At 57.8% G+C, this 53,769-nt stretch carries 42 protein-coding genes and 5 pseudogenes; 31 read left to right on the top strand and 16 right to left on the bottom strand.

All coding sequences use genetic code 11. The features are described 5' to 3' along the window. Window positions 1-393 precede the first annotated feature (393 nt). Window positions 394-822, bottom strand: a complete 429-nt coding sequence (locus RFM52_RS29905) for a RecQ family zinc-binding domain-containing protein (RefSeq protein ID WP_320298801.1) — start codon at window positions 820-822, stop codon at window positions 394-396. 491 nt (window positions 823-1,313) lie between these two features. On the opposite strand from RFM52_RS29905, the gene RFM52_RS29900 reads away from it, so the two are divergent. Continuing rightward, the gene (locus RFM52_RS29900) at window positions 1,314-2,624 is read left to right on the top strand and encodes a Fic family protein (RefSeq protein WP_320229375.1); all 1,311 of its coding nucleotides are present in this window, start codon (window positions 1,314-1,316) and stop codon (window positions 2,622-2,624) included. Between the two features lie 369 nt (window positions 2,625-2,993). On the opposite strand, the pseudogene RFM52_RS32925 reads toward RFM52_RS29900, so the two are convergent. Then, a pseudogene (locus RFM52_RS32925) lies at window positions 2,994-3,245 on the bottom strand (transposase); the annotation flags it as partial. On the opposite strand from RFM52_RS32925, the gene RFM52_RS29890 reads away from it, so the two are divergent. From RFM52_RS29890 to RFM52_RS29855, 8 genes and pseudogenes are all read left to right on the top strand, one after another. Further along, on the top strand, window positions 3,245-3,688 hold the full coding sequence (locus tag RFM52_RS29890; RefSeq protein WP_320216492.1) for a homogentisate 1,2-dioxygenase: 444 nt from the start codon (window positions 3,245-3,247) through the stop codon (window positions 3,686-3,688). The pseudogene RFM52_RS32925 and the gene RFM52_RS29890 sit on opposite strands and share 1 nt — an antisense overlap. A gap of 82 nt (window positions 3,689-3,770) precedes the next feature. After that, window positions 3,771-5,252 carry a nitrogenase cofactor biosynthesis protein NifB gene (gene nifB, locus RFM52_RS29885; protein ID WP_320298802.1) on the top strand — a complete coding sequence of 494 codons (1,482 nt, stop codon included), beginning with the start codon at window positions 3,771-3,773 and terminating at the stop codon, window positions 5,250-5,252. Window positions 5,253-5,285: 33 nt separating this feature from the next. Then, window positions 5,286-5,480 carry a 4Fe-4S binding protein gene (locus RFM52_RS29880; RefSeq protein WP_320216494.1) on the top strand — a complete coding sequence of 65 codons (195 nt, stop codon included), beginning with the start codon at window positions 5,286-5,288 and terminating at the stop codon, window positions 5,478-5,480. Window positions 5,481-5,577: 97 nt separating this feature from the next. Next, window positions 5,578-5,902: pseudogene (locus tag RFM52_RS29875) on the top strand (nitrogen fixation protein NifZ). Then, on the top strand, window positions 5,899-6,111 hold the full coding sequence (gene nifT, locus RFM52_RS29870) for a putative nitrogen fixation protein NifT (protein ID WP_040971429.1): 213 nt from the start codon (window positions 5,899-5,901) through the stop codon (window positions 6,109-6,111). Before RFM52_RS29875 ends, nifT begins: the two are co-directional and overlap by 4 nt. Window positions 6,112-6,153: 42 nt before the next feature. Next, on the top strand, window positions 6,154-7,038 hold the full coding sequence (locus RFM52_RS29865) for an SIR2 family protein (protein WP_320229377.1): 885 nt from the start codon (window positions 6,154-6,156) through the stop codon (window positions 7,036-7,038). Window positions 7,039-7,206: 168 nt separating this feature from the next. Beyond that, window positions 7,207-8,994 carry an ABC transporter ATP-binding protein gene (locus RFM52_RS29860; protein WP_320298803.1) on the top strand — a complete coding sequence of 596 codons (1,788 nt, stop codon included), beginning with the start codon at window positions 7,207-7,209 and terminating at the stop codon, window positions 8,992-8,994. Continuing rightward, window positions 8,994-10,955: an ABC transporter ATP-binding protein gene (locus RFM52_RS29855; RefSeq protein WP_320298804.1), complete on the top strand. Its 1,962-nt coding sequence runs from the start codon at window positions 8,994-8,996 to the stop codon at window positions 10,953-10,955. Before RFM52_RS29860 ends, RFM52_RS29855 begins: the two co-directional genes overlap by 1 nt. A gap of 28 nt (window positions 10,956-10,983) precedes the next feature. On the opposite strand, the pseudogene RFM52_RS29850 reads toward RFM52_RS29855, so the two are convergent. Next, window positions 10,984-11,988 (bottom strand): annotated as a pseudogene (locus tag RFM52_RS29850) (MFS transporter); the annotation flags it as partial. 513 nt (window positions 11,989-12,501) lie between these two features. Between RFM52_RS29850 and RFM52_RS29845 the strand changes: the two are divergent. Both RFM52_RS29845 and RFM52_RS29840 read left to right on the top strand, forming a co-directional pair. Beyond that, window positions 12,502-13,188: a transposase gene (locus RFM52_RS29845; RefSeq protein ID WP_320298805.1), complete on the top strand. Its 687-nt coding sequence runs from the start codon at window positions 12,502-12,504 to the stop codon at window positions 13,186-13,188. A gap of 315 nt (window positions 13,189-13,503) precedes the next feature. Next, complete coding sequence (locus RFM52_RS29840; RefSeq protein ID WP_320216502.1) at window positions 13,504-13,806, top strand: DUF982 domain-containing protein; 303 nt, start codon at window positions 13,504-13,506, stop codon at window positions 13,804-13,806. Between the two features lie 232 nt (window positions 13,807-14,038). On the opposite strand, the gene RFM52_RS29835 is transcribed toward RFM52_RS29840, so the two are convergent. From RFM52_RS29835 to RFM52_RS29825, 3 genes are all read right to left on the bottom strand, one after another. Further along, window positions 14,039-15,067: an LLM class flavin-dependent oxidoreductase gene (locus RFM52_RS29835; protein ID WP_320298806.1), complete on the bottom strand. Its 1,029-nt coding sequence runs from the start codon at window positions 15,065-15,067 to the stop codon at window positions 14,039-14,041. Window positions 15,068-15,201: 134 nt separating this feature from the next. After that, a complete protein-coding gene (hisC, locus tag RFM52_RS29830) occupies window positions 15,202-16,302 on the bottom strand; it encodes a histidinol-phosphate transaminase (protein ID WP_320298807.1) in 1,101 nt (366 codons plus the stop codon). Between the two features lie 549 nt (window positions 16,303-16,851). Beyond that, window positions 16,852-18,282 carry a dicarboxylate/amino acid:cation symporter gene (locus RFM52_RS29825; protein ID WP_320298808.1) on the bottom strand — a complete coding sequence of 477 codons (1,431 nt, stop codon included), beginning with the start codon at window positions 18,280-18,282 and terminating at the stop codon, window positions 16,852-16,854. 224 nt (window positions 18,283-18,506) lie between these two features. Between RFM52_RS29825 and RFM52_RS29820 the strand changes: the two genes are divergently transcribed. From RFM52_RS29820 to RFM52_RS29780, 9 genes are all read left to right on the top strand, one after another. After that, the gene (locus RFM52_RS29820; protein ID WP_320298809.1) at window positions 18,507-20,393 is read left to right on the top strand and encodes a sensor histidine kinase; all 1,887 of its coding nucleotides are present in this window, start codon (window positions 18,507-18,509) and stop codon (window positions 20,391-20,393) included. Beyond that, on the top strand, window positions 20,390-21,763 hold the full coding sequence (locus RFM52_RS29815) for a sigma-54-dependent transcriptional regulator (RefSeq protein ID WP_320298810.1): 1,374 nt from the start codon (window positions 20,390-20,392) through the stop codon (window positions 21,761-21,763). Before RFM52_RS29820 ends, RFM52_RS29815 begins: the two co-directional genes overlap by 4 nt. Before the next feature lie 403 nt (window positions 21,764-22,166). Continuing rightward, on the top strand, window positions 22,167-23,198 hold the full coding sequence (locus RFM52_RS29810) for a LacI family DNA-binding transcriptional regulator (RefSeq protein ID WP_320216508.1): 1,032 nt from the start codon (window positions 22,167-22,169) through the stop codon (window positions 23,196-23,198). A gap of 651 nt (window positions 23,199-23,849) precedes the next feature. Further along, window positions 23,850-25,784: an acyltransferase family protein gene (locus RFM52_RS29805; protein WP_320298811.1), complete on the top strand. Its 1,935-nt coding sequence runs from the start codon at window positions 23,850-23,852 to the stop codon at window positions 25,782-25,784. 189 nt (window positions 25,785-25,973) lie between these two features. Then, on the top strand, window positions 25,974-26,723 hold the full coding sequence (locus tag RFM52_RS29800) for a carbonic anhydrase (RefSeq protein ID WP_320276594.1): 750 nt from the start codon (window positions 25,974-25,976) through the stop codon (window positions 26,721-26,723). A gap of 990 nt (window positions 26,724-27,713) precedes the next feature. Beyond that, on the top strand, window positions 27,714-28,952 hold the full coding sequence (locus RFM52_RS29790) for an MFS transporter (protein ID WP_320298812.1): 1,239 nt from the start codon (window positions 27,714-27,716) through the stop codon (window positions 28,950-28,952). Between the two features lie 6 nt (window positions 28,953-28,958). Then, window positions 28,959-30,236 carry a saccharopine dehydrogenase family protein gene (locus tag RFM52_RS32920; protein ID WP_430700527.1) on the top strand — a complete coding sequence of 426 codons (1,278 nt, stop codon included), beginning with the start codon at window positions 28,959-28,961 and terminating at the stop codon, window positions 30,234-30,236. Continuing rightward, a complete protein-coding gene (locus tag RFM52_RS29785) occupies window positions 30,127-31,482 on the top strand; it encodes a SidA/IucD/PvdA family monooxygenase (RefSeq protein WP_320298813.1) in 1,356 nt (451 codons plus the stop codon). The genes RFM52_RS32920 and RFM52_RS29785 overlap by 110 nt, the downstream gene beginning before the upstream one ends. Beyond that, a complete protein-coding gene (locus RFM52_RS29780; RefSeq protein ID WP_320298814.1) occupies window positions 31,479-33,458 on the top strand; it encodes a class I tRNA ligase family protein in 1,980 nt (659 codons plus the stop codon). The genes RFM52_RS29785 and RFM52_RS29780 overlap by 4 nt, the downstream gene beginning before the upstream one ends. Before the next feature lie 213 nt (window positions 33,459-33,671). On the opposite strand, the gene RFM52_RS29775 is transcribed toward RFM52_RS29780, so the two are convergent. The 8 genes from RFM52_RS29775 to RFM52_RS29740 all read right to left on the bottom strand — a co-directional run bounded on the left by RFM52_RS29775 (window position 33,672) and on the right by RFM52_RS29740 (window position 41,351). Then, window positions 33,672-34,439 carry a sulfotransferase gene (locus tag RFM52_RS29775; protein ID WP_320298815.1) on the bottom strand — a complete coding sequence of 256 codons (768 nt, stop codon included), beginning with the start codon at window positions 34,437-34,439 and terminating at the stop codon, window positions 33,672-33,674. Between the two features lie 211 nt (window positions 34,440-34,650). Next, a complete protein-coding gene (locus tag RFM52_RS29770; RefSeq protein ID WP_320223257.1) occupies window positions 34,651-35,439 on the bottom strand; it encodes an ABC transporter permease in 789 nt (262 codons plus the stop codon). 3 nt (window positions 35,440-35,442) lie between these two features. Continuing rightward, a complete protein-coding gene (gene nodI, locus RFM52_RS29765) occupies window positions 35,443-36,351 on the bottom strand; it encodes a nodulation factor ABC transporter ATP-binding protein NodI (RefSeq protein ID WP_320216516.1) in 909 nt (302 codons plus the stop codon). Between the two features lie 10 nt (window positions 36,352-36,361). Next, window positions 36,362-38,074, bottom strand: coding sequence for a nodulation protein NodU (gene nodU, locus RFM52_RS29760; RefSeq protein WP_320298816.1), 1,713 nt, complete (start codon window positions 38,072-38,074; stop codon window positions 36,362-36,364). Between the two features lie 13 nt (window positions 38,075-38,087). Further along, the gene (gene nodS / locus RFM52_RS29755; protein WP_320216518.1) at window positions 38,088-38,741 is read right to left on the bottom strand and encodes a nodulation methyltransferase NodS; all 654 of its coding nucleotides are present in this window, start codon (window positions 38,739-38,741) and stop codon (window positions 38,088-38,090) included. Between the two features lie 3 nt (window positions 38,742-38,744). Further along, a complete protein-coding gene (gene nodC / locus RFM52_RS29750; protein WP_320223259.1) occupies window positions 38,745-40,088 on the bottom strand; it encodes a chitooligosaccharide synthase NodC in 1,344 nt (447 codons plus the stop codon). Window positions 40,089-40,104: 16 nt separating this feature from the next. Next, entirely contained in the window at window positions 40,105-40,764 is a 660-nt protein-coding gene (nodB, locus tag RFM52_RS29745; protein ID WP_320216520.1) for a chitooligosaccharide deacetylase NodB, read from the bottom strand. Further along, window positions 40,761-41,351, bottom strand: coding sequence for a NodA family N-acyltransferase (locus RFM52_RS29740; protein WP_320216521.1), 591 nt, complete (start codon window positions 41,349-41,351; stop codon window positions 40,761-40,763). The genes nodB (RFM52_RS29745) and RFM52_RS29740 overlap by 4 nt, the downstream gene beginning before the upstream one ends. A 415-nt stretch (window positions 41,352-41,766) precedes the next feature. Between RFM52_RS29740 and RFM52_RS29735 the strand changes: the two genes are divergently transcribed. The 11 genes and pseudogenes from RFM52_RS29735 (at window position 41,767) to RFM52_RS29685 (ending at window position 52,045) form a co-directional block, all read left to right on the top strand. Beyond that, the gene (locus RFM52_RS29735; RefSeq protein ID WP_320253115.1) at window positions 41,767-41,994 is read left to right on the top strand and encodes a hypothetical protein; all 228 of its coding nucleotides are present in this window, start codon (window positions 41,767-41,769) and stop codon (window positions 41,992-41,994) included. A 438-nt stretch (window positions 41,995-42,432) separates the two neighbouring features. Then, window positions 42,433-42,597 (top strand): annotated as a pseudogene (locus RFM52_RS29730) (hypothetical protein); the annotation flags it as partial. Window positions 42,598-42,612: 15 nt separating this feature from the next. Beyond that, a pseudogene (gene nodB / locus RFM52_RS29725) lies at window positions 42,613-43,271 on the top strand (chitooligosaccharide deacetylase NodB). A 77-nt stretch (window positions 43,272-43,348) separates the two neighbouring features. Beyond that, window positions 43,349-44,221 carry an ISAs1 family transposase gene (locus RFM52_RS29720; RefSeq protein WP_320223260.1) on the top strand — a complete coding sequence of 291 codons (873 nt, stop codon included), beginning with the start codon at window positions 43,349-43,351 and terminating at the stop codon, window positions 44,219-44,221. Between the two features lie 236 nt (window positions 44,222-44,457). After that, a complete protein-coding gene (locus tag RFM52_RS29715; protein ID WP_320216524.1) occupies window positions 44,458-45,369 on the top strand; it encodes a LysR family transcriptional regulator in 912 nt (303 codons plus the stop codon). Window positions 45,370-46,088: 719 nt separating this feature from the next. Next, entirely contained in the window at window positions 46,089-46,337 is a 249-nt protein-coding gene (locus RFM52_RS29710) for an acyl carrier protein (protein WP_320216525.1), read from the top strand. 2 nt (window positions 46,338-46,339) lie between these two features. Continuing rightward, on the top strand, window positions 46,340-47,548 hold the full coding sequence (locus RFM52_RS29705; protein ID WP_320256188.1) for a beta-ketoacyl-[acyl-carrier-protein] synthase family protein: 1,209 nt from the start codon (window positions 46,340-46,342) through the stop codon (window positions 47,546-47,548). 620 nt (window positions 47,549-48,168) lie between these two features. After that, window positions 48,169-48,333, top strand: a complete 165-nt coding sequence (locus RFM52_RS29700; protein ID WP_320236793.1) for a hypothetical protein — start codon at window positions 48,169-48,171, stop codon at window positions 48,331-48,333. 276 nt (window positions 48,334-48,609) lie between these two features. Next, complete coding sequence (locus RFM52_RS29695; protein ID WP_320298817.1) at window positions 48,610-50,343, top strand: type I secretion system permease/ATPase; 1,734 nt, start codon at window positions 48,610-48,612, stop codon at window positions 50,341-50,343. A gap of 31 nt (window positions 50,344-50,374) precedes the next feature. After that, window positions 50,375-51,688, top strand: coding sequence for an HlyD family type I secretion periplasmic adaptor subunit (locus RFM52_RS29690; protein WP_320216527.1), 1,314 nt, complete (start codon window positions 50,375-50,377; stop codon window positions 51,686-51,688). A gap of 135 nt (window positions 51,689-51,823) precedes the next feature. Further along, window positions 51,824-52,045: a hypothetical protein gene (locus tag RFM52_RS29685; protein ID WP_320256189.1), complete on the top strand. Its 222-nt coding sequence runs from the start codon at window positions 51,824-51,826 to the stop codon at window positions 52,043-52,045. 178 nt (window positions 52,046-52,223) lie between these two features. On the opposite strand, the gene RFM52_RS29680 is transcribed toward RFM52_RS29685, so the two are convergent. After that, window positions 52,224-52,547, bottom strand: a complete 324-nt coding sequence (locus RFM52_RS29680) for a hypothetical protein (protein WP_320256190.1) — start codon at window positions 52,545-52,547, stop codon at window positions 52,224-52,226. A gap of 899 nt (window positions 52,548-53,446) precedes the next feature. Further along, the gene (locus RFM52_RS29675; RefSeq protein WP_320256191.1) at window positions 53,447-53,635 is read right to left on the bottom strand and encodes a hypothetical protein; all 189 of its coding nucleotides are present in this window, start codon (window positions 53,633-53,635) and stop codon (window positions 53,447-53,449) included. Between the last annotated feature and the right edge of the window lie 134 nt (window positions 53,636-53,769).

Here is a 53,769-nt window from a genome sequence, read left to right as displayed (position 1 = left end):
CACCTAACAACCATTGCTTCCTTGAGGCGGAACGTAGCTTGGCTGACCTGACAACAAACTGACGCGCTATGAGAGCTGAGCAGAATCTGAGAGCCGCCGGAGCAAACCGTTGCTTTTGGCCAAGGGACAATGGCCGGCTGAACTGACGTGCGAACGGTATGGCCGACGCGAGTACGTTAGACCGGCTGCGACCGTAAGGCACACGGAATCCAGCTGCTTGGAACGCCAGACTCCTATCCTCAGAGGGGACGTGACTTTCTCCGGAGTGAAGGGGCATCTATGACCAAGTGTGCGGCGAGCTCATCATGGCGAATCTCTTTTCCTTTCTGATTTGTTCGGCCGCAGAGCGCCTCACCCCACCAAAATTGCAGATCCCGCATCGGCTCCGTAAACCTAGCCAGCAATGACGCGGGCGACGTACCCCGACATTCCACGGCGTTTGATCTCTGCTTGGTTGCAATAGTCGCAGCAGGCCCGAAAGCGTCGAGCCTTACCCCGGCTGCTGAACGCCCAATCCAGAACCCTGACCGAAAGGCTTGGGCGCCGGGCGATCTTCGGCCCCTGAAAATATTCCGAGATCGCGGTGCGCATGCAGGACCGGGTCCTCATTAGCTCGCTGACCTGATCAATTTGATGATGGCGCTGCTCCAGCATCTGCTCCCGGTCGAGCGCGAATACCTGTGCTGTCTCCACCGTTTTCTCCGCCATGAAACGCAGCCTTGAGATATCGAGGCCCACGCTCGAACCGTTGTGGAACATGACCCGCCACGGGAGGCTTCCCATCCCGTCCGGGGCGGCCGAATTCACGTAGCTGGTGCTCAACCGACGCCGCCTGCTGCCAACGGATCACGAGGCGGACGTTCGGCTCGTCGAGCCCCATACCAAAGGCATTGGTGCAGATGATGGTCGACGGTCGATCTGCTTTGCCCAAGGAACCGCTTGACGAGCTCCTGCCGCTCCCATGCGTCCCCAAGTTTGGAATGATAGAGCGGCACTTCAAGCCCGAGACCGCGCAGGGCCGCTTGCAGCCTCGCCGACGTTCGTTGACGTACTAAGACCATCGCCTTCTGTCCCTGGAGCTGAGGTGTCCGCACGAGAGATGCGATTTCCCGTGCTCGCATGCAGCTTTTATGCTGGCAATCCAATACTCGAAAGTCTTTTATTATCAGTTGCTTGCGGTAACAATTTATGCATTCCGCGCCCTTTCTAGACACGGTTCTTGAAATTATGCAGCTTTTATGCATAAATTGGATGAAATGATGAGAGGCAGTGCTATTATGCATCCCGTACTTCGCGTCCCGGAACTCCAGGGCTTGGAAAAGAAAATCTATGAGACCCTCGTTCGGCGTGGCGGCAATGGGCTTTCGCAGGCGAAGATAATCCAGTTGTTAGAGCTTGCCCCGTCCAGTCAGTCTTCGGTTTCAAGAGCTCTTGCCAAACTCGGCGCAGCCGGGCTTGTCGAGAAGTCTGGAACCACGAGAGATGCGTCGTTCAGCCTAACGGCGGAAGCGAAGTGGTTTGCGATTCCAGGCCACCTTCGACCGCAGGTGAAATACGATCCAGACCGCTTTGGATCCTACGACCCTAACGTTGCACCCTGGCTTGATCCTGCTTCGCATGCGCTCATGTCCGAGTCCGTCGGAAAGGGTAGCCTAGAGCTCGACCCTTCCACCTACACGCGTGAAATTGCCGAAAGATTCTTGATCGAGATGTCCTGGGCTTCTTCGGCGCTTGAAGGAAATACTTATTCCCTGCCTGAGACTGAGGCGCTCATCAAATACGCGGAGGTCGCGGGCGGAAAGTCTGAAATCGAAGTCCAAATGATCTTGAACCACAAGCAGGCGATTGGCTGGGTTATCGACAACATTGCGACAGTGGAGATCGCTCCGGAGACGGTGATGAGACTGCACGCGATGCTCATGCGCACTCTGGTCAGGCAGAACAATCTCGGCGCGGTTCGACGCGACCCGGTTAGCATCACGACCAGTTCATATGTTCCGTCGTCCGACCACACCGAGTTATCAATGGGACTTTCGGAGCTCTGCTGGAAGGCGTCCACAGCGAAAGACCCGTTCGAGGCCTCCTTCGCTTTGCTTGCAGGCATCGCTTACCTGCAGCCCTTCATCGACGGCAACAAGAGGACCGGGCGACTGCTCAGCAACATCCCGCTCCTGAAAGCAGGACTGCCTCCCATCTCCTTCATCGGAGTGGGTAGAGCCGCTTACGGGATCGGCATGACGACATGGTACGAACTGGCTGATACAAGCCACCTCGGTAAAGCGATCGCCGAAGGCTATGCAATCACAGCGCCGTCCTATCTTGTGGCAACCACCACCAAGAGAGTGCCCCGCTCAGTGGAGATCAGAATGCGACGGCGCCTTGACGACGCCGTCGCGGAGTATCTCAGCCAGGCAGTCGCCAGTCCCGATTTGATGCCAAGCGATTTCGCGAGAGACGCATTCAGGGAGCTCGAGGGAGAAGACCTGGATGTCATAGTTCAGTCCTTCGCGGACATCATCGCGGCTATCAATGAGTTGAACTGCGTCGCATACGGTGTTGCGCCTGACCTTGTCGAAAAATATCACAGGGTGAAACCCGGCGGAGGCGCACACGTTGGACCGTAGGCCTCCTGCATAAATCGCAACGGCAAACACTTGATATAACGATATATTTTTCGGCCAAAGCAATTTTGCATGAAAGATGCATAAATTGACGCCTTCCAATGAGTCCGCCGTCTCCGTCATCAATCCGAATGAGCAGACCGCTTTCGAGTTAGTAAAGCGATATTGGAAGCTGTCCTCGGCGAGATCGGCAGGGCGTTCTACTACCACTCCGACGGAGAACTGGGCTTCAGATTGCCCTATCGGCGGGACACCATGCGCATCATCGTGGCACTGCCGGACGCTGACGAAATGCCTGGGACTGCGCCCTCCCTTTGTGGCATATTCGGGTGCGCCTTTCTCCATTTCGGCAGAAAGCGTGTGCTTGTATCACGACCATTTCGTTACGCGAGTCATCAGCGTTTGCAGGCTCATAGATGAAGGTCCGCATCATGCCTTTCCCGCACCGGACTCGTCGAGCTTCGGCGTCAGTCCCAGGATAGGCCCCACCGCCTTGGAGCTTCTGAATCGCTGCAGAATGTCGATGGTCGCGGCATAAGCGAGCGCCACCACGTCGCCAACACCGAGAACCGTCATCAAGCACCGGCAGGTCGCGTTATTCCTGGTTATCGTGAGCACTTTTTGTGCAGGCGAGCCAATTCGGCGCGCACTACCGCCGGGCGGCAAGCAGCCTCCATGATCTCTTCGAGATCGGGCATGCCTTCGACGAGCTCGCAAATCCGCTCCTGCGCAAGCCGAATACCCATCTGCCCGGCTCGCTGCCCCAGGGGCGCAACTCGCCGCAGCGGCCGGCCTACGGCCTCTATGCCGAGCAGCTTTCGGGCTCGCCCTTCACCGCGGCGCGTGGCACCAAAAGCGTTCCTGGCTCTACCGCATCCGGCCGAGCTTCCGGCACACCGGCCGCTTCAAGGCACTATCTGCTTGGGAAGACCGCGCCCAATCTCGGCGACCATGAGGTGGCGCTCGACGAGCATCGCTGGAACCCGGCCGATGCCGAGCGAGCCGACCTGTTCAAGTCGCAAGTCCGACAAAAATGTGACGTAACGAACAGGTGGAATCGCGCATGAAAGCCAACATAAACCCCCTTTTTGAGCTGGCACAACTTTTGCGCTTTGAACTGCAACGTCCACCCCAGGAACGGAGCCGTTCATGTCTTTACCGACGATTTCGCTTGAGAGTTTGGTCAGCAGCAAATCCTTCGACAAGTTGCTGACGATCGCGAAATCCACCGGCTGCGCATCTTCATCCTGCGGCTCGTCCGCAAAGCCGGACGAGATGGACTCCGCGGTCTGGGAGAAGATCAAGGACCATCCATGCTATTCCGAAGAGGCGCACCATTATTTCGCGCGCCTGCATGTGGCGGTCGCGCCAGCCTGCAACATCCAGTGCAACTACTGCAATCGCAAATATGACTGTGCCAATGAAAGCCGGCCCGGGGTCGTCTCGGAAAAGCTGACCCCAGACCAGGCGCGACGCAAGGTAATCGCGGTCGCCAACGAAGTGCCCCAGCTTTCCGTGCTCGGGATCGCCGGACCGGGCGACGCCTGTTACGACTGGAAGAAGACAAAGGCAACTTTCGAACGCGTCGCCAGTGAAATCCGCGACATCAAGCTGTGCATCTCCACCAACGGGCTCGCGCTGGCGGATCATGTTGCCGAGCTTGCCGACATGAATGTCGATCACGTGACAATCACCATTAACATGGTCGACCCCGAAATCGGCGCAAAGATCTATCCTTGGATCTTTTACAACCATCGCCGCCACACCGGCATCGACGCTGCCAGGATCCTGCACAAGCGGCAGATGTTGGGCCTGGAGATGCTGACCGCGCGCGGCATCCTCACCAAGATCAATTCGGTGATGATCCCCAGCGTCAACGACGAACACCTGATCGAGGTCAATAAATGGGTAAAGGAGCGCGGCGCGTTCCTGCACAATGTCATGCCACTGATTTCCGACCCGGCGCACGGTACGCATTTCGGCCTGACCGGGCAGCGCGGCCCAACGGCGTTGGAGCTGAAGACGCTTCAGGATCGCCTCGAAGGTGGCGCCAAGCTGATGCGCCATTGCCGGCAGTGCCGGGCCGATGCCGTCGGCCTGCTTGGCGAGGATCGTGGCAAGGAGTTCACGATCGGCCAGATTTCGGACGACATCACCTACGACGCCAGCAAGCGCGAGGCCTATCGGGAGGTGGTCGCGCGCGAGCGCGGCGATCACGTGGTAGCCAAGAGCGAAGCGGTCGCGACGGTCAAGGCAGCGGGTTCCAGCAAATCGCTCCTCATCGCTGTGGCGACCAAGGGCGGCGGCCGGATCAACGAACATTTCGGCCATACGACGGAATTCCAGGTTTATGAGGCCTCTCAGAGGGGGATCAGCTTTATCGGGCATCGCAAGGTCGAGCAGTATTGCCTCGGAGGTCGAGGCGCGGACGCCACCCTCGACAGCATCATAGCTGCGCTCAAAGGCATCGATATCGTGCTGTGCGCCAAAATCGGAGATTGCCCCAAGGATCAGCTCGCAGAAGCTGGAATCCGGGCAATGGATGTTTATGGCTACGGCTACATCGAGACCGCTATCAGCGCGCTTTACGCCGCCGAGTTTGGGAGCGAACCACTGGCGGCGACGGCTTGAGTGTCTCGTCCCAACCGAATCAGGAGTTGAGAAATGGCCTTCAAGATCATCGCCTCGCAATGCACGCAATGCGGTGCCTGCGAGTTCGAATGTCCATCGAGTGCGATCAAATTCAAGGGCGAGACCTACGTGATCGATCCCGAGCAGTGCACGGAATGCAAGGAGGCCTTCGATACCCAGCAATGCGCCTCGGTATGCCCGGTGCCGGGGACCTGCATTCCCGCCTAACCTCCAATCGGGTCAGCGGCACGGTCGGGGTCGCTTCCGGGGCACGCCATGACCTCCTTTGTTAACGAACTGCAGCCGCGAGAAAGGAAGGAAGGGGATGGGCCTCGGACGCGAACAGGAGGTCGAGATCCGCAAGCCTCCACGATTTATGCCGGGCGAGCGGGTCCGTGCCACACGCCACATAAAGAATGACGGCACTTATCCCGGTAGCGAGATAGGCGCAAACCTCGTGCGGAAGGGCGATGAAGGCTATGTGCGCGACATCGGCACCTTTCTCCAGCAGTTCTACATCTATGCGGTCGAATGGTTCGATCGCGGCACCGTCGTTGGCATGCGCGCCCACGAACTCATCAGCCTCGACAAATCCGGGGATCCTTGTGCCGAAATCACTTGTGGTCACTAACAAGGGAACAGCCCGATGAAGGTTATGATCCGCAAGACCGACGCCGGCCTATCGGCGTATGTGCCCAAGAAGGATCTCGAAGAGCCGATCATCGGCGTCGAGAATGAAGAGCTATGGGGAGGGTCTATAACGCTCAGGAACGGCTGGCGGCTCGTTCTGCCCGACCTTCCGCGAGATACACCTTTGCCGATCACCGTCGAGGCAAGAAAGATTTCCGACGAGGATTGATGCCGCAGGTCGGCAACCTGAGAGCGTCAACGGGAAACAAGCATGAATAAGATTCTGGCCTTGGGCCATCTTGTGATCAATCGGGACAGTCATGCCGCAAAGCAGCTTAACCTGCTGAAGAAGGCTCTCTGCGCCGATGAGATCATCCCGTATCTGGGTCCCGACCTGCTTCGGCTTAGGTACGGGGAACCACCGGTACCGCACACGCCGCAAGCCGTTGCCGCCGCATTCAACGCGCGGGCGCCCGCTCCTTCCAAGATTCGCACCAATATGTGGTCGGTCGCTCAATTCATCGAGCAGCGCCGGCATCGGCGGACGCTCCAAGCCTGGATGGCTGAGATATTCGCAGGGCCGGTGGCGCCGACCGTTTTCCATGCCTGGCTCGCGACACTTCCCCTCTCGCTGATCGTCGATACCTGGTACGACGGCGCCATGCGCGCGGCCCTCATAGACACCGGCCGCACTGATGTCGTCGAAATTCAAGGCGTCACGCGGGCGCACGCAATTGGCGACGTTTGGACGAAAACGTACGATTTGTCTGGAACGGAACTCCAACCAGACTCGGCGGCAACGACGGTCCTCTATACGCCGCACGGCAGCGTCAAGCCGGCGGCAAACTTCCTTATCGCAGATTCGGATTACGTCGAGGCCCTCACCGAAATCGATATCCAGACTCCGATCCCTCGAGCCGTGAAGGAACGGCGCACCAAGCGCGGTTTCTTCTTCTTCGGCTGCCGGTTCGACGACCAGATGCTGCGCACCTACGCCAGACAGGTCATCAAGCGCTCAAGCGGCCCGCACTTCGCGGCTATGGATTCGGCAACGCTGACCAAAAACGAACGCCGCTTCCTTGCAGCAAACGCAATCACGGTCATAGACATGCCGGCAGGCGAAGCCGCGGCTCAACTGGTTGGGACAGGCGTCTAGCAGGGTGGCCAGCTTTGCATATCAGGGTTCATTTGACGGGAGAGTCATCCAGCTCAAGGCCCCCCAAGATCAATCTGGAATGCACCCTCGAACGGTAAGGATATTCGGGGCGTGACGAAGCCCAGGAATTCGCTCGCGCACGTAAAGGCGGCCGCTTCGGACCGGGGCTTGAGCACGATAGCGCGCCTTACCCGGATGAATTTGCGGCATTCTTGGCAGGTCGCCGTCGCTATCGGCTCGACACTCGTCGCGGCATCGCTCCAATTGCTAATCCCCGAGCTCCTCGGCCAGGCCATCGACCAGACCCAGACCGCCGTCAGCGGGGGTGCCAGCGGGGCGGCAGCGCAAGAGGCGCTGCGGACCTCGGCTTTCGTGCTGCTTGCCGTCAGCGTGCTGCGCGGCCTTTTCACGCTGGCTCAGAACTATTTTGCCGAAGCGGTCGGACATCACGTCGCGTATGAACTGCGGGTAGCTTGTTATGAGAAGATCCAGCGGCTCAGCTTTTCTTTTCATGACCAGGCGCACTCGGGCGATCTGATTACGATCGGCATGCTCGATGTGGACGGCGTGCGGACGTATCTTTCTACCGCTCTGGTTCGAGCCGTCCTGCTCGTCATGTTGATCGGGATCGGCGCCTATATGTTGATTTCCACCAACGTGGTTCTTGGCCTCCTCGCGCTGAGCTTCGTGCCCTTCGTCGGGTGGCTCTCATCAATCACCCAGCTCAAGCTGCGCGCCACCTGGCTTGACCTGCAGGAGCGGCTTTCGGTCCTCAGCCGCGTCATGGAAGAGAATTTCGGCGGCATCCGGGTTGTTCGCGCCTTTGCGGCGCAGGCCTACGAGATGCTGAAGTTCGACCGCGCATCAAAGAGTGCGCTTGGCCTCATGCACGAACGTGTTGAGATTTACGTGCGCAACATTTCCGCGATGAATTTCTCCTTCTTTTTAGCGATGGGACTGGTCCTTTGGATCGGCGGGAACAAAGTCATTGCGGGCGAAATCAGCGTGGGCAAACTTGCGACGTTCCTGACCTTTATGACCATCTTACAGATGCCGGTTCGCCAGATAGGCTTGATGGTCGACGGCTTCGCCCGCGCCTCGACGTGCGGTTCGCGCCTGTTCGGGTTGCTCGATCTGGATATCGCGATCAAGGACACAGCAGACGCTAAACCGCTCGAAATTAGAGAAGGCACCCTGCGCTTCGACAATGTTTCATTCGCCTATCCCGACGCCGAGAACCGCCCATTTCTGAAGAATATTAGTTTCGAGGCCCGCAAGAGCGAAACGATCGCTATTGTCGGCCCGCCCGGCTCCGGCAAGTCGACGATGGCTCATCTGGTCCCTCGTTTTTACGACGTTGCCGGCGGCGTCATCACGCTTGACGGCCAGGATATCCGCGAGGTCACCCTCGCCACGCTTCGCAGGGCGGTCGCGGTCGTGCAGCAGGATGCATTCCTTTTCACTACGACGATCGAAAACAATATCGCCTATGGCGATCCCTGGGCCAAGGAACAGTGGATCGAGCGAGCGAGCGAGTCAGCTCAGCTTCACGACTATATTCTCGGCCTGCCGGCCGGCTACAAAACGGTGGTGCGCGAGCGCGGCGTTTCCCTTTCGGGCGGCCAGCGTCAGCGCCTGGCGATCGCTCGCACGATGATGATGCGCCCGTCGGTCATCATCTTCGACGACTCGACTGCCGCGATCGATGCAGCCACAGAGCAGCGCATTCGGCGCGCCATGCGACTCTTTGCCAAGGATCGCGTGACCATCATCATCGGCCACCGGCTGAGTTCGCTCATGCATGCCGACCACATCCTGTTTATCGAGAACGGCGAGATTGTCGAGCGTGGCACTCATGAAGACCTTCTAGCGAAGGGTGGACGCTATAAGGCCCTTTACGATCTCCAGGTGCGCCCACCTGATGACATGCTGCCCGAACAAGAGGGGGCGAGCTGATGCTCCAAACCGGACAAGTCGAGACGGAACGCAACGACGCCCGCGACCACGACCGGCGTCCGCCGCATGCGGTCGTCGGCTCGCACCACATCGAAGAGGAGATATTCGGGCGGGCGTTTGATAAGAATATCGTACGACGCATTTGGGTGTTCGTCCGGCCCTACCGCACAAAACTGATCATCTCGGTTGCTGCGATGTTGATCCTGACCGGCACGCAGCTTCTCGTCCCGCTGACCATCCGCTTTGCGATCGACCACGGCCTGCACCCGGAAAGTGGCGATCGGTCGGCCCTGCTTGCAGCCGCCTGCGCCTTCCTTCTCACCATTTCGGTCAATTTTGCCGTCAGCTATACGCAAGAGATCGTGGTCTACAAAATGGCGCAGAATGTTCTGTTCGATATGCGCCGCGCCACGTTCGGCCATCTGCAGGACGTGGCGCTTTCTTTCATGGACAAGACAGAGGTAGGACGGCTGATGTCGCGTCTGCAGGGCGACGTTAATTCTATGCAGGAATTCCTTGAGACGTCAGTCTTTTCGCTGGGCGACATCACTCTTCTCTTTGGCATCATCTTCGTCATGCTGTGGCTCGACGTTCGCTTGGGGCTCCTTACGCTCTCAGTGCTGCCGGTTCTCCTCATCGTGCGCATCTTCTGGCTGCCGCGCGCCCGGGACGCCTTCATGGCCGCCAATGAGGCCAATTCGGTTTCCAATGGCGCGCTGGCTGAAGCCATTCACGGCGTACGGGCAGTGCAGTCGATGGACCGCCAGCAGGTCAACTTAATTCTTTACGATGACAAGGCTCACGCCAGTCTCATGACACATCTGACCGCCGCCAAATACGCTCAGATCATGGTGCCGATCGTCGATAGCCTTATGGGCGTTGCCATGGCTGTCGTCATCGTCATCGGCGGCTCGATGGTCATGAACGACCGCATTGACGTGGGTGCGATGGTCGCTTTCCTCTTCTACATCCAACGCTTCTTCGATCCGATCCGCTCGCTCACCTTGCAATATTCGATTATGCAACGCGCGATGGCGTCGGGAAAGCGCCTGACCGACGTGCTTGACGTCAAGATTGAGGTCCAGGACAAACCGAACGCCAAGGTGCTTTCGCCCGAGATGGACGGCTCGATCGAGTTCAGGAACGTTACTTTCGGCTATGATGCCAAGCATCCGGTATTGAAGGACGTGTCGTTTCGGGTCAATCCCGGCGAAACCGTCGCCCTGGTCGGCCCGACCGGTTCAGGTAAATCGAGCGCAGTGGCCCTCGTCCGCCGCTTCTATGATGTCCAGGAGGGCCAAGTGCTGGTCGGCGGATATGATGTGCGCGATCTCACCCAGGAATCGCTTGGCCGTCAGGTCGCCATGGTCCTGCAGGAGCCGTTCCTTTTTACCGGCACGGTTTTCGAAAACATCCGCTACCACAAGGCTGAAGCCACGCGCGAAGAGGTAATCGAGGCCGCCATGGCGGTCGGCGCGCATGGCTTCATCGTGCGCCTTCCTGGTGCATACGATGCCGCTCTAGGTGAACGCGGTGGCAATCTCTCGCTGGGCCAACGCCAGCTTATCAGCTTCGCGCGCGCTCTCGTGGCAAATGCCAAGATCCTCGTCCTCGACGAGGCAACGGCCAATATCGACAGCTACACGGAAATGCTAATCCAAAAGGCACTGGTAAGGCTCCTCGAAGGCCGCACGGGCCTCGTCATCGCCCATCGCCTTGTCACGGTCCGAGGCGCCGACCGTCTCATCGTTCTCCAGAATGGCAAAGTCGCCGAAACCGGCAAGCACGACCAGTTGATCGCCAGAGGCGGTCTCTATTCCAAACTCTACAGGCTCAACCACGCCTCGTTCGACGACACGCCCGATGAGCAACTCGACACCTCCGAAGCAGCGGACTACAGATCTGAGGCGCGAAGCTCCGAGGAGCCAGCGCATTCGTGCAAGCGCTTTGCCGAGCGGTGATAGCCGACGCGTCGCCGGCTTTGCACAAGCAGACGTTAAACAGCGAGAATGACTGGATCCATGCCGCACCGGCTGGCATGACGAGGAGGCAGCTAAGCCAAACGTGCTCGCTCCACGACAGAAGCAAGCAGCTGATCGCCAGTGTAAAAAACGCACCGCGAACGACCCATTCGTTGGAGAGAATTTCGCGGGCGCGTCCGATGAGGAGCGCGCCACAGATCGCTCCCAAACCGAAAAAGCCAAGCATGACCCCGTAGGTGACCGCAGTGCCCTTAACCTGTTCGCGAACAACCAACGGCAGGAGAGCCAAAATGACGACTGCGGTGAGGCCGAAAATGAAACTCCGGCACATCAGTTTGAGAAGGTTTGGCGACAGAAGCACATAGCGGAATCCTGCCGCTATCGCGCTTCCGAAAGCCTCCCGCGGCAGCGCTCGTCGCGCCGGTACAGTTTTCCAGCGTAACAGCGCGGCGATCAGGGCGACGTAGCAAAATACATTGAAGAGAAACGCGAAGGCCGCCCCGGCGGTCGCCACGATTATGCCGCCAATCGCCGGTCCGATGCTGCGCATGAGGTTGTAGCTCATGCCGTTGAGCGCAACTGCGCTTGGGAGGTCTTCGCGAGGCAGGATATCTCCCATCGAGGCTTGCCACGACGGATCGTGCAATGCCCAACCACAGCCGATCAGGAACGTGAGACCCAAAAGGGTCCAGGGTGTGATTTCCCCGGCGTAGGTCAAGAGCGCCAGGGACGCTGATACGCAAACCATCAGCAGTTGCGCCATTAGCATGATTCGGCGACGGTCAAAGCTATCCGCAAGCGCTCCGGCTGCGAGCGAGAAGATCATGTAGGGCAAGGTGGTCGATGCCTGTACGAGCGCCACCATTCCATGGGAGCTGGCAATACTCGTCATCAGCCACGCAGCCGCCACACCTTCAACTAGCGTCCCAAGATTCGAAACAAGGGCCGCCGACCACAGAGAACGGAATGTCTTGTGCTGAAAGGGTACGAGTGGAGATGTTCTCTTCGCCATTGTGGGAAGCTTCGGAATCGACCGCGAGGCTGGATCTCTTCAGCTCACTCAACCACGGCCTCGCGGCTCAAGCCAAGCTGCCACAGTGAGCGCGCCTGCTAACCCAGGCAGATAGTTGTGGGCTGACGCTAAATCGCTGGCGAGATCGGCCGTTATCATCTGCTGGCGAGTTCTTCATGCGCACTGAACACAATCGAGATGCAGCAGTTTTTCAATTTCAAGAAGAGTTCCCAACTTCCCCGACGGCAAGATGCGACATCTGATCCGATACTGCACCGCCCCGCAGCTTCGGACGCTCAAGCGTTTCCGAGCCGAATGCACCCACTCCCGTAGCGTTGCATTCCATTCTCCTCGCGCGGAGGCCTGCGCTCGGCCCGCTTGCGAACACTGGCGCGACCGGTATCACTTGCTCGTCGAGGGACTTTTACGATAAAGCTCGGCGCGAACCAGGAAGCGCCAGGAGTTCCGAGCGGCGACTTCATTCTTCTATTCGTTTCTCATCAGGAAGGAACTATGAGGCGGCAAACGCGACCATTCACCGTGGAAGTCAAACAGAAGCGCCGTTATAAAAAAGCCGCCCGTTCCATCTGGGGCGATTTCGACATCGCTGCGGCGATGGGCGAAACTTCAGAGGAACTCCAGAAGGTTCAACTGTCCAATCGTCAGCTTGTTGACTCTACTGTCGCGGCCCTTGATGCTGAACCTTTGCACAAACCGCAAATGGAGAATTTCATGGCAAATCGCCTGGAAACCGAAACAGCAGTAATTCCTACCGAACCGGCAGCCGAAGCGGAGAAGTCAAAATCGAGGGCGAGAACACCGCGGTCGAGGAAGCCAAAGGCTGAGCCGAGCGCGCTTGGCCGTAAGAACGGCGCCAAGCCGACATCCGCGACCACTGAAGCACCGCCATCGGCACGGACAGGCCGCAAGGTCTACTCCGTAAAGGAGCGCGGCCAGAAGCTCGCTCAGATCGAGACGTTGATCGGCGGCGGCGCCACTCTCAAGAGCGCGGTGAAGCAGGCCGGCATCTCGGAACAGACATATTATCTTTGGAAGAAAGCGGCGACGCCTGCAGCGGACAGCGACGAGCTGAAGGATCTCGTCGCGCTCGAGGAAGAAAACAAGCGGCTGAAGAGCCTGCTTGCGGATCGTCTGCGCAAGGAAAATACGGAACTGAAGAAAAGGCTTGGGCTGGATTAATTCAGCCTGAGCTTGCGGCTTCCCATATCGGCGCGCTGCCAAGGCGATGTCGTGCCGTCTTTCGCTGCGTTGCGGTGAACGACCGGGTTGGGTGACTGGGTTCACCGTTCATCGGCGGCGGCCAGAACGATCGACATTGTCGACGTGGCCAATTTTGCGGCAGTAGACTGGTGATCGATCCATTTCCTTCCGAGGATGAATTGCCGACTTTTCTCTTGAAGCGTCATCGGGCTGACAACACATTCTGCAATGGTCGGCGGGTGTCGATGACGCCGCTTCGCAAGTCGGCTGTTCAGCAGGTCGGGAGGAAACGAAATGAAGGCGCAGGCCTTCGGCAGTCCGATTTTCGTGAAGCGTGCCGCCTATGTCGTGCAAGAGATTGCGGACCTCGAGGACGCCATCGATTTTCTCGATGAGTGGCCCGAAGATCGCAGGGACCTGATTCACGAGACTGCCTTTAAAGCATGTTTTGACGCTTATGATGGGAACAAGCCCTTAAGCGCAGCCCGCGCTGCCTTTTGCGGCTTTGCGAAACGGGCCGCCATATTGGAAGATCCAACCTCGGCGATGCAGTGGATTGCCGCCTGCAAGACGGGCAGTGGCAAACGGTCCGTGTGAACAGCGACGTTGAGCGAGGGGGCTGGGAACGTGGGGCAATGTGGTCCCGTGAAGTGTCGCGTCCAGAAAACCAGTTCTAACCATCGTCCGGAAACGGCGTCCGACCTAGGCAGGCATAGCGATGGAATCCCACGTCGGCCACGCGCTGCAAGGCTATGGTCTGGCAGCGGGCTGGTTGCTGGTAGACGCCGCGGGCGACTCCTTCGAGCCGCCCTACGCCACGTATTCATGGTCAGTCAAATCGGGTCATGATTTCAGAATGAATCGTCACTGCAGTGTACAGAGACGCTTCCAATGGCAAATCCCCAAACGCGATCTGGCAAAGAAGATAGTTGGCCCCAGCCACTTCCAACTGACCAAGAAGAGCGTCCCGCACAAAAGCTGCCGTTCCCGCTATGCACAGTTCACTTTCAATCGCCGCTTCGAGGGTCAGCGGCAGGTTTGGTGGAGTTGGAATGCCATTGAGGTCGTAAAGAAACTTGAAGCTCTTGAGCCATGTTTCATAAGCAGGTGCCGCGATCGAATAGGCATGCGTGTCAGAACGCCCAATCACGATCATGCGCAGCAATCCTAGCAACGGCGACGGATTACCTTTGTCAGTGGTTTCCTCCCGCTTGGCGCGGAAGGCGTCGGTAACTTTGCGTACGGAGGAGCTATGCCCCACGCACGCGAGATTTGCGCCATTCGCGGCTGCCCAACCTGCCGATTCGGGTCGATTGGTGGCGACCCATGTCGGAGGACGCGGGCGCTGACGGGGTCTAAGCGTCAAGGGAACGCTATTCAGCTCAAAGTGGCGGCCCCGATAGGATAACTTCCCGCCCTTCAGGGCGGCGATTACGATTTCGCTGGCTTCCGAATAACGGCCTGGCACTGCGTCCGCGCCAATCCCAAAATAACCCAATTCGGCTGAGAGAGAGCCTCGCCCTATACCGAGCTCCACCCTACCACCGCTCAACCGGTCGAGCATACAGATCTCTTCGAACGCCCGAAGCGGATGGTAAAGGGTAAGGAGCATCACAAGCGGACCCACACGCAGCTGGCGGGTGCGCTGTGCGACGCTCGATAAGAAGAGATTTGGCGACACACCTCTCCCATGGGGGGTGCAGTGGTGCTCTGCGAGATGATATGCATAAAAGCCGAGGTGATCGCAGGCCTCCGCCAGCTTGAGACGATCGGCGCATTGTAGGCCGATGTCGCGACCGTCCTCATCCAAGTGATCGAAGATTCCGAAGGTCGGCTTCGAAGGCAAGACGTTTTTCACTCTATTGTCTCCGGAGTTTTGACGCGGAAGGTCCTTGCTTCGAACGACGCTCGAAACGCTCAGAGCAACGACATATTTTTGCGAAGCAACCCCTGTCCGCGGGGATATAAATATGATTTCTATAGGCAGATGGATTATACTTGCTGCTTTAGTATTATTAGTATATCAGACATCTCAGACAGCAGTATGTCCATTTGTTCTCTTGTGCCTATGCTTACTCTTATGTGTTCTTTCAAAAATGAGTCGGAAAAAGCCGCGACCAGTACTTTCCGCCGCTTCAACGTTTTTTGCCACCACCTACCGTCTCGTCCTGGCGGCACGCGGGCTAGCAAGAAATTTGCATGCGAAGGCGTTACGGAAAATCCCAGTTGCGAGAGCGCGAAGGACACGCGCTCCCGTTCCTGCTTGATGTATCTGTGGTTCTCTTCATAGGCGTCGCGATGCGCAAGGATGCTGACGCCAACCGCATGGCCGATCACGTTCATGTTGAAAACATTTTGGATGTTGCGCAGCCTTCCAATGATTTCGGGGTGCCCCAATCCAAAACCGATACGGATACCGGCGGCGGCGTAGCTTTTTGAAAATGTCCGTAGGAGCAGAATATTGGGATAATGATCGATAAGGCGCAGGCCATTATCCGGGGCGAAGTCGACATAGGCCTCATCCAGAACAATCAGGCGATCCGACTGCGCCGCGAGGCGTTCGATCTCGGCCACCGAAACGAATGTTCCAGTTGGATTGTTCGGATTAGCTAGAAGAATGAATTTGGCGCCTTCTGCGGGACCAGAGAGCAATTCCTTTACCGGCAGGACATCAGATTGACCGCATTCGATTTCAAGAAATTGAGCCCCCTGCAACATGGCGAGTTTGCGGTTGAACGAAAAGCCCGGCGATAGCATCGCCACGCTGTCGCCAGGGGCGAGGAAGGCTCTGTAGATGAGTCCCAGCAGCTCGGAGGATCCGTTTCCGGCAATCACTTGATCCTTGGTGAGGCCGTAGGCATCAGCCGCCGCTTCCCTCAAACCGATGTTGTCGTGTTCTGGATATAGATACTGCTGCTCAAGGGCGGCAATTGCACTTTGCATTACGACTTCCGGCATCGGAAATGGATTCTCGTTCGTATTCAACCGGACGCAGCTATCGTCCAGCGAATGGCGATCGGAGGGCAAAGGCTTTAGTTCCCTTGGCACCTGCGAAAACGACGAAAGCACGCTTTTTAGTTTTGTTCCCGACATATCCTCTCCAGTCGACTTGAGGGCTCAATCATCCACCCTCAACTTGCTCATGTTTAGCTCCCCACCAATTTCGCTACTTCCTGTATAAGTGCGAATAATCCTTTTTGTCTGAGGTCATTTCAAACTCAGAATAGCTTTCTTGTAAGAGCCAATTAATGTTCGTTCCTATTGCTAACAACACTGTCTCATCGATTTCATCTGCCTCCGAGCGATGGTTTTAAAGGGGCATGACGAAACGTCTATTTCTGAGGCTATATGCATGCCTCGCCGTTTGTTCATCGACATATTGGAGGCTGGTTGCGAAGCGGCGTTGATCTGCGCCAGATTGCTTTTCGACCACGGCTAATGAGGCGCCACAGTATTTCTACCGCTCGCGTCAATAGCCGGCCAGGACCGCCCGATCCTCGTGCTGGATTTCCCGGGGTCGATTCGTTTGAATCTCTATGGTCGACACGGCGCCGGTGAACAGCGCTCCAGGCAAAAACCCGCATAGTGATGAACGTTGTTTGCTCAAGCGCGATTGGGCTGCTGTCGCCGCGTTTGTTTTCATCAATCCGCGAGTCCTCGCTTGGTGTCTGCGGCTTGCCCGTGCTGTGGTGGTGACCGATCCGGCGAAGGGACGGGTCGCAACGAGGCGGCCTCACTTGGCGGCTGCGGGACGGGTGGCTGGCCGGCCAATGTCTCGGCAAGATGATGCCCTGCAAACGCGGCTTCCAACTGCGCCTGATCCAATTCGCCTTCCCAACGGGCGATCACGAGCGTTGCCACGGCATTGCCGATGATGTTCGTAAGGGCCCGGCACTCGGACATGAAACGGTCGATACCGAGGATCAATGCCATGCCAGCCACCGGAACGGACGGCACCGCAGAAAGAGTAGCGGCCAGCGTGACGAATCCGGCGCCGGTGACCCCCGCCGCTCCCTTAGAGGAAAGCATAGCAACGAGTAGCAACAGGATCTGATCGCCGATCGAGAGATCCGTATTCGTCGCCTGGGCGATAAAGAGGGCCGCGAGCGTCATATAGATGTTGGTGCCGTCCAGATTGAAGGAATATCCCGTCGGAATGACCAGGCCCACGACTGAACGCTTGGCGCCAGCCTTCTCCATCTTCTCCATGAGAGTGGGCAGCGCGGCCTCCGAGGAGGACGTTCCAAGAACCAATAGCAGCTCTTCCTTGATGTACCGGATGAGAGAAACGATCGAGAAGCCATTGAAACGGCAGACCGCGCCGAGAACGATAAACACGAAGAGAAAAGCCGTGAGGTAGAACGTCCCGATCAGCATTGCGAGATTGACGACGGAGCCGATGCCGTATTTGCCGATTGTGAAGGCCATGGCGCCGAACGCGCCGATCGGGGCAGCCTTCATCAGGATACCAACGAGCGCAAAGATCGGCACGGTGAGCGCCTGGAGGAAGGAACTGATCGGCTTGCCCGTCTCTCCAACCATCGCAAGCGCAATGCCAAACAGGACCGAGAAGAAAAGGACCTGAAGGATGTCGCCGTCTGCAAAGGCGGCCACAATCGTGGTCGGAATGATGTTCATCAGAAAGCCCGTCACGGACTGCTCGTGGGCCTTTGCGGCATAGGGATTGACGGCTTGGATATCGAGCGAGGCCGGATCAATGTTGAGGCCGGCGCCCGGTTGAACGACATTGGACACGATGAGGCCGACGATCAGTGCCAGCGTCGAGAAGGTGAGGAAATAGACCATCGCCTTGCTGGCTACCCGGCCGACCTTTTGAAGGCTGTGCATGCCGGCGATGCCGGTCGCGACGGTCAAAAAGATCACCGGTGCGATGATCATCTTGACGAGCTTGATGAAGGCGTCACCAAGCGGCTTCATGTTTTCGCCGATTTCGGGGTTGAAATGGCCGAGCGCGACGCCCAGGGCGATGGCGGCAATCACCTGCACGTAAAGCCGTGCATAGAAAGGCTTGCGAGGCGCGGCGTTTGCGTTGGGGCCCTTTGCGGTCAACATAAATCTCTCTCCCAGACCGGATCTCGGCAGTGCCTCTCCTCCCCGGGTTATTCCCGATCGCTGCGCTCCGGTCGGACGCTGCTGCGCTGTTCGTCGCAAGACATATGCCAACCGGAGAGGCCGAGCGGATCGCGCAATTTCGGATGTTTTCAGGGAGGTTGCGCCACGCACATGTGTGAATTTCCGCACTCAGTGGTTCCATTTGGCGAAATCCGGCACTAAGGTTGAGTCTGGAGAACGCGGTAGCAAACGACGGCATCAGCGAGGGTGGCTTGCATAAGGCCCCGTTCAACTTCCCTGGCAGATTGGGCACCGGCAGGTTTCTCTGGCTTGTGGTTTTGTTTGCACTTCTTGGTCCGGGGCTCGGTTTTTTTGTTTTTGCAGCCGGCCGTATTGCCGGCACCAAAGCTGAGTCAGACCTACGCGACCGTGCTCTTGCCGCGCGCCCACTTGCAGCCGACACTTTGAAAGGAGACGTCGAGAAGCAGCGATTAATTCCGCGCGTCTTGGCTCGTGATGGTGCGGTCCAGGAGATGCTTCGCAGTCCGGGCACCGGTGGGGAAGCTGCGCTGGATGAAAAGCTTCGAGCCATCGCGCGCGACGCCGCCTCTTCAGTCATCTACGTCATCAACAGTGAGGGAACGACGGTTGCTGCGAGCAATGCCGGCGAGCCCACCAGTTTTGTCGGCCGCGATTACCGTTTCCGTCACTACTTCGTTGAAGCGATGGCGAGCGGCATGGCCACGCAATACGCACTCGGTACCGTTAGCAAGCGCCCCGGCCTCTTCTTGTCGAGCCGGATCGATGGACCGGAGGGGCCACTCGGTGTCGTCGTGGTGAAGGTCGAGCTCGACCGTGTGGAGTCGAGCTGGCGCGAGAGCGGTTTCGTAGTCTTCACGAGCGACGAGCGCGGCGTCGTCCTTTCGACCAGCGTGCCTCAATGGCGTTTTGGCACTCTCTCTCCTCTTTCCAAAAAAGAGGCAAAAATCGCCCGCGATCGTCTGCAGCTGCCTGGCGCGGCGTTCGAGCCCGTTCCGCTTTCGCACCGCGGCGGCAACCTGGTCACCGCAAGTAACGCCGACAAGGCAGCCGGCTTTGTCACGGTTTCGCAGGATCTCGGCAAAGTGGTCCCAGGTTGGCGGCTGTCACTGCTCATTCCTGCCGATGCAGAGATTTCCGCGGCGATGATGACAGCCCGCGCGACAGCACTGCTTGCCCTCGTGCTCGTGGCATTTGCCGTTTCCGTTATTGTTCGACGGCGCCGGGCGATCCGACAACGGCAGGACGCGCTTGCGCACATGAACGCGGAACTGGAACATCGCGTCAACTTGCGTACGGCAGAGCTCCGCCGCTCGAACGAAGCGCTCGCAGCTCAGATAGCCGAGCGCGAGAATGCCGAGGCAAGGGTGCGCCGGTTATGTGAAGAACTCTCTCAGGCGAATCGCCTCTCAATTCTTGGACAGATCGCAGCCGGAGTTGCTCACGAGATTAACCAGCCGGTGAACGCAATTCGCACCTATGCCGAGAATGCTTCACGTCTTCTCCAAGGCGACAGGCCGCGAGAAACCGCCGGGAATTTGAAATCGATCATCGCTATAACGGGACGTATCGGGGCGATCACCGAAACGCTGCGGTCGTTCTCTCGCCGCGCAACCGGTTCCGTGGGGCCAATATCGGCGGAGGAGGCGATCGACGGGGCGCTTTCGCTCCTTTCGGGCCGCATCCGCGAATGCGGCGTGACGATCGAACGGCAACGGACAGATCCGTCTCCGACGGTGATGGCAAGTTTCGTTCGGCTGGAGCAAATCCTGGTCAATCTCTTGCAGAATTCGCTCGATGCCCTGAAGGGCCTGCCGGAGCCGCGGATCGAGATAGCACTTGCCCAGAACAAGGAAACAGTCACCATTTCGGTTCGAGACAACGGTGCCGGCCTCGCCCCTGAAATTCGCAAGAGCCTCTTCATGCCGTTCACCACAAGCAAGGAAAAGGGGCTCGGCCTTGGCCTGCTTATTTCAGAGGAAATCGCCCGCGAGCTCGGCGGCTCGTTGCGACTCGATGCCAGCCACGAGAGGGGGACTTCCTTCACAATCGAATTGAGGCGCGCCGAATGAGTGGCGAAAAAGGGCCTGTCATCTTCGTTGACGACGACGAGGATCTGCTGCCCGCTGCAGGGCAGATGCTGGAACTTGCCGGCTTTAGCCCTATCGTCGTCAATTCCGCCGAGGCCGCACTCGCCAGAATCGACGAGAACTTCAATGGTCCCGTCGTCAGCGACATCCGCATGCCCAGAATGAACGGGCTTCAGCTCTTTGACCGGGTGAAAGCAATCGATACGGACATCCCTTTTGTCCTTATCACTGGGCACGGCGACGTCGAACTCGCCGTTGCCGCCATCAAGGACGGCGCTTACGATTTTATCTCCAAGCCATATGAGACCGACCGGCTTTTGGTGACGCTGAATCGCGCTTCCGAAAACCGGCACCTGGTCCTCGAAAACAGGCGCCTCAGGGATGCGGTCGTCCGATCCGCGGGCGATATGCCTCTCTTAGGGAACGCGCCGAGTATGACATGGCTGCGAGAAACGATTCGCCAGATCGCCGATACGGATGTTGACGTCCTTGTGGAGGGTGAAACCGGCACGGGTAAGGAGGTGGTCGCGGATCTGCTTCACCGCTGGAGCAGACGAAGTACCAAGCCGTTCGTGGCCTTGAACTGCGGGGCGCTGCCCGAAAGTGTCATCGAAAGCGAACTTTTCGGCCACGAAGCAGGTGCGTTTACCGGTGCGCACAGGCGTAGGATCGGTCGCCTCGAATACGCGAATGGCGGCACGCTATTCCTCGACGAAATTGAGTCCATGCCGCCTGCACTCCAGATTAAACTCCTAAGGGTACTCGAGACCCGCCAGGTCACGCCACTCGGAACCAACGAAACCCGCAGCATCAATGTTCGTGTCGTGGCTGCGACGAAGGTCGATCTGAGCGATCCGGCCGCCCGCGGTGACTTCAGGGAAGATCTATATTTCCGTCTGAACGTCGTGACGGTCAATATTCCGCCTCTTCGCGAGCGGCGCGAGGACATCCCGATCCTCTTTGCGCATTTCTTGGAACGCGCGTGCAAACGCTTCGGCAAGCCAGTGTGGGAGATAACCGCGGCCGTGCGTAATCATCTCATCGGCCATGATTGGCCCGGCAATGTCCGCGAACTTGCACATTTCGCGGATCGGGTTGCATTGGGACTTGAAGGGGCGCCTAATTCGCCCCCTGGAAAAAGAGACGCTGAATTAAGTCTCTCTCTTTCCGAAAAGGTTAGTTTTTATGAGGCGACCGTTATCCGCAACGCATTGCGGGAATGCGATGGCGACGTGAGGAGGACGACCGAGTTTCTGCAGGTGCCCCGCAAAACCTTCTACGACAAGCTGAAACGCTATGGAATAATTCCGGGCGCGTATCGAAGCAGCCGCGATTGTTCGAAATCTTCTTGAACTCGCCCGTCGCCGAAAGGCTGCTATGGGCTTGTGGGCACCGGGAAAATGAAAGCTGCTTGCGCCCAACAATACACTTCTCCGGTGCGGATACGTCAGCGGCGCGCTCTGGCGGTGTGCGGATCGTCTCGCGAGAGGGGGGGCGCCTGATGATCGGGCCGTTTGGGATCAGTCCTTTTTGGCTCCGAGACCTGAAAGACCTCGTGCTGCATATGTGTTCTTTCGGTTGATGCGTGTCGATGCAGTTGCGTCGAACTGCCAACGAGCACGCACCGTAATCGCCGAATCCGGCGAAGAAGGGATCTACTGCGACATCGCGGCATCAACCGCAGACTGACACATTCTGTCAAATTCCGTGACCCCGTCCTGTATGTTCCCCATGACTTCCTGTTAGACTCGAATCATGACTAAGCGCCCCACAATTGCAGATCTCGCCCGCGAAGCCGGGGTTAGCGTAGCGACCGTCGATCGGGTTTTGAACGGCCGTCGACTGGTGAGGGAACAGACCGCACGACGGGTCTGCGAGGCGGCCCGCGTCATCGGCTACAACGCAGCTGGTCTGATGCAGCAGCGCGCGCAGCGGATTTTGCCGGAGTACCGATTAGGCTTTATTCTCGGAATGCCGGCCGAGCATTTCTATCAGGATTTCGCGCGAGAGATCAAAGCTGCTGTCAGCGCGGCACAGTCCTTCCGGGGCATTCCAGTCGTTGAATTCGCGCCGTCGCATAGGCCTGGCGACCTGGTCGAGCTGCTCGAGGACATGGGTGCACGCTGCCACGCGATAGCGATGATGGCACCGGATCATCCAACCGTCACGGCAGCTGTCGAAGAACTCAAATCGAACGGAACCCCGGTTTTTTCGCTGCTTTCCGATTTTGCCGCCGGCGTGCGCGAGGGCTATCTGGGCCTCAACAACCGCAAGGTTGGACGGACGGCCGCCTGGATGTTTTCCAAGGTTGCAAAAAGGCCGGGCAAGGTGGCGGTCTTGGTCGTTAGCCACCGTTTTCAGGGTCCCGAATTGCGAGAAACCGGCTTTCGATCATACTTTCGTGAGAAAGCGCCGATGTTCGAGGTGCTGGACACGCGCGTGAATCTCGATACGCGGCAAACCACCTACGAGGCCACGCTCGATGTCATACAACGCGAATCCGAACTTGTCGGCTTGTATGTCGCCGGCGGAGGCACGGAGGGCGCCATCGCTGCGCTCCGGGAAGAGGGCGATGGTCGGAATCTCCTCGCGATCGTCAACGAGATCACGCCAGAGTCGCGGGCAGCACTCGCGGACGACCTCATTACGATGGCGGTTGCCACGCCCCTGCGCCCGCTTTGCCAAGAGTTGATGACGCTGATGGCCAGGGCAATCGAGACAGGCACCGCGGAGGCGCCATGGCAGACGTTTTTGCCGTTTGAGATTTATCTGCCGGAAAACATTTGAGGCGAGATTCGTTCTCTTTGAGCGGTTCGCTACGACAGAGCATAACGACAGAATTCCATTTATCTCATCACCGGAAAACGTTCATCGACTCTGCTTCCGTATTCTTCTCGTTCCGGTCTCGACGATGACCCTCTGCGAGATGAAACTGGAGAGCCGTATAACTGCGCTACCAGACCCATCACCAGGCTGATGTGAGGAGCTTGCCCACAAAGACGCTCCACGACCATAGGATTGTCTGGAAATCAGAAAGACGATCCCAACCCGAGGTTCGGCGGGTGGGGGGTCGAATGCATGCAGCAATAGACGATTGGATATGCAAAAGCCTCCGAACTGCCCAGGCAATCGCTTCTGCAATGGGTGAGAGAAAAAGTCGCCGTTCAATCGTTATGCAGCCGCCCTACTATCCATGGTGTGGATGAGTGCCATCGAAACAATTGATTTTTCGAATTTTTTGAAATGAGGCAAATCTCGATCTGACTGGTTTCAAAGCACGTCGAGCACACGTATGCAAATGGCGCTCGTAAGCATGGAAGTGACGTCCAGACTTGGGAACTCGGTGACGCGAGGAACTCAACCGGTAGGACCACGGTCTTCTTCGTCACTGTTGTGGCACTCTCACATTAGTAAAATCACCTCTATATCAGGTAGTCTATGCCGCGATATTTGCGAACCGATATTCAGGCCTTGCGAGGCTTGGCCGTTCTTCTGGTCGTTCTTTATCACGCCCGTCTTGGTCCGGGCGCCGCAGCTTATCTTGGCGTTGACATCTTTTTCGTCATTTCGGGGTTCCTGATCACAGGCCTCGTCAGGACGCATGTTGAACAATCACGGTTCAGCTTTTGGGAGTTCTACTACCGGCGTGCTAAACGCCTGTTGCCGGCTGCCTATGTCGTCATTGCGCTCACGACGATCGCTGCGCCTTTCTTCCTGTCGGAGGTGGAGCTGAAAGGGTTCCAAAACCAGGTTCTCGGGGCCCTCACATTCACCAGCAATATCGTTCTCTGGTTTCAGTCCGACTACTTCGGTGGCGCCGCCGAAACGAAGCCCCTCCTGCATTTCTGGTCGCTCGCTATCGAGGAGCAGTTTTATTTGCTGCTCCCTGCCTTCTTGGCTTTGGCTCCGAGGAGATGGTGGCTGACAGGAGTAGGCGTGCTCCTCGTTTCCAGCTTCTCGCTATGTCTTTATTTAACCTCCCGCGATCCATCCGCCGCATTTTTTCTTTTGCCGACCCGATTTTGGGAAATGGCCCTGGGGTCATTCGGGGCCTTGCTTCCCATCAGCCCCAGCGCGGCTGCCAGGCTTCCGAAGCTGCGCCTCCCGGCGGTCGCAATGCTTCTCTTTGTTGCCGTTGTCCCCACTGGGTCCCCTCATCCGGTCGATGCGGCTGTGGTTTGTCTCGCAACGCTGGTCCTCCTGCTTGCGCCCAGTAGAGATAATGTGGCGGTTCGAGGCATGGCGAGGATAGGAGATGTGTCGTACTCGCTCTATCTGATCCATTGGCCGGTGCTCGTCTTTGTGCGGGCCGCTTGGCTTGCAGATACACCTGCCCTTGCGATCTACGCGGCAGTTGCTTTCTCATTTGTCGCGAGCTGGGTTCTTCACCGTTTCGTGGAAGAGCCGTTCCGGCGGGGATATGCGACGTCCCGTTTACGGCTGGCTTCGGGTCTTGTTGCTGTATCGGTTCTGCTCGGCTTGTCGCCCTCGCTCGCCATTGCAGCGACCCAGAGCAACATTGACTTTGCCTATATCCGACGGATCAACGAAGGTTTGGGACCAGCGTGTGATTTCAGGCCCGGATCGCCTCCTCAGGAAATCCCTCGGAACTGCCAAACTACAAACAGGCCCGAGTTGCTGGTCTGGGGTGATTCATTTGCCATGGCGGTGGTTCCCGGCTTGGCCAAGACAATCGGAGAAACGGGACTGGCTCAGCTCACGATGAGCGCGTGCCTCCCTGCTGTCGGAATAGCTGGTTTCTCGAAGTCGCCGACAGCGTCTCCCTATTCCCGCGCCTTCGGCGAGAGCTGTATTCGCTTCAATGACAGCGTTTTGCGTATCTTGAAAGCTCGACCCGAAATAAAGACCGTTGTCATTTCAAGCCCGTTTGGCGTCGCGGCGCCGGGTGAATTCATGCTGCTTAAGAGGACCAAAGATACTTTCACCGAGGTCAATCTTTCTATTGATGAGGCCGTTGATGGCATCAAGGCTCTCGTCGAAGCCGTCCGCGCCTTGGGCAAGCGAGTGGTCGTTCTTGCTCCTCCACCAGTTGGGAACATCGACATCGGTGAATGTCTTGAGAGGAAGGCACGTGGAATTGTTATTGTCGGGCTTTACAGTGACTGCAAAATATACGTCGCGCAATACCGTCGAAGCCATTCCGACACTCTCGAGCTCTTGAATCAGGTGGCCTTGAAGGCTGGCGTAGAGGTCATTTCTTATCACGACTTTCTGTGCGACGGCACAGCATGCAAGACGGAGATCGATGGCAAATTCCTTTACCGGGACAGCGGTCACCTTTCCTATGAAGGATCAGAGATAATCGCTCGCCGGACAAGACTTGCCGAGAGGCTGATTGCGGCTGCTCGTTAGAGCTGATGAGATGGTTTGAAGCAGCCAGATTCGTCCCATGGTTCGAAAGCTGGAGGGTGAAGCTTGGTTAGCTAAACTAGGGCCAATGTCGGGACCCGATCAACTCGCTGGATCGAATGCGTCTGTCCTCGCAACGGCCCCCTTTTTGCAATGGAAGAGCATCAAATCGCGTAAGGAAGGGAAAGCAAGATGCACCGTCGTCACCTGATCAAAGGGTTCGTTGCACAGGGCGCTTGCCTCATCTGTGCCGCGGCCGCGCGTGCGGATGGGACCCATTGGGGATACACTGGTCAGGTGGGGCCCGAACACTGGGCCGATCTGGACAGGAAGAATTTCGTCTGTTCGGCGGGTACGCAGCAATCACCCGTTGATATTACCGACGCCGTCAAGGCCGACATGCCGCCTATCGCAGTAGATTGGCACAAGGGCCGCCGCAAGATGGTGAATAACGGCCATACCATTCAAATCAATATGCCGGAAGGCAGCACGCTGACCCGCGGCGATCGCACTTTCGAATTGATCCAATTCCATTTTCATGCGCCAAGCGAGCATCGCATAGCTGGCAAGAGTTTCCCGATGGAAGTGCATTTCGTCCACAAGGACACAAAGAGCGACAGCTTTGGTGTCCTGGGAGTCTTTCTGATACCAGGCGTGACAAATGCCAGCTTTGAAAGCCTGGCAGCAGTCTTCCCTGCGTGGCCAAGCGCGTCAATGTCCGCCGATATCGATCCCAGCGGGCTTCTCCCGGCCTCGCTCAGCTACTGGACCTATGAGGGATCATTGACGACGCCGCCCTGCACCGAGAACGTTGAATGGATGTTGGCAAAAGAACCGGTAGAGGTCGACGCTGCGGATATTGCTCGATTTACCTCGCTCTATCCCCAGAACGCACGGCCTATCCGTTCACCTAATCGGCGCTTCATCCTCGACTTCAACTGAGGCCTTAGAATGCGGCAGTAAAGAACGTTGACCGGCAGAGGAGGCGGCCGCAGAACGCGAAAGGCGACCGCCTTTGTTGCCCATCCGATGAAGATGAAAGCAGCCGGATCATTGCGGCCGAGATAACCGCAATGCAGGCCGGCTTCGTTAATGCGCCAGCGATGTGTCATCGGCACCGAGCGCATTTCGTCCACAAAAGTTTTCGGACCGCAGACTTCCGGCTCCGGGCATGATCGCCTGCCGATAGACGGGGCGAGGCTCTATTAGTTAAGGCACCGCCAATCCGCGATGGGAGCCCCGGCTGAAACCGGGTCGGCATCGAGCAACCGCTACAGATCTCCACCACCCATCCCAGATGCGGCAGCGCCTAGTCTCGGCGCCGTTGGCTTTTCGGTGGAGGCCCGCTTCTGGATCGGTAGTCGAAGCGTGCGTATCGTCCGACCGCTTTTAGCCTCGGGAGTTCGATCGCTGTTGCGCCCCACCGACATAAAGGCGTGGTCGCAGGCACGTTCCGCGCCGCAGCATCGGCCTCGTGTCGTAGCGCACCTCGCGGCGGCCATCCTGAGGCCCTACCCGCCTCTCAACTCCTGTAGGATAGTTGTGACTCACCGAAGTCAGGCATAGCCGTCTCCACGGCGCCGCCCGACATCTTCTGTCGGGTTTGTCGAGTTCACGATAGGGGCCTTCTTTAGCCGAGCCCTAGCTTTTCTTCAGCTAATCGACTGAAAAGACACCACAAAATTCCTCCTTCGGCTCAATCGATCAAACTGGCATAAATCTTGAGCATCTCCGTTGTCAGGCGGGCGGCAGCTGACTGTCGTGGTTAGTGTCACGGGTAGCAACGATGGAGGGTTGGAGCAAAGCGATGCTCTACGGTTGCGCACGCGTTGCTCTTAGCACGGTAAGACATGTGCGCACAGAACGGCCGACTAGCCTTGAAATACAACATCGCTCCGCGCGGAAGCCGCGAACAACTTCATGGAACGAGAAATGAACGCCCCCGCTATTTCAATCGCCAGCACTCGTATTCTGTGGTATAGGCGTATGTTCATCGCTGAAAGATGCCTGATTTCCTTCTCGATGGGCATCTTTGCGCTGCTTCCAGTTTACCTGTTGTCGATTGGGCGAGACGAGATCTTTTTTGGCTCGATCTCAGCAGCAGGCATGGCGACCGCCATCTTAATAGTCTTGATCAGTCCTTCGCTCGCCCGGCGGTTTGGCGTGCGAAGGCTTGCACCTATCGGCGGGCTTCTCTATGCAGCAGGCTGCGCGACCATCCTCGTAAACGAGCTTTCGGGGGTGCGCGCGACACTTCCCTACTTCCTGAGCTACATGCTGCAATCGGGTGGATGGGCGCTGCACTTCACCGTGGGCTCGATCTGCATTGCCGCCCTCTCAAGCGATGCAGACCGGTCATCGAGCTTCATGGCCTACTCTGCATTCTCAACCTTAGGGGTAACCTGCGGACCTCTGCTAAGCAGCCTCCTTACCCGGTTCACCGGCTTGGGCACGCTGGACATGTTCATTCTGGCAATGCTTGCGGCGACGGCAGGTTCCGCATTGTCATCCTGGGCAGCGCAGCATGCGGCGAACATCCGCAACGCCGATATTCCCAACAACGCCTCGCTTGCACGCGACCTTTTCACTCTGCTCTTTAGCAATTCTGCAATGTTTTTTGTACTCGTACTGCTGTCGGCAAGCATTTACACCACGTTGATAAACTTCCAAGCTCCATTTGCGAACAATTCAGGTCTTCGGTATGAAATATTTTTTGGCTCTTGGGCGATAGCAGTAGTCGGCTCTAGGTTTGCAATTGGTCCGCGCGTGAGCCGCGGTGCGGCCGATCGGATCTTACCGCTACTCCTGGGCGGGATGGTTATTTCGCTTCTCGGTTTCCACTACTCTCCGGGCCATCCTGTTATTTACGCGGTGGGATCACTAGCGACCGGCATAACCTACGGGCTATCGTATCCCCTGATGCAGGCAGAAGCTGTCCGCGTGACTGCGCCGCAGTCCCGAACCTTGGTGCAGATCATCTTCAGTCTTTCCTATTTCCTCGGCTTGTATTTCTTTCCTTTCGCTGCCGGCATCGTCTCAGTTCACCTGGGGTACGATACACTGACGTTATTAATTGCCGGCTTGGCTCTGCTGCAAACGGCTATTGCTCTTCTTGGCTATCGCATGACCCGGCGCAAGCCCGCCTCGACCGTGGCCGGCAACAAAGGCTAAAGCACGATGTGCGGGAGGTCCCACGTCGTCATCGGAGCCGGGCCAGTCGGCCGGGCGGTGGCCCTGCAACTTGCGGGCCAGCCGGACACGTTGGTTGTCCTGATTGACAGGAGCCATTCTGTGCTTGCTGCGGCGCAAGGGCTTCTGGGCGACCTCAAAAACGTCCGCTTCGACGGGTCGTTAGGTCCATGCGCTCTCTCAATCCAAGCACGATCGCTGATCATGGCTACGTCTTGGAATGACTGCCGAAATCTGGTCGGCAAACTCGCGCACCAAATGCACGAGGCAGGTCTACACACCCCTATTATTTGCGTCGGAAGGCCGGACCCCGAGGATCCTGACATCGCCCGGATGCCGCCTCACGGTCCGCCGGTAGTCTTGGGAGCGGGTCTCGAACCAGGACTGGTTGAATCGTTAATCTCACTGGCTGCAGCTGAACTAGACGGCTTAGAGAGCATCGTAACTCATTGCGGAGGGATTCCCAAAATTCCGGAACCTCCACTGAACTATGCTCTCGCCTTTGGACGTCGGCTGCCCATAGAGCAGAGGCCCGCGTTGGCTCGAGTCAATGGCCGAGCCGTAACACGAAATCGATTCGAAAGCGTGTCTTCGGTGTTCGTGGAGGGTGTCGGACTTCTTGAGGCATACGATGACGCAATGGTTCCGTCGACTGCCGCAAGCACTCATCTCAGCATCCCGACCATCCGACAATTGACTGTGCGATGGCCGGGCTTTGCGGATGGCGTTCGGATGTTGCATCGCCTCGGGCTGCTGTCCGACGAGGAGATTGAGATCGGGAGCGCCCGGCTGCGGGTCAAGCACGTCACGGAAGCGCTTTTAACTCGCCGGAGCCCAAAGGAACATAGCGACCAGGTCATCCTTGATGTGGCCATTGAGGATCGCCATCGCAAACCTGGCCGCTGGACGTGCATCCTTCGCTCCGCACTTCAGGAACGAGGCTTCTCAAGCATGGCTATCGCGACCGCGGTTCCAGTGGCCGCAGCCGTGGAATGCGTCACGCGCAAACAGTTGCGGGGTGCCATACACCCCGGTGAAGCCACTCTCGCCGAAGTCGCCTCGATGGCCCTAGGAAAAATGAGGGGAAGCCGGATGGCTGTCTTAGCCGAGCGCGCAACTGGGCTGTTGGAAACAAGCACGATTTTTGGAGCCGGACATGCAAAGGCGGAAAACACTGCTCGTGGGCAGCGGACCAGCAAACCTTGCACTGCTGACCTGCCTGAAAGAATGGGGTTCCTCAGTTCTGGATTCCCTGGAAGTCCTTGAGCGCCGCGACAGTGCAGAATGGCACCCAGGCATTGCTTTCGAGGATTCAAGGCTCCAAGTCTCCTTGTTCAAGGACCTGGCGTTCCTGAGGAATCCGGCAAGCCCATTCACTTTTTTCTCGTTCTTGCACGACAGGGAGCTTCTCTATCACTTTATTCATACGAACGAACTATATCCTTCAAGGAAGCTGTTCTCCGACTATCTGGTCTGGGTAAGCGGGTTTTTTGCGAATAAGATTTGTTTCGGCAAGGAGGCGCTGGAAGTCAGGTTCGGCGAGAAGCCATCGGGAACCCCAACCCTTGTCGTCACGGTCCGGGATGTGTCGAGCGGGGACGTTTCGGAAACCGAAGCTGACGACGTGGTCGTGAGCCTTGGGCATGAGCCATACCTTCCCCAAGAACTGGCCGTCGATCCCGGCCGTGTGGTGCATTCAAACTTCTTCCTGTCCCATGCGAACGAGGGAATGATCAACGCGAACGCTCGCGTTGCAGTCGTCGGGTCCGGGCAAAGCGCCGGCGAGATAGTCAGATTCCTTCTTCAGCATCGGGAAGTGTCGGAAGTTATCGTCGTTGGCCGGCGCCACCTCTTTGAACAGACGGACGACAACCCGTTTGTAAATGACTTCTACACCTATCCACACTCGCTAAAGTTCGCGAAGCTGCCACGCGAAGATCGCAATAGGTTTCTTACCGACACGAGGAACACGAACTTCTCCACCGTCACCAAGGACGTCCTCAAAAGCATCTACGATCTTCGCTTCGAAGACCAAGTGTGTGGACGCGATCGGCTCAGACTGTTCCCATATACGGAAATCACGGCGGCGAAGCGTGTTGAGGATAGCTTTCGTCTTCACCTTCGCGGAATCGGAAGCAGGCAAGACCTGACAACGCTTGAAATCGACCTTCTGGTTTGCGCGACGGGCTTTTCAAACCGTCGCCATTTATCCTTCCTCCAACCGCTGCACCCGCTTATCGAAGACGCCGCCCTCGTTATCGACGAGTCCTTTGAAGTGGATCTCGGTCAGACGGCATTGCGCCGCTCCGGTCCGCGACCTCGCGTTTTCCTCATGAACCACTCTTTTGGCCTTCGGGGCCCAACGGAGCACACGCTCGGCGGTCTGGCCGAGCGGGCGGCGGTCGTGGCGAAGGCGCTGCAAGACTGGCAGGTGCTTCAACCTGCTCAAGGTCGCCCCGAGACGTTGCCAGCGGCATGGCCAACCCGAAATTCAAGAGTGGAAACGAAATGATCTATCCGCAAATAATAGATCTCAAAAATGAAGCACGTGCGGTCCCTATCTCGATTGATGGCGGCATCGTCAGGCATGATCCCTTCCCAGAAGGGGGTAACGTTTCGGTACGTCTGTTGAAGTTCAGTTCAGGCGCGACCACTTGCCGTCACAACCACGGGGAAGTCGAATTTTGGACAGTGATCTCTGGCGGCGTTCGAATTCACCTGGATGAAAAGACCTTCCTGCTGCTTGGTGGAGAGAGCATCAGGATCGACCCGCTGCGCAGGCACAGGATTGAGGCTTTGGACAGCGGTGCAGTCATGCAGACGGTGTGGTGGCACAGCCGCGCAGCGTTCGAAGAGGCGATTTCCACGAAGGAAGCGACGGCAAAAGACAGACCGTTGTTGCTGGTCCCCGCCATGCTTACCCCGAATGGGCAAATGCACATAGGTCATGCCTCAGGACCGTTCCTCCACGCGGATGTGTTGCGCCGAATTGCTGAGACAGGCGACCGAGAGGTCTTCGTGCTGCAGGGCACGCACGGTCATCTTGAGCACATTGCAATTGCGGCCGACGCTGCAGGACTGGAATACTACCAGCTCGCGGAGAAAAATACGGCTTGTTTCCAAGAGGCTCTGGATCGGCTCAACGCAGTCCCGGATATTTTCCTTGGGACAGAGCCAGACCGCCGCGGCAAGGCGGTCGTTCTCGAGGTCTTCAAGCGACTTTGTAGCAAGGGCCTGATCGCTGAGAGGGAGTATTTGGTCCCATATGACGTCGAAAGCGGGCGCTTCAGGGTCGACGCCTTCGTCCACGGCAAATGTCCCTATTGCGGCGGCTATGCTTCCGGCCATGAATGCGAGGATTGCGGCGCGCTGGTCGTCGATGCCGAACTTCAGGATCCGGTTGATCTCGAGGGGCATTCCCTGGAACGTCGCCCCCTGAAGCGCCTTTTCCTGAACCTCGCTCCAATGCATGACGCGCTCGAATCCTTCGCCTCGCGGTCCTTCCTGCCCATTTACGCCAAGCACTACATCGAATCCTGGCTGGGCCGGGGGCTTCCGGAAGTCTGCATCTCTAACCCAAACCGAGAGGGAATCCGGATTCCAATCCCAGGATTTGAGTGTCAGCGGTTCAACATCACCATCGAACACGTGCCTCGGCACTTGCTTGCCTTAGAAATGATAAGGGAAAAGAGCGGATGCCCTGCCTTGTGGTACCAAATTCCGCGGGACGAGATGCCGGAGCTGAACATTCTTTTCGGGGCGGACAACGCCTTCGGACGCTTGTTGGTCATTCCCGGCGTACTTTCGGCCCTTGATCTGCATGAGATGCTCCCTCGACGGATCTTCGTAAATCAGATGCTCACTCTCGATGGGAAGAAGTTCTCAACATCACGAAATCACGCAATCTGGGTGAACGATATCACTGCAAAAGAAACCGGCGAGCCGCTTCGCTTCTACTTGTGTCGCCGGCGCCCGGACGGATGTGTTGAGGACTTCTCCCTGAGTTCTTACGAAAGCTGGAAACGGAATTTCTGGGACGGACGGCTGTTAAGATCGACTGGGAAGGCTAACCAGGTCATCGAGCGGGTCGCAACTGACGAGCTCCCTTGTCCTGGCCAGTGGTCAGCCACCGACATTGCGTTCCTGGCGGAGTGCAGACGCTTCAACGCAGAAGTGCGAGCGCGTTTCGAAGCGGATTACCCGGACGTACGTCAGCTGACACATGCAATCGAGGCGTTCGTCGACGCAATCGACCGCTATTCATGTTCAGTGCTGCACGTTCCAGCTGCAGCGAAGGAAAACGAGGCGCTTGACCGGACCGCGGCCCGCGCAGTGACCTTCGCGCTTGTCGGACTCTGTGTCGCGGCCTACCCACTCATACCTGATTTCGCTGCCCGCATCGCAGGGAGTCTTGGGCTGGGGGTCCCCAAGCTCAGCTGGTTAGACCGCGACTGGATAGCCGAGCCAGTGCGTCTGCCTGAAGCATAGGCGCCAGAGGCGGTGAATAGCCGGTAAAATGATTTCGGACTTACACGGAGCCGCACATCGAGGAGCGGGCGCCGGGAAAGGCGCGCCAGGAAACGTCGGCGACACGTCTGATGTGGACGCCGATGCCGGTCGGGCCATACGCTCCATCCGTTCCCCAGCATGGGTGGCCTTCGGTGTTCGCTTGAGTTTCTTATCTTTCGATAACCTTGACTGTCAGTCGATCGCCACTGCCCTTCCCCTCTCGCCGACGTCAAAGAATCTCGCGTAAGGTCCGTGCGAGAAGTGGCGGCGCAACTCATGAAAATTCTCGATCGTTTGCTCTAGCGGTCGCGTTTCCTGGCGCTGAAGTGTGGCCGTACTGGAAAATCGAAGCGCCGGAACGCCTAGGAAGTCCCAAATCGCTGCCAAGCATGTGGCAGGTTCGCGCAGAAGGCGCTCGTACTCGATCTCAAGCATATTGCTCTTCGTGAAGGATCGCGCGACCCGAGCGTGGAAATCGTCGGCAGCCTTGAAGTATGCCTCGCAGTCGGCGGTCGATAATCTAACTTGCGGCGGCGGAGCATCATTGTCCGACCTGAACTTCAGCCATTGACGCGTTTGTCTCGCCTGTACCAGTGACCGCAGCGATTCCAAGGTATTTTCGCGGACCACGAGGATGACTCTGAGGCCCGGCCAACGTGTCAGCTCTGCAAAAAAACCCGGACGATCATGAAATTGAGGTTCGTTGACCTTGCAGCCCACATGCGTCACCTTTTTGTCGCTCTGCGCGGGACAGCACGAGTAGGCTAGCTCAAGCAGCTCTCGATCGCTGCGAAGCAGACGATGCTTATCAGGCCAAGTCGTGGCATATGGATTGAGCAGTTCACCGTTGCTCAACACATTCGGATGGGCATTCAGCAATTCTTCCAGGTAGTGCGTGCCAGTTCTTGGCATCGCCAGGATCACGAAGGGCGCAGGCGGCGGTATGTGGCTATCAGTCATTGCGTGTGTTCCTAACCAGCATTAGTCGCGGCAGTTCGGGTGGCGCTTCGGACGAGAAGCCTGATTGCTATCTTCGACACTGCCCCGCTCAAGGATGTTCCCAACCGGTCGGATTAAGCTCGCACTCAAGCAAACCGTACAATCGAAGGGATAGCACCACGGTCTGCGCCGACAGGGCGAGTGCCAAAGCCTCGGCACCGACGCAGCAGCGTCAGCGCATCAGGCGCCGACGCAATAGCGCCGCCGACAAGAAGAACGGCAAAACCGCGTAGACGCAAAGTGTCGCAATGTGCAGGCCGAGGCTTTCAGCCGGGCGGCCAAGCATGACCGAGCGGATCAAGTCGACCGAGTGAGCAAGAGGCAAGAGAGACGATACCTGCTGAAAAGCGCCTGGCATTTGGCTGACCGGAAAGACGGCCCCGGACAGGAACAGCATAGGCGTGAGAACAAGCGTTTGATAAAATACGAGACAGTCGTAGTTGGGCGCAAGCGCCGTGACGATCATGGCTAGACTTGCGAAAGCAAGGCCAGTTAGGGCGATGATTGGCAGCGCGGAGAGAAGGGATGGCCACGCGGCATAGCCGAGCGTGGCAGCAACTAGCGTAATCGCCGTACCGGCCAGAAGAGACTTGGTGCCGGCCCAGGCTAGTTCACCAAGTACGATATCGCCGAGCGTAAGCTGAGTGCACAGCATCGCTTCCCAGGTGCGTTCGCCTCCCATGCGAGCAAAAGTCGAGTAGATCGTTTCGTAGGTCGCCGAGGTCATCGCGCTTACCGCGGCCATGCCAGCCGCCAGAAAAGCTACGTACGAAGTGCCTTCAACACGACCTATCATTATCCCGAGGCCAAAGCCGAGAGCGAACAACGAGATCATCGGCTCAGCGAGGTTCCCGAGAACCGCCGCAAGGGCAATTTTCTTCCAAGCCAAATAATTGCGGCGCCACACTGCAACCCAATTCCAGGCATTGGCGGGCATAACGGCCATATAACCTTCGATCATTGTTCAGTCCTTCATCTCGCGCCCGGTCAGCCGCAAGAAGACATCCTCGAGATTCGGCGGACGCTGCAAAAGGCGCAGACCAGCAACCCCACGCAGCTGCGTGAGCACCTGCTCGGGATCGGGCGCATAGCAAAAGAGGGTTTCGCCGCTCAGCTCGATGCGTTGCGCGTACGGCTCGACCAGCGATCTCAGTTCTTGTGGATTGCCGCCATAGACTTCGACCACCTGGCAGCCGATCTGCTCGTCGATCAACGCGTGTGGTCGCCCTTCGGCGATCTTGCGCCCCTGCTCGAGCACACACAGCCGGTCGCACAACCGCTCGGCCTCCTCCATGAAGTGAGTGGTCAAAAGTATCGTCTTGCCCCGCGCCAACAAGGAACGCAGGCGTTCCCAGATCAGGTGGCGCGCCTGTGGATCGAGGCCAGTGGTCGGCTCGTCCATGACCAAGAGTTGCGGGTCATTAATCAGCGCACGGGCCAGCGTCAGGCGTCGCTTCATGCCGCCGGACAGTTCGGCGACGCGCGCATCCGCCTTGTTCTCGAGGCGGGCGAACTCGAGCAGCGATGGGCTGACCGCTTCGACCTCGCTTTTGCTCATGCCAAAGTATCGCCCGAACACCAGCAAGTTTTCACGTACCGTGAACCTATGATCAAGGTTGTCGAACTGCGGGACCACGCCGATGCGTCCACGTGCCAAACGGGCACGTGCCGGCACTGGCACGCCGAACACCGTGATCTTGCCTGCGTTAGGCGTTGCCATACCGAGGAGCAGCCGTGTAATCGTGCTTTTGCCCGCGCCGTTCGGCCCCAGCAGCCCTAAGCACTCTCCCGGTGCAACGGTGAATGACATGCCGTCGACAACGACCCTTTTGCCATATGATTTCGTCACGCCGACAAAGTCGATTGCCACCATGGTCGCGCACTCAAACCAGCGTAAGGGCGCCGTCGACCGGCGATAGTTCAGTTTCGGGAATTTTGGTCAACAGCACACCATCGGACCATATGTGTTCAATTTGTCCCCAGCGGCAGGCTGCGGCGGCACCCGGGAAGAACCCACGTCCATGATGGTTGGCACTCGTATTGCAAAGCAGCGGAATGCCTGTGAGTTTTTCATATTCGATGAGTAGCTCGGCCACCTTGTGCTCAGAGGTTCTGGAAATGGTCTGCAGTCGCGCAGAACCGTCGAGATGCACGACAGCGGGGACTTTGTCCCGCCATTCCGCCCGTGTCTGATGGTCGAACAACATGTAAGGATCTGGCGTTCCGGGGCTGAATATTTCCGGCGCGCGGTCCTCAAGGCAGATCGGCGCCACGGGGCGGAAGTGTTCGCGAAGTTTGACGTCGTTGAGATAATCCTTCATTTCGGGCGAAGTCGCGGCCGCGAGAATGCTTCTGCCACCCAGTGCCCGTGGTCCGAGCTCGGCGCGCCCTGTAAGGAAAATGACGGGCTTATTGCTGGCGAGAATGGAAGCGAGTTTTCGCATACTGCACGGTTCGGAGTTCCATCCCGAAGGCAGTTGGCCATCTAGCAGGGCCGGGCCGCTGTAAACCGACCAATCCAGAGGAACGAAGCCATCTTGCACAACCATTGCGCTGCAAGCGGCACCGATTGCCGAGCCGCTGTCATTCGGAAATGGCGGCACCCAGACAGCATCGAAGAGACCCGCCTCGCGTAAGGCACTGTTCCATTTAATATTGAGACCGCAGCCGCCGGCGATGCACAAATTTCGCGCCCCGGAAAGATGTGCGTGCCGCTCCACAGCGGTCGCCATTTCGCTGACAAGGAGACGCTCGAGAAAATGATGAAAGGATGCAAGCACATCTTCGGGTGCCTGATCCCTCAATCGGAGCGCACTGGCTTCGAAGAAGTCATGTACGCGCGCAAGCAAGGGCTCCGCGCTGTTGATATCCGCACGGTAATGGCTGGCTAGCTCTGTGTCGCCCGCAAAGCGCTCCTGGTAGAGTTCCTGAAACACTGCCACGATGTCTTCATCGACCGACCCGAGTGCGATGTAGGCCATCAGCTTGCCGGCAACACCTAGATCCCAGTCGCCGCGACCCGCCCGCTTATAAGGCCCGAAGTGATGGCCCGCAGCTGCGTAAACATGGCCTATCACTGGGAATAGGCATTCTAGGAACCGGGCGCCGCGGCGTTCTACATAATAGAGGCGTGGAAAGATGCACCCGTCCCAGACCAAGCAGAATGCGGGCTGTTCGGTTTTGGCGAAAGGGCTGGTGCAGTACGCCGAGGTCACATGGCCGGTAACATGCGGGTAGCTTCTATAAGAGAAAAGCCGGCCACCGAGCATCAGGCCGGAGCCGTCGAGCGAAGTGAGGAGGCCCTCGGCATGGCGTTCGACGTAGGGGGCCCCTTTGAGAGTGATCGGACCCGCCCCGCTAAGGACCTGGAACTGCGACTCCAAATCACCGTCCCAGCCGTCGATAACGAACTGATCTACGTCCCGCGGATCCAGACCGTGCTCCGCCAAGGCGGAGACAACTGACTCCAGATGGTCGATGGCTTGATATCGTCGGTTATTGTCCCGCTTCTCCTGTTCAAGGCAAAAGACGAGTTGTCCGTCCTCGACAAGGGCGACCGCCCCGTCATGCGTCAGCTTGATACCACAAATGCGCATAATGCTTCCTCGTCTAACGCAGGCAATTCGATAGATCCGGAGGCCGAACCGGACTCCGAAAACGGGCGAGCAAGCAGTCTTGGCTAGGGGTGTCACCCTGGCACTGCAGATGATCGACAGCGATCAACGTCTCGTTCAGCATTGCCATGACAGTCTCGGCACCAGCGGCGTGACCCCAGCGCCGGCAAGTGGCATCACGCGCCGATCCGAATACCAGGTGTCCCCCTGGCGCAAGCATCCGCGCAAGGTTGCGGATGGCAGCGCGCATCTCGGCTATGCCGTTGAGGTAATAAAGAACCTCCGCCACGACGATCAGATCGAACGGCTCCTCAGTCGAGAACTGTTGAACATCGGAGACTACCCAGGTGATGTGCGGTAGCTCCTTCATCCGTCTGCGCGTTCGATCAATCGCGCGCGGCACGACATCGATTACTGTAAGCCGTTGGCAATGGGGCGCTAGCCTTTCCGTGAACGCGCCTGCCGCACACCCAACTTCAAGTGCATTTGTGATGGATCCATGCAAAAGCGACAGCCGCAGCATTTGCGTGTGACGCTCCCGCTCGAACGAATTGGCATCGAGCAGCCACGGATCGTCGGCGGCCAATTCCCGATCCAACAATCGATGATTATTGTCCAACTTCAAAATTCGTCTACCTCGATTACGCAACCATCACTCATCGGAAGTCACCAGCACCGAACAGTCCCGCGCAAGATGGCGCATACGATTCGGCACCGCATCTTCCGACAATTTTGTAGTGCTTGATTCAGTGGTCAGGTTCTGGACGGGAGCCTGTTTCCCATCATTGACTGCCACGGTGGCAGCGAAGCTGCGCGACAGCCAATCGCTGTTGCTCAACGTACACAACGCATAGGCTTTCAGGGGGAGCAAGAGAAAGACGTTGATGAATGTGTGGACAGCGAAGCCTATAAATCGAAGTTGGCGAGCACGAAGCGCCACCACGCTGCAGCGAACGATGGTCATGAATACAATCATCAGGATTGTCCACCATGGCACGGTGCCCATCAGTGCGAACTGCACGAGGCCTGTTAGCACCGATACGGCGAGTAGTAGCGGCCCGAGATTCTGTCCCACCACGTCCAATGTTAGAAAGCCGTTGAGGCCCGGTAGCAGATTCAGTGCAAGCCAGGTGTCCCGGAAAGTGCTGCGTGCCCACCGGAGTTGTTGGCGCAGATAAGGCCCTAGGCTATCTGGAACGACTGTTGCCGCGATGGCGTCCGGGATGTACTCAGTTCGAAGGCCTGCTTTCAGCATTAGGATCGTAAGATGGCGATCTTCACCGAAGTCGCTTGGCTTTCCCCGAAATGTTTGGGTCTCATACTGATCCAGCAGCAAAAGGAGTGCGGATCGACGGTACATGGCACACGGGCCGCAGCAGCACATTACGGCGCCGAAGCGAGCCTGCGCTGCGCGTTCCTCGTTGCAAGCCAGCCAGTATTCCATATCGATCAACCGAGTCAGCCAAGTGTCGCTCCGGTTGCTGGCTGTCAACTGACCCATGGCTGCGCCGATCCCGGGATCTTGCATCTTCAGCGCAAGCTTTGTGACGACATCGGACGCTAGCATCGTGTCCGAGTCGACATTGAGCACCAAATCTCCAGATGATCGGCGTATCGCGGCGATCTGTGCCTTGCGCTTTCCGGCATTTTTGGGGAGCAGAATGAAGTTGAAGTTCGGGTGGCCCGCGAAGCTCTGGTGAACGGGCGCAACGGCGTCCCGGTTTCCAGAACCGTCATCAACTACATAGACTTGCAGCCTTCCGGCGTAGTCCTGGTTTGCAATCGACGTGAGGCACTCGAAGAGTGTGCGGGGGTCCTCGTTGTAGCAAGGAATGATGACGTCCACGCTCGGCCAAAGATCGGGACTGGCTAGGTTGTCCGAGACCAATGAAACGCTTGCCGTGCCGGCATAAGCGGCTTGCATGCTCTTATATGTGGTCGAGAGCAGCGCATAACACGAGATGGTGACAGTGCTGACTGTGCCAAGAAGGTCCATGAGATCTTTGGTTCGTTTAGTGTTGTTGGGGGAGCGAGCGCATTACAAAGCCGCGGTCGTGCAATGCTGGAATTATGCGCGAGAGGGCCAGGATGGTTTGGCTTCGCAAGCCGGCGTCACTGCCCGGCTTCATCTCGCTAGGAGGGCACCCGTCGTGCAAGAGCACGATTGCGCCCGGCCGGACGGAGGCCAGCACTGCATCGACGATTGCATTGACACCGGGACTAGACCAGTCTTGCGGATCTGCCGACCAGTGGACAGCCGACAGCCCAATACTGGCCGCAGAGGCGATCACTTGTTCGGTCCAGATGCCATAAGGAGCGCGCATGTACCGCACCGAGGCCCCAGGGCAGGCCGCTTTGATGGCTCTGTTCGCCTCGAAGATCTCACGCTGCACTACGCCGGGTTCGCATTCGGACAGATCAGGGTGGGTCATCGTATGGTTAGCAACCTCGTGCCCTTCCGTGATCATTCGTTGGATTAGTGCTGGCTGGTCTGCCGCGTACGCGCCAATGACGAAGAAAGTCGCTGACACACGGTGTTGCGCCAGCACGTCGAGCACCTTCGGTGTGCAAAACGGATGAGGGCCGTCGTCAAACGTCAAATAAACGCTAGGTTGGCCGGCACTGTTAGCGCACTCGCTGTACACTTCGGACAAGCAGTCGAGGTGGCTCAAAGCTCTGCTCCGTTCCGATCAATCATCTCGCCGGCGGGCCAATCGGTTATCGGACGCCCAACTGGCAAGACAACGACGAGTGCGTCGTCTATGCGCGTGGGCGGTTTGTCGAGAAGCGCGTCTCTAAGGGTGGAGCGCACGCGAACGCCCGACTTGACGACCAGCAGACCGCCTCGCCCCAATCTTGCAACGTGTTTATGCAACGCTGGCCGAACCGTGCCGAAGCCGAATGGAACCGCGAGTTCCTGCAACACGGGAAGCACGACGCGGAATGAACTGCTGATTCCGAGCCCCTCGAGATCCCGACGAATCCCGTACAATCCGAGTTCAGCCACTAGCAGATCAGCCCCATCGATTTTGATGAATCGACGCAGTATGCCCATGTGTGCCGCAATACCGCTCGAGTCATACGCGATCGCACGGAACTCAGGTCTAGCTCCGGCCCAACTTCGGCTGCCTTCGAACGGCTTGGCATTGAAGGCGCCGGTCGGTCCGTAGGTCCTTCGAAAGAATTCGGCGAGTTCGATATGGTCGGAAAGTTGCAACTCGTTTTCCCAGCACAGCTTCCACCGCACCTGAGAGCGCATACAAAGACTCCTTTTTTGATACTTCCCGAGGGCACGCATCGCGCGTTCGACGCCGCGTGATCTGGTGCGAGTTCAGACGCTGCCGTCGGAGATCGCGATACTAGCCAATTGAACTGGCAGAACCTCGTACGACGGGGTTCCAGCGCTGATGGGCTCTCTCAAACTTGCCGTCCTTCCTGAGCCATACCCTTCATTTCGAGTTCCTAATGCAGCACCGCCATCGATTGGTAAAATCGATTGTTTGGATGGTTGATATTCGATCGGTGGATGTTAGGATCTATGCGTTCCAAGGGTCCTGACCGCTCATGATCGGCTGGCCGAAGTTGGTGCTGTGCGCCGTCGCGGTCAGGTTCCCCCGCAGCCAATAGGACTGCGCGCGAAGAGCAGATTTGATCGAGACCGCGTTGAACCGGCGGTGGAAATCGACACGCTCAGCCCCGCCACCGAGGGCATGGCCACGATGCCGATGGCACTGTGCGTTGTGCTCGCGAATCCATGCCTCGCCCGCCGAAAATGCGACAGGAGGCTTCCAGTGCCGGGGCCGCAGGAGCGCCCGTTGTGGTCCCATGAGGAGGCGGAACACGAGTTCCTGCTCTCCGTGACACGCCGTGACCTGGGTTTTGCCGGGGTGGTCGAGCACTGAGCGGTTATGCGGTGGAAGCTAGACTAAGACTTCTCAACCGATCCGCGTCTCTGCCGTGAAAGGCACCGGGTCGACCCGCTATCGCGCAAGCCCAGGAGCGCGCAAGAATAGTGAGCCGCCGATGTTTACGCTCGCGCCGGAATACGTCTCGGAGAACTGCCGACCGCCGTGCGAGGCGAGGTTTACTGGACCCCGGGCGTGGTATCAATACGGATGGGATTTATCCAATCAATCAATTTGACTGATTTGTTTGAGTCCTGCATTCATGATCGGACATCAACGCAAATTGAGCGAGGTACAAACCGGGGCCGGGGAAAAAAGCGGCTCTTAAGAGCCCTTACCAAATCACATCAACACTGACATGTACCAGATTGCTTTGCCATTTCACTAAGTTTGGCGCCTTCGACCCACTTGTGACCGAAGTATAATCGCACCCCCATGCAGGCACGCCTGGAACAAGATGGCGCTCAATTCGACGTCGGGGTCAACCCTTCACAATGCGCTACCCGATTTGCCCCAAAGCGCACGGAAAACGCAGCTGTCGCTGTTACACAGGTTGAATGTTCAACGTCCGATTGGCCGGCCGGAGCGACAATCGACCGGAACGGACCAGAGCCAATGATACATTCCGACTGGTTATGGGACCTGCGCAGTGAGTGCGACGACTGCATCGGCCGCCGCAGTATATATTTGACTTTTGACGACGGTCCTCACCCGCTTTGTACACCGCAGATCTTGAATCTGCTCGCGGAACATCGGGTCCCGGCGACGTTCTTCGTCATTGGCGCCTATGCCTTGGGCCAGCCGGAGCATTCAAAGAATGGTCGCGGAAGGGCACGAGGTAGGCAACCACACGATGACTCATCCGGACCTGTCTAGATGCGGGTTCGACGAGGTGCAGCGTGAAATATTTGACGCTAATGCGGCTATTATGATGGCTTGCCCTCAAGCGTCAGTTCGGCACTTGCGCGCGCCATACGGGAACTGGACCGAAGAGGTCTTTGCCGCGTCCGCCATCGCTGAACTGGCAGCTATCAAATGGTCGGTTGATCCGCGCGACTGGTCTCGCCCCGGGGTGGACACGATCGTCGATGCGGTCCTGGAATCGGCCAAGCCCGGGGGCAATCGTCCGCTTGCATGATGGGTTTCCTCCCGACGAGTTGCTAGCCGTATCTGGTGCAGGTCTGCGCGATCAGACCGTCACGGCGGTATCCCGTCTAATCCCAGCTTTACTTGAGCGCGGATTTCAAATCCGCTCGCTTCCGCATTTTGATTGAAACGCACCGCTGGCTAACTCCGCGCTTTGACCGCTGCTATCTACGAGGGCATTTGCGGCGGATGGCCGACCATCCTCATGAACCGCATCAATCCTGCGCTGTTTGTCGATGCGTTCACCGCTTGGATGCGCCAGACATCGCCGGACAAGCCCGACTTCGTGGCCACCTCGCGCCGCAGCCATGACCGCAGTGCCGACAAGGCTCCGCTGCATCTAGTCTCCGCCTTCGCCGCGACGTCTCGGCTGGTGCCCGGCCAGGGGGCGGTGCCCGACAAGAGCGGCGAGACCACCGCACTTGCGGCACATCTGGAGCGTCTGGGCGCAAATGACGGCCTCAAGGGAGCGATCGTCTCCATCGATGCCATCGCTACCAACGCAACGATCGCCACGGCAATCCGCAATGTCGGCGCCGACTATCTGCTCGCCATCAATGCTAACCAGCCCACCTTGTGCGCTGAGGTCGAAGCCTGCTTTGCTGATGCACCTGCCGCTGAACTCGACCGCGTCACCGACATCGAGGAACGGCGCGTCACCGTCTCTTGCGAGGCCGACTGGCTGGCGGGCTCGCGCCGCTTTCCCGACGAACTGCGCTTGCCCGAGGCCAAAACCATCATCCGCGTGAAAAACCGCACCGAACTTAAGGATCGCTGCCGCCACGACCAGATAATTCATGTCTTCAGCACGGCTCGGCGCCGAGCAGGCCGCCTCGGCCGTGCGTGGTGGTCACTGGCTGATCGAGAACGCCCTGCACTGGACCCTCGACGTCGTCTTCAACGACGATCAATCGCGGCTCCGAAAGGCCATGGCGCACACAACAGCGCCGTGGTTCGCCACTTCGCCCTCAATCTGGTCAGAGCCCTCTCCGACAAGCGATCAATCAAGCGCCGACGAAAAGTCGCAGGATGGAACGCCGACTATCTCGCCTCAATCATCGGAGAACTCGCTCGTTAACCTGGATTCAAAGCCCTTTGCTCAAAGACGTGCCGTCCCGATCCTGACGCGGCCGCTGGGGCGCAGGACTCTTGCAGCACATCTCGGGCGAGAGCTAACGAGCTCCCGGGCGGTCGGCTGCTTCATTTTGCCTCCCCGATTTGCATTTAAAGACACTTTTCAAATGTGGCGTCTCGTGACATTGGTGAAATCTATTGGTTGGATGACATCCATCCATGCGCTAGATTGGAATTGAAATGCGGTTTAAAGGCCTTGATCTGAACCTCCTCGTCGCGCTCGACGCTTTGATGATTGAGCGTAACCTCACAGCGGCGGCTCGCAGTATCCACCTTAGCCAACCAGCCATGAGCGCGGCTGTCGCCCGGCTGCGCGGCTATTTTGGTGATGAGCTTTTTACAATGAAAGGCCGTGAACTCATCCCGACACCGCGAGCCGAGGCGCTCGCCTCGCCGGTCCGCGAGGCGCTGCTGCATATACAGCTCTCGGTTATTTCCTGGGAGGAATTTAATCCGCGGAAATCCGATCGCTGTTTTAGGGTCATCCTTTCCGATTACATGACGATCGTTTTCTTTCAGGGGGTCATTGACCGTGTTGCGCGAGAAGCCCCTTTCGTCAGCTTCGAACTCCTGCCTCTCGCTGACGATATGGAAGAAATTTTCCGGCGCGGTGACGCCGATTTTCTGATACTCCCTGAAATGTTCCTGTTAAGCGCGCATCCAAAAGCGAAGCTTTTCGACGATACACTCGCCTGTGTGGGCTGTCGGACAAACAAGGAACTGTCGAGAAAGCTCACGTTCGAAAAATATATGTCAATGGGTCACGTAATGGCCAGATTTGGACGTTCGCTCAAGCCATCCATTGACGAGTGGTTTTTGATCGAGCATGGCCTCAAGAGGCGGGCCGAGGTGGTCGTGCAGGGGTTCAGCATGATCCCTCTGATGCTACCGGGCACCAGTCGCATTGGGACCATGCCCTTGAGGCTGGTTGAGCATTTCGCAAAAACACTACCGCTGCGCGTCGTCGAACTTCCGCTCTCGTTGCCGGTGTTCACTCTGGCGATGCAGTGGCCTGCGCTTCAGAATGGCGATCCGGCAAGCATCTGGATGCGGAAGATTTTGTTGGAGGAGGCATCTCGCCTGGTGCCATAGCCGAAGGCTGCGGTATGATTTGCACAACTTTGGATCTGCTCAGCGTTTCGGCGGTGTGCTTTGCGGCGAGTGGCCCCCTGTCATCTCCGCCAGGAGGCGCAACTGGACACTCCGGTTCCCTGCCCGGCGCGGGCCGCGATCAATACGAGCCAGCCGTTTCGCTGGCGTAAGAGCCCTCCCGCCGAATGGAGCCAGTCCTGCTGCCGTTGCTGCCTGTGAGGCCAGCGACGAGCAGATCGGGGAACTGCCGTCGGCACGCCTGCCGGCGCGGGATGGCCGGAATCGAGATCGAGCTGGTTGGTCGCTGTGCATTCGGGTCGACCGCGACGTCGATAAGGGTACGTTGAGCCGGGTGCAAAGGCGGCTCAAGCGAAAGCGCAATATGACTGCGTGTACCCGGATCGACTAGCGATACTATTTCCGGCGTCCTGAAATTCTAGCACATCACTATGTACAGGAAAAATGCGATTTGTGAACGACGCCCTTCAAAATGAGTATTCCGGTGATGCTGGGCGGCTATTCCAACCCGACGCCGGTCGCAAACAAATAGTTCGGAGTCCGCCTCTGGGCTATAGGCACACCATCCATTGCTTGAATGATTCTTATCCAAAATATCAATTTCCCCAATAGCGCGAAATTTTGCATCACAACAATGCTGATCGGTGAATCTTTCGCGTCACCGAGATTCATGGTCGGCCGCCAGACGGGAGGTGAAAGGCATGACTAACCAGCTTACGGCCGAAATCCTGGCGGAGATCTGCAAGCACGCTGAACCGGATGGGAATCCGATCACTCTTGAGACGAAGCTGACTGATTTGGGCATCCATCCGCTGGAAATGGCGGACATCCTGTTTGATCTTGAGACGAAATACGGGATCCAGATCGAAACGGACATTACTGAGGCCTGGAGCGATTTGCAGAACGTGGGCAGCGTGGTCGAAGCCGTCCGTGCGCTTAATGAGCACTGACAATGAACAAGCGCGTTGTTATCACCGGCATAGGCGGGATTTGTGGGCTCGGCAGCTGTGCTGCCGATATTTGGGCCGCCATGTGCGACGGCCGTTCAGCAATCGGCGTGTTGAGCGGTCCCTCGCTGCACGACATCACCGCGCGCACGGGATGCGCCATCCGCAATCTTCCTCAGCATGAGATCGAGCGTAAGCAAGTTCTTTCGATGGATCGGTTCAGCGTGCTTGCAGTGCTTGCCGCTCGCGAAGCAGTCCAGCAAGCAGGGCTGACCGCGTCTGACAAAAACCGCTATCGCCTGGGTGCGACGGTCGGTGTGGGCGTCTGCGGATGGGAGGCGATTGAGCAAGATTACCGGGCTATGCTGCTCCACGGCAGAAAGAGGACCGGGGCCTTCACCGCGCCCAAGGTCATGCCGGGCGCCGCTGCTGGACATGTCAGCATGGACCTTGGACTGCGCGGTCCCGTCTACGGCGTCACTTCGGCTTGTTCCTCCTCTAACCATGCCATTGCCTCCGCCGTCGACCAGATTAGGTGGGGCCGCGCTGATGTGATGGTGGCAGGTGGCGCCGATGCGCCATTGGTTTGGGGAGTAGTGAAATCGTGGGAGGCTATGCGAGTGCTATCGCCCGACACTTGCCGGCCTTTTTCCGCGAACAGGCAGGGCGCTGTTCTCGGCGAAGGCGCAGGCATGATAGTCTTGGAAAGTTACGACCATGCCCGCGCTAGAGGCGCTGAAATATTGGCGGAATTGGCCGGTGCGGGCCTTTCGGCCGACGCTTTCGACATCGCGGCACAGACCATTGAGGGTCCCGAGGCGGCGATCCGCGCTTGTCTAGCCGACGCGGGTCTGGTCCCGGAGGAGGTCGATTACCTGAACGCTCACGGCACCGGCACTAAGCCAAACGATCAGATCGAGACCGCAGCAATCAAGCGAGCGTTCGGCGACCACGCCTATCGAATGTCGGTATCCTCGACCAAATCGATGCATGCCCACTGCCTCGGGGCCTCGGGTGCACTGGAGCTGATCGCCTGCGTGATGGCAATTCGGCATGGGATCGTACCGCCTACCGCCAACTATGACGAACCAGATCCAGATTGCGATCTAGACGTTACCCCCAACCTGGCGCGGGAGCGGAAAGTCAAGGTGACGCTTTCCAATAGTTTTGCGTTCGCGGGCACCAATGCGGTGTTGGCTATCAAGGCGGCGTGATTGTTTGGATCAGTGACGATATTGGTTGCGGCCAATCGTGAAGTGAGTCGTCGTCGCTGCCTTGATCTTGGAGCAAACCAGGAACTCTCGGCAGCGGTCAAGAAATAGCCCTGGAGAGCAGATCCGGGAAAAGTGCTTTGTGCTTCCTGGATTGCGAATGGGCTTATCAGCTCAGGCAACTCGGTCGGGTGTCCGCATGGATGCCCGGCCGATTTCTTGCGCGGTATCGATAAACGACGCCTCGCGCAGGAATCATGAAAGTGCAAACAAGTGGGTATTGCTAAGTGACGTAGTCCAGGGCTGAAAGCGGGCGGCTGCTTTCGGGGCAAAGCTCATCACAAGCTGCCGTTCCATTGTGTCCCACGGGGCAGCGGGGCGTAGAGCCAATCCAGCTTCGAGGGTGTGATGCGGCGCGCTACCCGGAGGACATCCAGAAAGTGAATGCATTCTATCCAATCAATCGATTTTACAAATTCGTGCAGCGACACAAGAGTGCTATGAAATCAATTGTGAGGAGTATATGCGGTGGCAACGCCTATCGAAGCTGGGCCCGCAGCCAATACCCCGTACGGCAGTAGCGGTGACGACTTAATCTTAGATTTCTCCAAGGTAATGCTCGGATCGACGGCCGTGCTGGCAAAGACTCCATCTCGGCCGGTGGGGGCATCGACCGAGCCTTCGGCGGCGCGGACAACGACAAAGTCTTCGGCGGAGAGGGCTTAATTATCATTTCGGCGACGGTCGAAATGAACTTCGCATGGAGGATGACGACCGAGCGCTGTTAACAGTGTAGCAGACATTGAGGCGCTGCATCTGACTGGGTCTGACTTCACCTTCGTCTCCTCCAAGACGCCAGGACTAAGCATTCCCGCGCTGAGCAGTCGCCGTGTGTCAGGAGTTGCTGTCGCCGGTGACGTAGGCCGGTTTTGCGGGCCCAAAAAGTGGCAGATCCCAGCCCCGACGGTGCTTATGAACGAAGGCCTTTCCTAGGGGGTCCCTTCTTGAAAATTTCAGCGAACAAAGAGCAGTCCTCCTCGAGGCCTTTCGCCCTAACGGCCACCATTTGGGCAATTTTCTCAATCAGTGGCGTGATCAACTTGCTTGCGCTGACTTCGCCTCTGTTCATGCTGCAGGTGTATGACCGCGTTCTGGCGAGCGGCAGCGTACCGACGTTGCTGGGTCTCGTCGTGCTTACTGCGGGACTTTATGCATTCCAATCCCTGCTCGACATTCTGCGCGCACGCGTACTGCTGCGGATCGGCGAGCGTTTCGACGGGGAGTTTTCCGGACGCGTTCATGAGGCAATTGTTCGCTTGCCCCTTTTAACACGCAGACCGGGCGATGGCTTGCAGCCGCTTCGCGACCTCGACAACGTTCGCGGGTTTCTAGCCGGAAACGGCCCCGCGGCGTTCTTCGATCTGCCATGGATGCCGCTTTATCTCAGCATTTGCTTCCTTTTTCACTTCTGGATCGGCATGACTGCGCTTGTCGGGGCGGTCCTCCTGGTTTCCCTAACGGCTCTAACTAACGCATGCTCCCGGCGGGCCACACGTGATGCAGTCAACCACAACATGGTCCGCAACGGCCTACTGGAAGCAGCGCGCCGCAATGCCGAGGTCATAGAGGCTCTGGGCCTTGGAAGTCGGATCGCTGCCCGATGGCATAAGGTGAATGCCAAATATCTTGCTGCCAATCGTAAGGCCGGAGATGTGGCAGCTGGGCTCGGCGGGATTTCAAAGTCGCTACGCATGATGCTGCAATCGGCGATCCTCGCCGTTGCCGCCTACCTCGTCATGGCACGTGAAGCTACCGCTGGGGTGATGATTGCCAGCTCCATTATGATGGGCCGGGCCTTGGCTCCAGTCGATTTGGCGATTTCAAGCTGGAAAACTTTGCTTCTGGCGCACCAGAGTTGGGCACGGCTGAAGGACCTCATGGCCAAGATGCCTCAAACCGCTTCGGTCATGCCATTGCCCGCTCCTGAACGCGAACTGCGCGTCGAAGGCGTGATGATCGTGCCACCCGGCGAGAAGAAACCCACTGTGGCAGGCCTTGCGTTTGCCGTTCGAGCGGGAAGCGCACTCGGGGTCATCGGTCCATCGGGTTCTGGCAAGTCAACTCTCGCGCGCGCCATCGTCGGCGCCTGGGAGCCGTCCGCCGGAAAGGTTTGCATCGACGGCGCGAGCCTCGATCAATGGAACCGAGAAGCACTGGGCCGCCATCTCGGTTATTTGCCTCAGGGCGTTGAATTGTTTGACGGAACCATCGGCGAAAACATCTGTCGTTTTGATGACAATCCTGATTCTGAGGCTATCGTGGCTGCGGCAAAAGCAGCGGGTGCACACGAACTGATCCTCAGATTTGAACATGGCTATGAAACTCAGATCGGTGAAGCTGGCTCGGCACTTTCCGCCGGGCAGCGTCAGCGTATCGGTCTTGCCCGAGCTCTTTATCGCGATCCCTTCCTAGTCGTGTTTGATGAACCCAATGCCAACCTTGATGCGGAAGGCGAGATCGCCGTGGTCGAGGCGATCAATTCCGTTCGTGTGCGCAACGGCATTGCCGTTGTCGTCGCACATCGCCCCAGCGCCATCGCCGCCGTCGATTGCATATTGATGCTCGAAGGTGGGCGCCAAAGAGCCTTCGGTCCGCGCGATGAAGTGCTTTCCACTGTCTTGCAGAGAAGAGCAGCGACGCCGCCACGAAGTGAATCCAAGGATGTGTCTGCGACCGATGTTGGGAAGGCATCTGCTCGGGGGATTGCGTCTGCATCCAAGTGCGCTGTGTCCACATAAAGACCTAGGCTGCCCCGATTCGAGGATTGCGATGTCTGAAATTGACACGAAAGCCGACGCTTCCCGTTCTATTCGCCGAAACTTACTGACAGCACTTTTTTTGAGCATCACCGTTCTCGGAGGAGCGGGAGCCTGGGCTTCAGTGACGAATCTGTCTGGTGCGGTCGTCGCGTCCGGACACTTTGTCGTCGATTCATACATTAAAAAAGTGCAGCATCCGACCGGTGGGGTGGTGAAAGAAATCCTCGTGCGTGAGGGCAATAGAGTCAAGACAGGCGACGTTGTCATGCGACTTGATGCCACTCAGCCACGCGCCAATCTAGCCATCATCATTAAGCGACTCGATGAGTTGGCATCCCGGCTAGCACGGCTCGAAGCCGAGCGTGACGATCTGGCAGAGATCGTCTTGCCGGAATGGCTGCTCAAGCGGCGAGATATCTCCTCGGCGGCCTCCGCAATACTCGGTGAGCGGAAGTTATTCGAATTTCGCAGGCAATCCCGCGAAGGAGAAAAGTCGCAGCTGGCCGAGCGGATCGCGCAATATAGGCATGAGATCGAGGGCCTCAAAGCGCAGCAGATTGCATTTGAGAAAGGTATTGACATTCTCGGACATGAAATTGCTGCTTTGAGTAGGCTGCGCGAACAAGGCATTGTCTCGGACCAACGCTTAAACAGCCTCAAGTCGCAGGCTGCCACCTTAAGCGGTCAACGTGGTGAAACGGTCGCGAACCAGGCACAGACGGCGGCCCGTATTGCCGAAACTCGTCTGCAAATCCTGCAGATTGATCAAGATCTCAAGACGGAAGTCGGCAAGGAACTCATACAGGTCCCGGCCCAAGTGGAGGAATTCCTAGAACGCAAGGTAGCTGCTGAGGATGAGCTTCGGCGAACCGATATCGTCGCGCCGCACTCAGGAATCATCCAACAGCTTGCTGTCCATACGGTTGGTGGTGTGATCAGACCCGCCGATCCGATCATGCTGATTGTGCCTGATGGCGACGATCTTCTTCTGGAAGTACAGATCTCTCCGAAGGACATCGACCAGATACGCCTTGGTCAACAGGCCGTGTTGCGGATGTCGGCCTTCAACTTGAGAACCACACCGGAGCTGAACGGGTATGTAAGCTGGATAGCGGCCGATCTGACGACGAACGAAAAAAACGGCACTTCTTACTATCTGGTGCGCCTGTCAGTTCCGCGTTTTGAACTGACGAAGATCAAGGATCTGACATTGATCCCAGGCATGCCGGCCGAAGCGATGATCCAGGCGGGCCAGCGGACAGCGCTTTCCTATTTTCTCAAGCCCCTGTCTGATCAGATCAATCGCGCATTCCGCGAAGAATAGAGTTCTGCTTTTGAGGAGGTGAAGTAGGCTGGGCACTCGCTCGGTGCAAGCTTGCGATCACTTGACCTGATGTGGTTGTCTAATCGCAGTTGGGGCGTCAAGCGTGGAGTTTGTTGAAGCGGCACTGCCGGGTGCATGGTTGTCTACCAGGCGACCGGCGAAACTGGCTTCAAGCGCAAAGGGGGTCACGCGGCGAGGCGACTGTCGGCGGAACTCGCCTTCACAGCAGTCCTGCTTCCGCCCGAGGCGAAGATCCCGGCGCACAGCCTGCAAGGCATGATAAGGATTTCGCCCTGGTTGAAAGCCGCAATTGCAATCGAGGAAATCGTCTTCGAACACACTACAGCCACGTGCTGACCATCCGCGCGCGACAGCTACAGGCTCCGCGCCAAGCGATCGTTGTCCGACCTGACAAGACATGGAGCATTCGTCCAATCTCGCACGAAATCCCTATCGAACGCCGCGCGTTCAATAAGCTCTCCGAATCGCAGGATCCAATAGGTGCTGTCCGACAACGGGGATGACGATCCCGAGGTTACCGCGAAGGTGACTGACTCGGACCGCCTCGGGCAACATGGCCCTTCAACCGATCAGCGATCTCATCGAGTGCTTCGTCCCAAGAAACCTGCACCCACTGCGGATCTGGGATCACTCTTCGACGTCGTGCGCCGGAGCGGCGCCTAAGACGCCTTGAATTGTGGACGATTTCCGGCGCCGATCGGCCCTTGAGGCAAACTGCCTTGCCGGTCGGATGATCAGGATTTGGCACTACCTTTTTGAGCCAGCCGTTTTCGACGACGTTGATGGTGCCACACCGTGACTTACACAGCGTACAAAAACCGACTTTTTCTTCTATCATGGTAGGCGGGTCTCCGAACGTCGTGCGATGGTCGCTACCAAGGCGCGAGCAGGGCGAAACGCGGCTTCACGACTATCGCGTAGCGACCGACAGTCCGATCTATTCCAGCACAAAAATCCCCATCTGAACCGTCGAGGCGGCGGGGATGGACGGCTGTTATTGCCACTGATCTTGGATTAGTCCGGGCATTGGGCGGCAAAGCCGGAAGATTCCAAGTCGGTCGGCTCGGCCAATTTCACCGGGCAGGACCGGGGGGTCGGTTCCCTCAGATCACGTTCGGACGAAGGCCTATACATTTCGTAATTTGTCATCGCCGGACAATTCACGATAGGGCTCGCTTGCGGCTCGCGTCGCCATCCGAATCGGACCAACTCTATCTCCTCCCGCCGGATGGACGGCTCGAGTCGCCCCTGCCCCGTGCACACGTCGCTGCAGGCGGCGGAAGCGAAGCTACTCAGCCCGGCGGCAGCTGTCGCGCCTGCGCGATTGCCGGAGACCGCCAAGCTAGGTCGGCCCGCCATCTGGTGCACATTCGCAGACGTTTGAGACCGCATCCAGAGCCTGTCCGGCGATGTGTCCATACATTTGCACAGCCCACTGGGAACCTCGGCCCGCACCAGGAAGGAGGGGCCCCTTCGGACCAGGAAAATCGGCAGATTCGCTAAACGCTATCTGACTCGCCGGGACCCGCGGCTCCCGATTTGGTCACAGCTGATCGGCCGCTGTCCAGTTCACCCACGCCGCAGGATTCGAGGCGTTTGCGCTCGGCCGCCAAGTGTTGCCTAGCGAGACTTAATTCAGCCGTCATGATGCGGCTGCAGGCTAAGGCACGGCTGATCCCGCCGGTTGGCCCGCGTTCCCGTGTAACTCCTGTGCCCGGCTTACGACCGAGCTCTTTTTTATACAGGCAGTTTCGACACAGATGGGCCTTCAGGATTGCATCGGCAGCGTGCGGCGTCGAGCGCGATATCCAAAAGGCCTTCCGTGGTGTGAATCGAGAGAATGCCAATCACGCCTTTGGAATCCTCGACTGTCGAAGCGTGAAATTCGCTCGGCACGAAAGGCAATGCCTTCTTCGTCTGGCGCATCGCTCGCCTGTATCCATAGCGCAACAATCGCGCAACCCGACACCATGGTAAAGCGGACCTAGACTAGCAGGCTTCTCTGATTGGGGTCGGTGAGGTCAAGCTTTTCCCGTCTTCTTTCCGGATCATGTCGCCCC

This window comes from Mesorhizobium humile, assembly GCF_033977215.1.
GTDB lineage: Bacteria > Pseudomonadota > Alphaproteobacteria > Rhizobiales > Rhizobiaceae > Mesorhizobium > Mesorhizobium humile.
The sequence above is the reverse complement of the archived record's forward strand: the minus strand, read 5'-3'. Positions and strand labels throughout refer to the sequence as shown.

What these genes read in the sequence shown, in the direction of transcription:
- nifB (WP_320298802.1), top strand. Translation starts at nt 3,771, where the DNA reads ATGTCTTTACCGACGATTTCGCTTGAGAGTTTGGTCAGCAGCAAATCC.
- RFM52_RS29880 (WP_320216494.1), top strand. Translation starts at nt 5,286, where the DNA reads ATGGCCTTCAAGATCATCGCCTCGCAATGCACGCAATGCGGTGCCTGC.
- nifT (WP_040971429.1), top strand. Translation starts at nt 5,899, where the DNA reads ATGAAGGTTATGATCCGCAAGACCGACGCCGGCCTATCGGCGTATGTG.
- RFM52_RS29865 (WP_320229377.1), top strand. Translation starts at nt 6,154, where the DNA reads ATGAATAAGATTCTGGCCTTGGGCCATCTTGTGATCAATCGGGACAGT.
- RFM52_RS29855 (WP_320298804.1), top strand. Translation starts at nt 8,994, where the DNA reads ATGCTCCAAACCGGACAAGTCGAGACGGAACGCAACGACGCCCGCGAC.
- RFM52_RS29845 (WP_320298805.1), top strand. Translation starts at nt 12,502, where the DNA reads ATGAGGCGGCAAACGCGACCATTCACCGTGGAAGTCAAACAGAAGCGC.
- RFM52_RS29840 (WP_320216502.1), top strand. Translation starts at nt 13,504, where the DNA reads ATGAAGGCGCAGGCCTTCGGCAGTCCGATTTTCGTGAAGCGTGCCGCC.
- hisC (WP_320298807.1), bottom strand. Translation starts at nt 16,302, where the DNA reads ATGTCGGGAACAAAACTAAAAAGCGTGCTTTCGTCGTTTTCGCAGGTG.
- RFM52_RS29825 (WP_320298808.1), bottom strand. Translation starts at nt 18,282, where the DNA reads ATGTTGACCGCAAAGGGCCCCAACGCAAACGCCGCGCCTCGCAAGCCT.
- RFM52_RS29815 (WP_320298810.1), top strand. Translation starts at nt 20,390, where the DNA reads ATGAGTGGCGAAAAAGGGCCTGTCATCTTCGTTGACGACGACGAGGAT.
- RFM52_RS29810 (WP_320216508.1), top strand. Translation starts at nt 22,167, where the DNA reads ATGACTAAGCGCCCCACAATTGCAGATCTCGCCCGCGAAGCCGGGGTT.
- RFM52_RS29805 (WP_320298811.1), top strand. Translation starts at nt 23,850, where the DNA reads ATGCCGCGATATTTGCGAACCGATATTCAGGCCTTGCGAGGCTTGGCC.
- RFM52_RS29800 (WP_320276594.1), top strand. Translation starts at nt 25,974, where the DNA reads ATGCACCGTCGTCACCTGATCAAAGGGTTCGTTGCACAGGGCGCTTGC.
- RFM52_RS29790 (WP_320298812.1), top strand. Translation starts at nt 27,714, where the DNA reads ATGAACGCCCCCGCTATTTCAATCGCCAGCACTCGTATTCTGTGGTAT.
- RFM52_RS32920 (WP_430700527.1), top strand. Translation starts at nt 28,959, where the DNA reads ATGTGCGGGAGGTCCCACGTCGTCATCGGAGCCGGGCCAGTCGGCCGG.
- RFM52_RS29785 (WP_320298813.1), top strand. Translation starts at nt 30,127, where the DNA reads ATGCAAAGGCGGAAAACACTGCTCGTGGGCAGCGGACCAGCAAACCTT.
- RFM52_RS29780 (WP_320298814.1), top strand. Translation starts at nt 31,479, where the DNA reads ATGATCTATCCGCAAATAATAGATCTCAAAAATGAAGCACGTGCGGTC.
- RFM52_RS29775 (WP_320298815.1), bottom strand. Translation starts at nt 34,439, where the DNA reads ATGACTGATAGCCACATACCGCCGCCTGCGCCCTTCGTGATCCTGGCG.
- RFM52_RS29770 (WP_320223257.1), bottom strand. Translation starts at nt 35,439, where the DNA reads ATGATCGAAGGTTATATGGCCGTTATGCCCGCCAATGCCTGGAATTGG.
- nodI (WP_320216516.1), bottom strand. Translation starts at nt 36,351, where the DNA reads ATGGTGGCAATCGACTTTGTCGGCGTGACGAAATCATATGGCAAAAGG.
- nodU (WP_320298816.1), bottom strand. Translation starts at nt 38,074, where the DNA reads ATGCGCATTTGTGGTATCAAGCTGACGCATGACGGGGCGGTCGCCCTT.
- nodC (WP_320223259.1), bottom strand. Translation starts at nt 40,088, where the DNA reads ATGGACCTTCTTGGCACAGTCAGCACTGTCACCATCTCGTGTTATGCG.
- RFM52_RS29740 (WP_320216521.1), bottom strand. Translation starts at nt 41,351, where the DNA reads ATGCGCTCTCAGGTGCGGTGGAAGCTGTGCTGGGAAAACGAGTTGCAA.
- RFM52_RS29720 (WP_320223260.1), top strand. Translation starts at nt 43,349, where the DNA reads ATGAACCGCATCAATCCTGCGCTGTTTGTCGATGCGTTCACCGCTTGG.
- RFM52_RS29715 (WP_320216524.1), top strand. Translation starts at nt 44,458, where the DNA reads ATGCGGTTTAAAGGCCTTGATCTGAACCTCCTCGTCGCGCTCGACGCT.
- RFM52_RS29710 (WP_320216525.1), top strand. Translation starts at nt 46,089, where the DNA reads ATGACTAACCAGCTTACGGCCGAAATCCTGGCGGAGATCTGCAAGCAC.
- RFM52_RS29705 (WP_320256188.1), top strand. Translation starts at nt 46,340, where the DNA reads ATGAACAAGCGCGTTGTTATCACCGGCATAGGCGGGATTTGTGGGCTC.
- RFM52_RS29690 (WP_320216527.1), top strand. Translation starts at nt 50,375, where the DNA reads ATGTCTGAAATTGACACGAAAGCCGACGCTTCCCGTTCTATTCGCCGA.
- RFM52_RS29685 (WP_320256189.1), top strand. Translation starts at nt 51,824, where the DNA reads ATGGTTGTCTACCAGGCGACCGGCGAAACTGGCTTCAAGCGCAAAGGG.
- RFM52_RS29680 (WP_320256190.1), bottom strand. Translation starts at nt 52,547, where the DNA reads ATGATAGAAGAAAAAGTCGGTTTTTGTACGCTGTGTAAGTCACGGTGT.
- RFM52_RS29675 (WP_320256191.1), bottom strand. Translation starts at nt 53,635, where the DNA reads ATGCGCCAGACGAAGAAGGCATTGCCTTTCGTGCCGAGCGAATTTCAC.